A 57671-nucleotide genomic window follows, 5' to 3' on the forward strand; every position below is an offset into this window, starting at 1 on the left:
TGAACTCGGCACACTGGATAACGACCTGATCCTTAACTACGCCAAACAAGGCTCGCCGATCGGCGAGCGGATTATCGTGCACGGCTACGTTCGCGATGAAAACGGCCTGCCGATGCGCAATGCGCTGGTCGAGGTGTGGCAAGCCAACGCCGGTGGGCGCTATCGCCATAAAAAAGACCAGTATCTGGCCCCGATAGACCCCAACTTCGGCGGCTGCGGCCGGGTATTAACCGACGACAACGGCTATTACTTCTTCCGCACCATCAAACCCGGCCCTTATCCCTGGCGCAACCGGGTCAATGACTGGCGCCCCGCCCATATCCACTTTTCGCTGTCCGGCGACGCCTTCGCCCAGCGGTTGATCACCCAGATGTATTTCGAAGGCGATCCGCTGATTGCCAGTTGCCCCATTGTACGCGCGATCAAAAATGACGATGCGGTACGCACGCTGATCGCCGGTCTGGACAAAACCGCCTCGGTGCAGCTGGACAGCCTGGCCTATCGTTTCGATTTGGTGTTACGCGGTCACCGCGCCACCTTGTTTGAAAACCGCCTGCAGGGGAAAGCATGATGCCGCAAAACTATCTTCTGGAAACGCCGTCGCAAACCGCCGGCCCTTATGTACACATTGGCCTCGCGCCCCTGGCCGCCGGCTTCGAGATCTTTGAGAATAACTTCGGCCAGGTGCTGACCCAGCCGGAAACTCAGGGCCAGCGTATTGCCCTGGAAGGTCAGGTGTTCGACGGCAGCGGCTCCCTGATCCGCGACGTGCTGCTGGAAATCTGGCAGGCCAACAGCCACGGCCGCTATAACCACCCGGGTGACCAGCAACAACACAAACCGCTGGATGATGCCTTTCGTGGCTGGGGCCGCAGCTGTTCGGATTTTGAAACCGGCCTCTACCGCTTTGAAACCATCAAACCCGGCGCTGTCTGCGGCCGTGACGGCCGGATGATGGCACCGCACATTAACCTGTGGATCGTCGCACGCGGCATCAATATTGGTTTGCATACCCGGCTGTATTTTGCCGACGAGGATGCCGCTAACCAACAGGATCCGGTGTTAAACCTGATCGAACTGGAAGTACGGCGTAAAACGCTGATTGCCCAGCCAGAACGCCGGGGTGATGAATTAGTGTATCGCTTTGACATTGTGGTCCAGGGCGAAAACGAAACGGTGTTCTTCGACCTGTAAACTCCGCCAGTATGCGGCCGCAAAAAATCTGTATGCCAATGCAAATATGCGGCCGCCATCACTTGTTACCTCCGGGGAAAACTCCCTACACTGAGGTATGAAAAAAGCCAATTTATTTATTCAACGCATGCGCTTACGCCACATCAACGGCTTTGTTGCCGTGGCGCAAGAACGGTCGCTAAGCCGCGCGGCCGATAAGCTGAGCCTGAGCCAACCGGCACTGTCCAAAACGCTGAGCGAGCTGGAAGCCTTGACCGGCAATCGCCTGCTGGTGCGTAACCGCCAGGGAACCCGGCTGACCGAACAAGGTGAGCAGTTTCTCGGTTATGCCACGCGAGTGCTGGAGGCACTGACCGCTGCCGGACACGCACTCGACAGGCTCGACGATGCCCCGGCGCGGGTATTGCGCATCGGGGCACTGCCAACCACCGCGCTGGGCATGCTGCCGCAGTCCATCGGCCAGTTTCAGCAGGCCCACCCTCATTCACGTATTCAGGTGGTTACCGGTAAAAATACCGAATTGCTGGCACAGCTCAAGGCAGGTGAGATTGACGTCGCGATAGGCCGCATGGCCGATCCGGAAATGATGAGCGGGTTGGCTTTCGAACTGTTGCTGCTGGAGTCTCTGCTGATGGTGACGCGTCCGGGGCATCCGCTGTTAAGCGAAACCATCACTCTGGAGCGCGCACTGCATTATCCGGCCATTATTTCGCCAAAGGGCACGGTGCCACGCCACAATACCGAGAATCTGCTGTCGACCCAGGGTTTCAGCCTGCCCGGCCAGTATATTGAAACGCTGTCGGCCTCGCTGGCACGCCAAATGACGCTGCAGTTTGATTATGTGTGGTTTGTGCCATCCAGCGCGGTAAAAACCGATATCGCGGCCGGACAACTGATCCCGCTCCCCCTGCCGACCCAGGGTATGGAGGAAGCGGTAGGCATTCTGACCCGCAACGACGGTGAGTTGACTGAGGCGGTGCTGGCATTTATCGCCACGGTGCGGGGTATCGCGGGCGCGGCACGCTCCGCTTAGTCAGCCTCCCTGTCCTGCTCGGCAAAGACTTATGCCGCCAGATGAAACGCTGAGTTGGCCGCCGGCAGGCCACAGTACAGCGCACTTTGCATCAGCACTTCTTTAATTTCCTCACGAGTCACGCCGTTGTTCACTGCCGCCTTCAGGTGCATACGCAGCTCGGCTTCGCGGTTAAGCGCGATCAACATCGCAATGGTGATCAGGCTGCGGGTATGGCGCGCCAGTCCCGGTCGGGTCCAGATCTCCCCCCAGGCATAGCGGCTGATAAAGTCCTGGAACTCTTCGTTTAACGGAGTGAGTTGGCTGAGGCTGCGATCTACATGGCTGTCTCCCAGCACCGCCCTGCGTACCTCAATACCCTGTTGATAGCGTTGTTCGTCATTCATACTGATTTACTCCTGAAATGGCTGCTGCGGCCTGTTCCAGTACCCGCCGGGTAAAGGTTTGGGCACTACCGAGGTACTGCTGGGGATCCAACAGGTTGGAAAGCTGCTGGGCAGATAAATGCGCCATAACCAGCGGATCGTCCAGCAACACCTCAGACAGTGTGAGCCGCTGCGCCAGCGCCAAGTGGCACTGTTTTTCGATATGCTGATGGGCCTGCTGGCGGCCAATAGCTTCGCCCAACGCCATGGTCACCGCCTCCGCCATGATCAAGCCGTGTGTTAACTTCAGGTTATATTCCATCTGTTGTGGGAACACCTGCAGCTCGGCAATCAACTCACCGGCCGTGTGCAAGGCCCCCGCCGTCAACATCACCAATTCTGGCAGGCTTTCCCACTCGGCGTGCCAACCGCCCAGACCGCGCTCGTGTTCCTGCACCATAGCGGCATACAGCCCGCCGACCAACGCAGGCACCCGATTGGCCGCCGCGAGGATCACCGCACAGGCCACCGGATTACTCTTGTGCGGCATGGTCGAAGAGCCACCGCGCCCAGCCGCGACCGGTTCGGCCACCTCTGCCACTTCGGTCTGCGTCAGCAAAGAGATATCGCGGGCCAGTTTGCCCAGCGTGCCGCTTAATCCGGTATACCAACCGGCAATCTCCAGCAGGCGATCGCGCTGACTGTGCCAGGGAGTATCTGCCGCGGTCAGTTGCAGCCTGGCTGCCAGCGCGGTCACCAGTGTCTCTCCCTGTTCGCCCAGCGATGCCAGGGTACCAGCGGCACCGCCCAACTGCAGTGCCAATACGCGCGGCCGCATTTCATTCAACCGCTGCCGGTAGCGCAGCAAGGCATCCAGCGTACTGGCCAACTTTAGCCCCAGCGTGGTGGGCAGTGCGTGCTGCATCCAGGTGCGGCCGACCAGTACAGAGTCCTGATGACGGGTAATTTGTTGTACCAGCGCCACGATCAGCCGGTCCAGGTCGTTCTGCGTCAAGATGAGCGCCTGCCGCAGTTGCAGCACCAAACCGGTGTCGATGGCATCCTGACTGGTAGCGCCCCAGTGAACGTAGCGCGCGGCCTCGGCATCTTGCTGAGCCACTCGGCTGGTTAGCTGTTTCACCAGCGGGATCGCCAGATTACCGGCCTGCGCCGCCGCCTGAGCCAGGCTCAGCGCATCGAACAAATGGCTGTGGCAAACGGCGGCAATCTGTTGGCCAGCTTCGGCAGGAATGATCCCCAGCCCGGCCTGCGCCGTGGCCAGCGCCGCTTCGAAATCCAGCATCCCCTGCAGGGTAGCGGCATCGCTAAAGCACGGGCTCACCGCTGAAGACCGCAGCAGCGGCGTCAGTAACTCCATATATCCTCCGGGCAAAGGGCTCATTTCCCGATGATGGCGCGACGCGGTTGGCAGCGTCAAGAACGATAACCGCTTCTCTGGGCGATTATCGAAACATTGAACGAATTTATTGGTTTTTGTGATACCGGCCGGGTTACATCATCTGAAAAGGGAGAGCCGACATAGTTTTCCGCCAGCACTGTCATGGCGCTGCGCGACTTCACGGTGTATTGCAGCTCCGATAACTGTAAGCGTTGCTGGAATGCGCTGTCGTCATGATGGGTATGCAGCATGTTGGTCATCCACCAGGAGAAATGTTCCGCACGCCAGACGCGTTGCAGCGCGTCGTCACTGTAGCTGTCCAGCCGCCGCCAGCTTTTGTGACGGTAAAACGCCTCCAGCGCCTGAGACAACAAACAGACATCCGCCATCGCCAGATTCAGCCCCTTGGCCCCGGTTGGCGGCACAATATGTGCCGAGTCATCCGCCAGCAGCAGGCGTTTACAGCGCATGGGTTCGGTAACAAAACTGCGCATCCCGACCACGTTTTTCTGGAATATACGGCCCTTTTTCAGCGACCAGCCGTCATGATTTTCTACCCGGCTCTCCAGTTCATTCCAGATACGATCGTCCGACCATTGGTCGACGTTTTCCGTCGGGTCACACTGGAAATACATGCGCTGGACGCCCGGCGAACGGGTGCTAATCAGCGCAAAACCGCGCGGGTGGCGGGCGTAGATCAGCTCATCGCTGGACGGCGGTGCCTCCACCAGAATGCCGAACCAGCCAAAGGGGTAGACCCGGGTGTAGTCCTGGCGCAGACCTCCGGGCATCGCCGCCCGACTGATACCGTGGAAACCGTCACAACCAATGACAAAATCACATTCCAGGCGCTGCGGCTCGCCGTCGAGACGGTAATGCACCTGGGGTCGTTCGCTGTCCAACTCTTTCAGTTCCACCTGTTCCACCTCGAAATAGAGCTGGCCCTTCGCCGCCTGCCGCGCGGCAATCAGATCTTTCAGCACCTCGTGCTGGGCATAAACAGTGATCGCCCGGTCGGTCAGTTCGGTCAGATCGATCCGGTGCTGTTGGCCGCCGAATGCCAGCCGGATGCCATGGTGCTGCGCCCCTTCTTTGCGCATGCGTTCACCCAATCCGGTTTGATTGAGTAAATCGACCGTTCCCTGCTCGAGCACCCCGGCGCGAATGGTCGACTCCACCGCCTGCTGGCTGCGCGTTTCCAATACCACCGACTCAATACCCTGCAGATGCAGCAGGTGCGACAGCATTAATCCGGCCGGGCCGGCACCAATAATCGCGATCTGTGTACGCATGGTTATCTCCTTATAGGGCTTTGTTGAGCGAACCGGACAGTGCCGTCGCCTTGGCAGAAAAGTGTTTGACTATCAACGCCAGTGCCGCCACCAGCGCCGGGATCGCCAGCAGGGTGAAAATGGTGCTGAACGACAGCTGCATTTGCATCAGTACCCCGCCGCTCATCGCGCCCAGGATGCCGCCGAAACGCCCCAGCCCCAGCATCCAGGCGACACCCGTCGCCCGCCCCTGGGTTGGATAGAACCCGGCGGCCAACGCCGGCATGGAAGACTGCGCACCGTTCATGCAGGTACCGGCGATAAACACCGTCACCGCCATCAGTATCGGGTTGGTGTAAACGTAGCCAATGGCGCAGACGAACAGCCCGGTTAACAGATAGCCCACCGCCACCACCTTGTGCGGATTCATCCGGTCCATCAGCCAACCGATGATCAGCACGCCAATACCGCCACCCAGAGGAAATAGCGCGGTAATCAACGACGCCTGGCGAATGGAAGCACCGGTTTCACGGATCAACAGCGGCAACCAACTGGTCAGCAGATAAAAGATCATCAGCCCCATGAAATAGGTCAGGCACAGCATCAGGGTACCCAGCAGATAACGCGGGGAGAAAATCACCCCCAGCGCCGATTTGGCTTTAACCTGATCGGCTTCAGACAGGCTAAAGCGCAGCGGTTCGATTAACTTGAGCGGCGCAATACGTTTGAGTACGGCAGCAATCCGCTGCGCCGGGTAACCGCGTACCACCATAAAACGGGCCGATTCCGGCAGTGCGACGATCAGCACTACCGCCAGCAGCAGCGGCATCACGCCCCCCAGCACCATGACACTCTGCCAACCGAAGTGCGGTATCAGCCAGGCGGAAACGAAACCGCCCATCGACGACCCGAGCGGAAAGCCGCAGAACATCAGATTCACCAGCAGTGCCCGCTTACGTTCCGGCGCATATTCCGACATCAGGGTGGCGGCATTCGGCATCGCCGCCCCCAGCCCCAGACCGGTTAAAAAACGCAGTAGCGTCAGCATCGGCAGCGTGGTGGCAAACGCCGTCAACAGGCTGAAACCCCCAAACAGGAACAGCGACAGTACCAGCACTTTTTTGCGTCCAATGCGGTCCGCCAGCGGTCCGGCCGTGAGTGCTCCCACGGCCAACCCGACCAGGGCCGCACTCATCACCGGCCCCAGCGAGGTCTTCTCTATCCCCCAATCTTGCACCAGCGAGGTGGCGATAAAACCGATAATCGCGGTGTCGAAGCCGTCCAGTGCCACGGTGAGGAAACACAGTATCAGGATCATCCACTGGTAACGGGAAAAGGGGTTCTCATTAATAAACGACTGAATTTCTAGGGTGTTTGGCTGAGACATAGAGCGCTTCCTGGGTTGGCCTGGTGAAATAAACCCGGCGAGAACAGCCAGGCGTTCCCCTGGCAAAGTCGCTAGTTGTGCGATTATCGAAACTTGGTTCGTTAATCGCCTATTCATCAAAGCATCACCCACAATAAGTTTCAATATTGTTAAATTAATTAGCGTGCGATAACCGAACGCGAAAAGACCCACTTTACAAGAAAGGGTTTATTATCAGTTTGATAGTTTATTTTTTTGCCCATCGGCAAGGTGGGCATTCTGTGAGCCATTTAACATTGGTGAAACTATTGCGACGCTTATTCAACAGGGAAAAAACGCCGGTTCCCCTCATTCCTGTCTGAGGCCCCGGTTGTGCCTTATTCCCGGCAGCAATTTTGATTTATTAACCCGGAAATTGGGTTCGATTGAACAACTTGAAAGCGCATGCGACTGGACTAAGCTGAAACGGAAGAAAGCGAATAACAAAATAATAAAAATAGATTACTGACTGGGCAGGTAACCATGAGCAAAAGAGTGAATGGCGTTGTTTGCTGTCTGTTATTTCTGATTTCATCCCTGTGTTTTGGCGCTGAGCCGCGCCAGCTCGCCACCGATCAGGAAAAGGCCAGAACGGTTTATATATTTCACCAACCTATTGTCATGCTGCAGGCAAAGTTCGGCTTTACCACCCCGGAAGAACGTGTTTTACGGATCCGTAATACTTTGCGCTCTCTCACCGAAGAAGACATACACCAGCCGGTGCAGGTACATGTAATAAAACGCTATAACCAGCAGGGGCGGCTGTTTACCATTAATGGCAAGCCCTTTATGTTATTAACCCAGGGAGACCTGGATGATGGCGATGATCTGACGCTGGACCAGGCTTCACTCAAAGTGCTGGAACGAATCAATGCCCAGCGCACGGCACTGATAGAACAATACTCTACTGCTTACCTGGCGATTGCGGTAGCGAAGAGCGCAGCCGGAACTCTGGCGCTGGTGCTGGTATTTTACGCCGCGTTCAAATCCTGGCAGCGAGTTAAAAGGTTTTATGCCACCCGAATAGCGCTCAAGCGGGGGTGGATCCCGCAGAGCTGGCGCGTGCTGCTCGGGGCTTTTGAATCTCGCCTGTACGCCCTGCTAATGATATTGCTGAGTATTAGCGCCTTTTATATCTGGCTGAGTTGGCTCTTCCGGTTATTCCCCTGGACGCGTGTTTGGGGCGAGTCTTTGGGGGACTGGTCTATCAGCGTTATCCAGAAAGTCACCCTATCCATTGTTTCCGCTTTCCCTGGGCTGGCGATTGTCGCCATTATCTTTTTGCTGACGGGTTTTATTCTCAAACTGCTCAAGGTGCTGTTAAAACGCGTCGAGAGCGGAAGACTGGTTGTACCAGGTTTACATCCCGAAACGGTTGGCGCCACACGTAAACTGATTTCGGTGATGGTCTGGCTGTTTGCCTTGTCGGCCGCCTATCCTTTTCTACCCGGTGCCGACTCTTTGGCCTTTAAAGGCGTCAGTGTGTTCTTTGGCTTGATGTTAACGCTCGGCTCGGCGGGATTAATGAATCACGCCATGAGTGGATTGGTACTGACTTATTCGCGCGCGCTGCGCAAAGGCGACGTGATCAGGATAGGCGACAACGAAGGCCTGGTCAGCGAAGTCGGAATGCTGGCCACCAAAATCCTCACCCGCGAAAATTATGTTGTCACCGTCCCCAATGCGGTGGTGGTCAGCGGTAAAATCACCAATCTCAGCGCACTGAACCCCGGCGAGGGTGTGAATCTCACCACCAGCGTGACGATTGGTTACGACACCCCATGGCGGCAGGTTCACGCAATGCTGGAACTGGCGGCAAAAAGAACCCGGGGCATCGACAGCCAGGTCCCCCCGCTGGTTCGCCAGCTCAATTTAATGGACTGGTACATCGCCTATGAGCTGCAGGTCAGGCTCGGTGCAGGCGAATCACTGGCAACCGTCAAAAGTGAATTACATAGCCACATTCAGGACGTGTTCAATGAATTTAACGTCCAGATCATGTCACCGAATTTCGTGCTGCAACCTGAAAATGCCGTGATGGTCACCCGAGAAAACTGGTATACCGCCCCTGCGGTGCGACCGGATCAGCAGCCATGACAAAATTGAGTGTCCTGCTGGCTCTGCTTCCCGGCTTAGCCTTCCCCGCAGCCCTTCAGGCGGCAGGACTGATTGATGCGGAAGATGGCATGCTGGATATGGGCGAGTACATGAGCGATAGCCGCTACGGTTTTCTGCCGGTGCCGGTGGTGATCACCGAACCGGCCGTGGGGTATGGCGGCGGCCTGTTTGGGCTTTTTTTACATGACACCGGCCAACCCAATGAAACACCTCGCTCAGGCAGGCGCAGCGCGCCACCCGCAATCAGCGCCTTTGGCGGCGGGGCTACGCAAAATGGCACCTGGTTTGTCGGTGGCGGGCATCGACACACCTGGAATAATGACAGCATTCGCTATCTTGTGGCCGTAGGTTACGCAGATATCAATCTGGATATTTACACCGGCGATGTTGCCGGCTTCGGTGGCGGTCATGGGGTCAGCACCCAAACGAAAGGCTACGGCGGAACGCAGAAACTGTTGTTCCGCCTTGCCGAAACGCCTTTCTTTGTCGGCGGTTCGCAGTTTTACGCCAATACCCAAATTTCTGCTGATAAGCCCTTTATCAGCCAGGCACTGCAACAGGTGCTGGGGGGTTCCAGTACCAGCTCCGGATTGGGTCTGGTGATGGAATATGACACCACGGACAACCTTTTCTACCCGCGCCATGGGCTATCGGCCGCCGCTGAATATCAGTTTTACACCGGCTTCCTGGGTGGCGATTACCGCTATGACACGCTGACCCTGGACGGGAAGTATTTCCATCCGCTTGGCCGAAACTTCACCCTGGCGCTCGCCGGTAACTACCAGTCACTGTCAGATCACGAAAGCCATTTACCCCCCATGGCGCGCCCCTATATCAAACTCCGTGGCATCCCGAGCTATCGCTATCAGGGTGATTACGTTGCGGTGGGCCAAAGCCAATTAGAGTGGCAGGTGACACCGCGTTGGGTGGTGCAAGGGTTTGTCGGGGCCGGTAGCGCCAGTCGTGACAGCCAAACGTTGTTCGATAAGACTGAAGTGGCCTGGGGCGGCGGATTCCGCTATCTGATCGCGCGAAAATTTGGATTGCATACCGGGATCGATGTCGCCTTCAGCAACAGCGATCAGGCGCTCTATTTCAATGTCGGCTCTGGGCTTTAAGCCGGTCTTCTCTCGCTTGCCTAACGTGGAGGATCCAATAATGACAAATCACAGGGATTGCCAAACCAGCATCAAAAACATCTCACTCCGATATGCGAAACGAGTGGTTTTTCCTTTGCTGTTTTTATCGGGTACCGCATGGGGGGCAGCAGCCCCCGCCCCGGCCCAGAGTGACAGTACCTTTCCTATTTGGGGAGATGAAGCCCGCGCCCGCGGCTATAACATCCCGTTGCCGTTCGGCGTCAATCTCAGTTATATGAATATGCGCCAGAATATTGATGTCGACAGCATTACCTTTTCCGGTCTGAAACTGGGCAATCACCCGATTCCCAGCGATCTGTTCAATATTGATGTCGGACACACTCGCGAACGCAGCAAAAGCGAGAACCTGCGGCTGGATATGTGGGTCTTCCCCTTTTTGAATATTTATGGCCTGGTCGGGCACACCCGGGGATCATCGGTTTCTAACGTTTCTGTCGATGCCGACCCATCACAATACACCGGTGTCGACCGAATTATCGCCTCGGCGGTTCATCGCCTTAACCAAAATGGCGATCTCAGGGACATCGAGTTTGCCCTGGATTTTAAAGGCACTACCTGGGGCACCGGGTTTACTCTGGCGGGCGGCTATGAGAAATGGTTCGCACTGGTGGATACCAACTATACCCGCACGGATTTTGACATTCTCGATGGCAAAATTTCAGCCATCACGGTCTCGCCGCGCGTGGGTTATCGCTTTGATATGCCCGCCATCTCTGGTCCTTCCCACCTGAGCCTGTGGATAGGCAGCATGTATCAGGATGTGGATCAGGAGTTTAAAGGCAACCTCTCGGATTTACATATGCCGGCAGAACTTCAGCCGCTTATTGACACCGTGAATAAAGACAACGCCGGACGCTTTGATGTCAAACAGCATCTCACATCGCCGTGGAATACGCTGATTGGGGCGCAGTACGAACTCACGCAGAACTTTAACCTACTGGCCGAAGTCGGTTTCAATGAGCGAAACAGTTTTTTCCTGGCGGGTGAATATCGATTCTAATGAAGCGACCTGTGCTGTGGTTAGGCGGACTCTGTAGCCTGTTGACCTTATCCGTTAATGCGGAGTTGCTGACGCGTGAGTCCATCGATCAGTTTCTTGGCACCATGGGGGCAGACGATCAATACCACGCCGCTAAAGGGGTGAACTGGACGGTGCTGCCAGGGCCCTTTTATACGCCCGAGTTAAAGCTGGGATTGGGAACGGCGGTGGCCGGGCTTTATCGCGTCGATCCTAACGATAAGCTGACACAAAACTCCTCCATTTCATTTACCGGTTTTATCAGTACCAGCGGCGCACTGGGGCTTGGGTTAAATAATTACACTTTTTTTAGTGACGACCAGTGGCGGCTGTTTGTTGAAGGCTCGGTGGCAAAGATCCCTACGGAGTTCTGGGGCGTGGGCTACGATGCCGCGCAGGGATCGGGCCAGAAATATACCCAGGATTCGTTTAGCGTTCATCCGCAGGTTTTTTATCGTCTGGTAGATAATCTTTATGCCGGTGTTGGCTGGGACTTTTCTACTCTGGAGGCCAAAGTTGAAGATCCGCAGCCTGGCGATAGTTTCTCTCGTTATACCGAGTCAACGTCACCGCGGAGTTCCGGCGCGACTTTCGCCCTTAATTACGACTCCCGCGACGCTATCACGCAGCCGAAAAATGGGCAGTATGCCAGCGTCCAATACAGCCTGTTTGATCCGTCGCTGGGCGACGATACGCATTTCACCGCCCTGCAGCTGCAATACAATTACTATTTTCCGCTTAACGAGAATGACGTATTGGCGTTCGATGCCTGGGGACGTTTTGCCCGAGGAGAAGTTCCCTGGGATCGGCTTTCACAAGCCGGTGATGATCGGCGGTTACGCGGCTACTACCAGGGGCGTTACCGGGATAAAGATGTGGTGAGCACCCAGATTGAATACCGCAAAAAGCTCAACTGGCGGCACGGTTACGTGCTCTGGCTAGGCGCAGGTTCACTGGGTGCCAGCCCGGATAAAATGGGACAACACCCTATTCTTCCAACCCTTGGCGCAGGGTATCGTTTTGAAATTAAACCAGATATGAATTTGCGTCTCGATCTCGGCGTGGGTCGAGAGAGCGCAGGGTTTTATTTCCAGGTCGCGGAGGCCTTTTAATGCGTGGTTATTTTCTCGCAGTGCTGCTGGGTATTACCTTTTTTGCCCATGCGCAACCGGGTGAGGCCGACATTTTACCTTTTGAGCAGGCAACTCGCGTTTGGCCCGTCGCGCAGAACCTTTCGCCGCCAGAATCGCTGCGCCCTTGCTGTGCATTTGGCTATAACCTTCAGGTGCGCGCGGCAGGCATTCCCATTCCGGTTTACCAGATTGGTAACGTGCTGTCGCTCAGCACCCTGGGTCACCATCATTACAATGACACTGCGCTGGGTGCAGTGAAGAATATCGTGGGTCTAAGCGATGAAGCCAACGGCCTGATCTATACGCGGCGCGGCGGCTTTATTGATATCGCCCACGTTCGTGATACTGCCGATAACACCTTTTATCTGTTCACCCGACTGTACCCACGACTGGGTCGGGAATGGCGGTTGTTTTACAGTGAGGAATTGGGGCTCAGACGCGTTCAGTTTTACCCCTTTACCCCGCCGGCATCGAAGGTGGACCGCTATAATCTGGCGGCGTGGCTGGCCGGGCATCTGGCTTTTCAACTGGCACAGTGGCATGAGATCGCACAGTGGTATGGCTTCCAGTCTGTCCCCGGGTTTTCTGAGGAAATCTCTGCATTTTCACCGGAAGATCTCTACGCCAATCTGCTGGGGGCCAGGCTGGCCATCAATGTGATTTTGCAGGGGCATGCCGGTTCGGTAGATAACTACAATCTGGCGATGGATAAGGCGCTTTCTCAGGCTTTAATTGGCCTTGAGGCGGTGAATCAGGCCGAAACCGAACGTCAGTTCCGCGAAGTCGACGGTGACTGGTGGAATAGCCAACGTCGGGTACCGGATAAATTTTTAGTGCTTAAACGCAATTACCATCTTGGCGAAAACCGAATGCCCACCGCGGTACCTTTCGAACAAGCCCTGCCGTACCGCCTGGCTATGCCGGCGAAAATAGCAGGGATGACGTTGAGCCGCCTTGGTGAGCTGCAAATCCACAAAGGAAACGATATGCGTGGCCTGCCTGCACCCACCACATTCTATCGCCCTGCACAGTTTGCCGCACTGGCAGAGCAAGCGCGTCAAGCCGACCAGGTTCAATTGCAACGACTCAGCCAGTGAGGTCAAAGGCTTTTGGCGGTAACCTGGCCGGCCAACTGCGCCTGACGGTTAAAGCCCTTGGCACCCTTGATAAAAATGGCGCAGGCGGTGATCAGCGCCGGAATGGCGACAAGGGTAAAAATGCGATCGAACCCCCAGCCCAGCGCCAGCATTTCCGCCCCGGCAAAAGCGCTCAGAATGGCGCCGATACGCCCAACGCCGTGCATCCAACTGGAGCCGGTGGCCCGCGCCTCGGTCGGGTAATAATGAGCCGACAGCGCATTCATGCCAGTATTGGCGCCGTTCAGGCAAAAGCCGCAGGCTAACGCCAACACGCCGAGCATCAAACTGCTGTGGGACGCCAGGCCGATCGACAACGTAAACGCGGCACCCAACAGGTAAATCACGCCCAGCGCCCGGTGAGGATTGACCCTATCCATCAACCAGCCGGCAAACAGTGAGCCGAAGGTGCCGCCAGCCTGATACAACGCGGTAATCACCGCCGCCTGCGCCACGCTCATGCCAATGCCTTTTACCAGCGTCGGTAACCAACTGCCCAGCAGATAGACCAGAAACAGCGCCATGAAATAGCCCAGCCACAACATCAGGCTGCCAAATCGGTACTGCCGGGAGATCACAATATGCATCGAGCCTTTGCCGGTTGCCACCCGCGGCGGCAGTGTGTAGTGGGTGTTGGCGTCGGTACTGCCCGGTGCCAGCTTTTCCACTATCTTGCCAATGCGTTGCTTGCTGGCACGTTTGGTGACCAAAAATCGTACCGACTCCGGCAGTTTGGCGATCAACAACGGTACGCTCAACAGCGGCAGTATGCCCCCCAGCAACAACAATGCATGCCAGCCCATCTGCGGAATGAACCACGAGGCAGCGAACCCGCCCAGCGCGGCACCGAAAGTAAAACCGCAAAACACCACGGTGATAATAAAAGAACGTTTCTTTTCCGGCGCATATTCAGAGATCAGCGTGCCGACATTCGGCATCGCCGCCCCCAGCCCCAGCCCGGTCATAAATCGGAAGAAAATCATTTGATCAATAGTGTGCGAAAACGCAGTGACCAGCGTCCAGACACCAAAAAAGAACACGCTGTTGATGATGATCACTTTACGGCCCAGCCAGTCCGCCAGTGGCCCGGAAAGCAGTGCGCCGAGGGTCAGGCCGACCAGCGCGGCGCTCATCACCATACCCAGTTGCTGATTGCTGACGCCCCACTCACTTTTCAGCTCCGGCGCGATAAATCCCATCAGGGTAATGTCGAAGCCGTCGAGCGCAACCACGATAAAACCCAGCAAAATAATCAGTTTTTGGTAACCACACAGCGGACGATCGTTGATCAGCGTACGAACATCAATTTCGTTTGAAGCCACAATTTTTCCTTGGACAGACGCCAATAAGTGCAGATGTTCGATAATCGAACTGACAGTAAATTTCCCGCTTCTAATGTATGAACTCCGGTGCAGGTCGGCAACGGGGATTACCGATAATCTGGTGCCTATCGAACCTGACGGTACATTTACCCTCAATTAAAAAAACTGCCGCATCCGATCAACTCAAAACAATATGCTAACAAGCAAACCCGTAAAGCCCTTTATCACCCGGCCGGCAGTCCGTTGCCGGTGGGAAATAATGTTGTCGAATTGTGAGAAGGATCGTCTCGCCCCTCAGGTTATCGCCGCACAGGTTTACCGGTGAGCAATATGACGTCGTTCACAAAAGCCCGGCTATGGCGGATTGTATTGCCGTGTGACCCCGGTTACTCTTAACCGGTGTTCCCCTAAAGATAAGTGACTGATGTTTTGAAGAATGATGAGATCACTGCCACCAAACGCAAAAACGACCCCGTTGGCCTGAAGCAGCGTATTTTCGCTGCGGCGCTGACCGAGTTCGCCGAGGCCGGCCTGAAAGGCGCCCGCATGGAAAACATTGCCGAGCACGCGGCCACCACCAAACGCATGGTGGTTTATCACTTCAAGACCAAGGAATCACTCTACCTGGAGGTACTGGAACACGTATATCAACACATTCGTGCGCACGAAATGGGGTTGGATCTGCAGGCATTACCGCCGGTGGCGGCCATGACAAGGCTGGTCGAGGAAAGTTTTAACTACCATGCGGAGCACCCCGACTTCATCCGGGTTATTTGCATGGAAAACATGATGCGCGGTCAGTATATCCGCCAGTCGCCACGTATTAAGGCATTGAACCAGAGCGCCCTGACCCTGCTGGAAGATATTTTGCAGCGCGGCAAGCAAGCGCAAGAGTTCACCCCGGACGCCAGCGCCACAGATGTGCATCGTTTGATCAGCAGCCTGTGTTTCCACTACGTCGCCAACCAGTACACCTTTAATACGCTGTTTGAAAACCATGAGCCGCAGGAAGATCAGGCTCGTCACATCCGTCGGTTAGCCGTCGTGGCAACCCTGCGTTATTTGGCTCTGTAAGCACGGCCCCTGGGAGACTGTGATGACCAAGACCTCATCCGGCGAAGAGATCGCCGCGCCTGATAGTTCACTGTCCGCCGCCAGCGGCGATCCGTTCAAGGGCGATCCCAATTTTATGGCGTCGCTGGCCCGGGGGCTTGAGGTGATCCAGGCCTTTACCCCGCAACGCCGGTTGATGTCGATTTCGCAAATCAGCCAGAAAACCGGCATTCCGCGTGCTGCGGTACGCCGCTGCCTGTATACGCTGAACAAGCTGGGATTTGTCTACGCCCAGGACGGTAAGAATTTTGAGCTGCGCCCACGCATTCTGACGCTGGCCCATGCCTATCTTGGTGCCACGCCATTGGCGAAAGCCACCCAGCCGGTGCTGAAACACATCAGCCAGTTATTGAATGAATCCTGCTCTATCGCCACGCTGGACGGCGACAATATACTGTATATCGCCCGCGCCTCTGCCGAACGCATTATGACCATTGACCTGAACATTGGCAGCCGCCTGCCGGCATTCGCCACCTCGATGGGCCGGGTGTTATTGAGCCATTTGCCGCTAGATAAGCGTGAGGATTACCTGCAACGCATCACTCTGATGCGCTATACGCAATACACCATTGGGTCAGTCGACAAACTGCGTGACGAACTGGATAGGGTTCGTACGCAGGGTTATGCGATTAACGATCAGGAGTTGGAAATCGGCCTGCGCTCCATCGCAGTGCCGATTACCTCGGTCAACGGCGGCGTCACTGCCGCGTTAAACGTGGGGGTGCAGGCCGGTCATGTCCCGTTGAACGAACTGACCGAGCGTATCCTGCCGATCCTGCTGGAAGGTGCAGAGGAGCTTTCGCTACTCACTCATTAAATCGACTGGTGCGCGGTGGCCAAATACTTGGTCATCTCCGCCTCAGGCACCATACCGCCGCCGGTGGCCCACACCAGGTGGGTGGCATTGTTCATCTGTTCCGCATTCAGCCCCTGGCTCGCCAACCATTCGACATCAGCCGTGACGCGCCATGGCCCCGGCATGCCTGCCAGCGCCGAAGGTTCGAGCTGAATGTGCTCATGGCTGTCCAGCAGCCCCAGCAGTGCAAACATCTCGCGGTCACTGAGAGTGTAAAAACCGGAAAGCAGCCGCTCCATGGCACGGCCGACAAAGCCGGATGCGCGCCCTACCGCCAGCCCATCCGCCGCGGTCTGATTATCGATACCCAGATCCTGCACCGCGATGCCATCGTGCAGGCCGGTATGCACCCCCAACAGCATGCAAGGTGAATGCGTCGGTTCGGCAAAGATGCAATGTACATGATCGCCAAAGGCCAATTTCAGGCCAAACGCCACCCCGCCAGGGCCACCGCCGACGCCGCAAGGCAGGTAAACGAACAACGGGTGCTGAGCATCCACCTTGACGCCGCTGTCGGCAAACTGCCGCTTCAGACGGCCACCGGCCACGGCATAGCCCAGGAACAGCGTCTGCGAATTCTCGTCATCGATAAAGAAACAGCGCGGATCGCTCGCCGCCTGCAAGCGGCCCTGTTCCACGGCAACGCCATAATCTTGCGCGTACTCCACCACGTTGACGCCATTCTCACGCAGCTTTTGCTTTTTCCATTCGCGGGCGTCGGCCGACATGTGCACGCTGACGCTGAAACCCAACCGGGCGCTGATAATACCGATCGACATCCCCAGATTACCGGTCGACCCCACGGCAATGCGGTAGCCGCTGAAGAATTCGCGGAACTCCTCCGAGAACAAGCTGGCGTAGTTATCCGTCAGTTGCAGCAGGCCCGCGGCCAGCGCCAATTTTTCTGCATGCGCCAACACCTCGTAGATGCCGCCACGTGCCTTGATCGAGCCGGAAATCGGCAGATGGCTGTCTTTTTTCAGCAGTAAGCGGCCAGCCAGCGTCAGGCCATAGCGCTGATCGAGCGCAGTTTGCATGGCGTGAAGGGCGACCACTTCGGACTCGATCACTCCGTGGGTGACACGGGTTTCCGGGAAGGCGGCACTCAGATAAGGGGCAAAACGCGCCAGCCGTTGCTCTGCATCGCTCACGTCGCTGGCGTCGAGCCCTACAAACGGTAACCCGACCTGCAAAGTAGTCGCTCGCGGATTGAACCAGGTCACTGGTTTAAGCTCGATCAGTTCCTGCACCAGTGGGAATTGCGTAACCAACTGCTGAATCTGTGTCTTTTCCATGATTGTTCTCTGCGCTGCATAAAGGTTAGCCCTAGGGTGCAGCGATTTTCTCAGGCTGACAAATGATAAAATCTCAGCCTTGGGTGAGCAGTATTGATGCAAAAAGATGATTTGCGTCAATTTATCGCTCACATTGATTCCTTGAGTGACAGACAATCACCTTAATTACCCCGCAACGAAAAAGAGGCTGCGGGGCATTAACGCACCGACTCTTACCCGCGAGCCGCGGCTTCCAGTCCGGCGATATCCAGTTTGACCATCTGTAACATCGCTTCGGTGACCCTGCGCACCTTGACGCTGTCAGGATCACTCATCAGCTCTGACAGGCGTTTCGGGACAATCTGCCAGCTCAGTCCCCAGCGATCGCGCAGCCAACCACACTGCTCAACCTGGCCACCGTCACTCAATGCTTCCCATAAGCGGTCCACTTCGGCCTGATCGGCACATTCGACCATAATGGAAAAGCTGTGATTGAAGGGATCCAAAGGACCGGCTTCAATCGCCGCATAGCGCTGATCGCCAAGGGTAAATGACGCCAGCTTGACACTGCCGGCCGGCCCGCTGGGGGTATCGGCAGGCAAGGTGGACTGCCAGGTCAGGGAGGAACCGGGGATTAAAGCCACGTAGCAACGCAACGCCGCTTCCATGTCTTTCTCAAACCACAGGTGTTGGGTGATTTTCACGATACCCCTCCGCTACTGGTCCAGAATAGTTTCGAAGCCGCCGAAAATCATGCGTTTACCGTCAAACGGCATTTGGTCGCCGAATGCCTTCATCCTCGGGTCGGTCATCATTTTCTGACTTGCGGCATCGCGGACCTCTTTTGACGGATATTCGATCCAACTGAACACCACCACCTCGTCGGCTTCGGCCTTAACCGCGCCGCGAAAATCGGTGACTTTTCCATCGGGAACATCATTGCCCCAGCATTCGACGATCCGCGTAGCACCGAACTCTTTAAACAGCGGTGCAGTCGCGGCGGCCAGTTTTTTGTACGCCTCCTTATTGGCGGCCGGCACCGCCACAACAAAACCTTCTACATATTTCATCGGAGTGTCCTCTTGTCGGTTCGACAGTCGGGTTGGCGCCGGCGGAGCTGCCTGCGCCCTCTTCCATTTTAGACCCCATTAGCGGGGTCAACCATTAAGCACAGCGACGGGTTTCAAAGCTCGGAGTCAATACGTTGCAGCAGTTCTGGCGTAGCGACCCGGTTGCGACCGCTATTTTTGGCTTTGTAGACCGCCAGATCGGCGATTTTCAGCAGGTTGTCCAGATTTTGCCCGGCTCCGCCGATGCAGGTAACCATGCCGATACTGACGGTGATCTGCAGCGGTGTACCGGCTGGCATGGTGATAGATTCGATTTCAACCCGGCGCCGCAGGCGTTCGGCCAACAACAGCGCATCCTGTAGCTGTGCGATCGGTGAAACGATCGCAAACTCTTCCCCGCCCATGCGGCCAAACAGGTCGTTATCACGCAGATCGGCAGTAATGGTACGGGTAAAAGACAGTAAAGCCGTGTCGCCGCCAGCATGGCCAAAGCGATCATTGATCGATTTAAAGTAGTCGATATCCAGCATCATGATGCAGATCCGCTCGCCCTTTTGGCTCACCAGCCTGGCACCGCGCTGCATAAAGGCGCTGCGAGTCAATACGTGGGTCAGCGCATCATGGTTCGCCACGTGCTCAAGTTTGCGCAGCAGTGCATTGCGGGCAAAGTTCATGCTGGCAACGGCAATCGGACCCAGTGCCAATAGCGCCACACCAAGACGCATCGACACCGTATTTTGCAGCATTTTCATATCGAGGTTAGTGGTGATCAGGCCCAGATCGATCGCCAAATGGCACCATATCACATAGGCCAACACGGTGATCATGGTGGTGAACAGGGAGAAAGACATCGCCAACCACAGCAAGATTGGCATCGGGAAGATCACCGCGCCAGGGCCACCAATCAGGATGCTACAGATGCAGGCCAACAGCAGCAGGATTAACACCGCCATTTTTCTGCAGGTGTTATACCACTGGCTACGCAGGGTGATCGCCTGGACGATACTGCGCAGATAGCTTTTCCCGTCTGTCGGGAAGGCCAGAATAAACGGCATCAGCGTGATGTAATTAGTGAATTCTGACGACAGCCACAACGCCAATGAGGGTAAGTACTGGCGATCAAACAGCAGCACCGAAGCCCCGGCCCCGAGGATCCCGGTAGCCATCGCGCTCACCAGGCAGATGGCGAACAGAAAAATACTGGATGAGGTGCGTTCCAGAGATCTTACCTGCGGCGATAAATGCATAAACAGATAAAACCCGACCGCCACGCCGGCGATATTGGCGCCATTGAGCAATATGGCTTTGCCGGGGGTGCTGCCGGTGATCAAATCCGCCGCCAAATAGCCCAGCATCGCCATCACCCACCCCACACGGCTGGCAAGCACCGGATAACGCACCAATATCGCCAGCAATACCGCATTGGTTGGCCAGAATGCCGACAACAGGCCAGTCGGGCGGCTTTCAATGCCAAAGATGCAGGTGGCAAACACCAGCAGAAAGACGATCAGCGCAGGCTGTAATTTTGTGGCGACAGGTAACTCAGTGGTGTGCATCTTGCTTCCAGGGGCTTACGAAGAATACGGATAAAATCCTGCCTGCATGACGGTGGCCATGAGCCTGCCGGTCATGTCTGACCACGAGTGTAAATTGAGCAGCCAGCCTGACATTATTGCTACTTTTCTCAGACCTGGCATCCGTTAATTGAAAATTTAAAAATATGATTATGTATCAATCTGTAGCCTCAGGCTTTGGGATGATTTACAGGCGGTGCTGCTCTGCTGAGCGGGATTCGGCGGGATTATCTGCAAGCAAATAAAAAACACCCAGGAGGGTTCACAGGGTGTCAAGGGGTCAACTGTCATGCCAGAGTGAACCAGCAGGAAAGACAGTTACAAGCGTTGTCTGCGGCGTGCCGCTATTTCAGTTTCAGCATCTTCCCGAGCAGAATATCGGTTGATTCGAGCATGTCAGTATCGATGCCGGCGGAAGGCGTGAAGGTCAATTCGCCAAAAATGGGTTTGCCGTTGTCGATATAAAAATCAACGCGGACAAATTCAAAGGGCTCAGACAATTTTTTGGCGTACTCAAACAGCGCGTCATAACCTTCGGGTTTCACAAAGGCCTCGATCTCTTGCTGGCTGAGCGCCAGACAATCCTGGCTGTAGCAAAGAAATTTAAAGTCTTTATCAAAAAAGTAATATTTCGGCATCCCGGTTTCTCTACCGACACAAAGTAATGTGCAGTAAGGGACACCATGGAAGCAGTATATTTTATAGTCATCAGGGCCATGACCACCCGGTGAGGCTATAAACTTCTCGCCTATTATTTTTTTAGTGATCTTCTTGTAGTTTAACTCTGCATAGACCTTCCAATAGTCTTCTTTCATCCAGCTTTCAATGGTTTTAGAGGCTTGTACGGTATCCAGTGACTTTTTATCCTGGCAAATCAGGTTGTAACCAGAACCGTGGTTGCCCTTAATCACAAACTTGTCAGGTAACGACTCCCACGGGATCTCATGAGCTGAATCGCAGGCGAAGTAAAGCTCATTGAGTATTTCCTCACAGCCTTTCGCCTTCAAATACTCCCTGACGGCATATTTGTCTGCACATTGCGTCACCAGTGCATTGTTACTGTAATCGTTAAGTTTGAGATAATTTATCTTCTCGTTCCAGGTCATCGGCGGGTTTAGATTTAATTTTTTTCCGAATGCTTTTTGGTAGATAAATTTGGTCTTGAAGGTCGGCGCGAATGTAGCCAACTGATTCATGATAAATTTGTTAATGTGTTTTCTCATACAACCTGTCTTATCATTTGATAAAAGTATTAAAACGGCTCCTGGCAGGAACCCAAGAAGGTTAAAGCGATTGGCTGTTATTGCTCACTGCGCCATTGAATCATCGCCGGGGCCGTACTCAGATCAAATTGGCTATTACCTAAAACCCGGTTGAGGATGCGGGCCGATCGCCAGGCCATCAGGCTGAGTTGAGGGTCAGCAATACCGTGGTGGTGCATGCTGGCGTTGACGGCAAACAAAGCATTCTCATGGACCCCTTCCCGTTCAAGGGTAAAATCCGAGGCAATGCGATATTGTCCATCCGCGTCGGTTAACACTCGGTCAGCCAGGGATTCAAGAAATGCCGGGCGGGCTTGCTCATAACCGGTAGCAAAGATCACCACGTCGGCATCAAGAGTCTCACGCCCTTGATCAAGATGATGCAGTGTCTCTAGCTGATATGAATTGTCTTTGGCATTAAGGGCCGTAACGGAACGGCTGGGCAGCAGTCGTACCCATCTTTTATCCCGAAGGACATCGAAGCGGTGATACATGGCGCGATAAATGGCCAAAAGCGACTCGCTGGTGATCCCATCCGAGGTCATTTTTTGTTCGCGCAGCATCTGCTGTTTGGCCGTGTTGCCAAGCGTGTAGAAGTCCTCGACATAATCGGGGGTGAAATACTCGTTGGCAAATGCAGCTTCATCAAGGGCGTTGTAGTTGTTACGCCGGGAGATCCAACTCAGCTGTTCCGGCTGGCCCCATTCCCCCTGGAAAACATTAAGGAACAGATCGGCCCCGCTTTGACCGCCGCCCACAATGGCCACACGTTTTCCGCTAAGGTTTGGCTGGCGAAACATCATTTCGCTGGCGTGAAAGCATCGATCGTTTTGTTCGGTCACACAGTCAGGCAGTTTGACTTGCTTGCCAATCCCCACGCAGACATGTTTGGCGCGAAACACCTCATTCTGGGTGGTGACAACAAACTGCCGCTGTTGGTCATCAAACTCCACGCGCTGAACGTCCTGGTTAAAAACCAGTGAATCCAGGCCCGTTGCCGCCCAGCCAAGATAATCGGCAAACTCTTCTCGTGACACGGTGCGTTGTTCTGTCGTCAGGAAGCGGTAGAATTTTTTTCTTTTCACCAGATAGTTGAGAAAACTATAAGGGTTGGTTGGCGAGACGGCCGTCACCAGATCTTTCAAAAAGTTGGTCTGCATACTGCAATCTGCCAGGATCATGCCTGGGTGCCAGGAAAAATGCGGTTTGCGCTCGAGGAATTTACAATTAAAACCTTCGATTTCGCTACCAAGTGCAGCAATACTGAGGTTGGACGGACCGATGCCAATACCGATAAAGTCCAAACACTGGTTCATTGTGTGTGCTCCTGAATGTATATACTTACAGATATGTATTCTGTGTTTTGGAAAGTGACGACCAAAATTTAAAAGATCAAAATGGCCCCAACATCCCGTCATTTTATTTTCACAAAATTCCGAACATATCTTGCCTTTGAAAACTCATTTTTATTTAAATGAAAACTTCGCGGAGCCATAAACAAGGAGCGCTTTGGAAGCGAACCTCCAGGAAATGAAAATCAATGGGCAACAGAGAAATGGGTAGCATATCCCTATGTTAATCTGCCTATTCCGCCCGACATCATCCTTGATTAGACACAGCCAAATCAGAGTAGCGCTAAAGCTGCAAGCTGGCATGTGAAAAAAAATAATATTAAAGGAATAGACCGATTTGTTAATATGAAATTAAAAGTGAAATCGTAAAAAATCATAAAATTTCACTTCGGTTTAGCTAGCGTTGTAGTCAGGGCACCACCAGAGAAATGCTTCCACCAAACCAAACTTAAAATAAAAATGTTAAATATCAATAAATTAAATTAAATACATGGTTACAGAGTAAAAATCAAACAGAAGTCTGTATGGTTTTTGTTCATTTATGCCATCGCATACGCCAGTGTGTGAGATTTTAAATCCAGGGCGGGATTTTTCAGATATTTTTCTTATCGCAGTGCCTGTGTGGGGAATTTTCACCCTCACTCCCCAGCATTAAAACGGGGCAAGTCGTCTATTTAATGATTCGTAAGGGAAGTCATTAATGGGGAAAGCTGGAGAATTAAAATAACTTTCCCACTAAATTAATTTAGGGTGGATATTAATCCATTCCGATATAAATCCCTACTGATAGATCTGCGCCTCATAAGGGCGAAGTGTTTGTCGCTCACCTTCTTGGGGATAATTACTCAGTAACAACGCTCTTTTTTCCAACGATAAATCCTGAGCGTCAATTTGCTGAGTTTCAGCGCTCAGGTTGCACAGTACCAATACTTGTCGCTCATCCTGGCTACGGGAATAGGCGTAAATATGCGGATGTGCTGCCAGTTGTAATTGGTAACGCCCGTAAACCCACAGCGGATCCTGCTGGCGCAGATGGATTAACGCCCGGTAAAAATTCAGTACCGAGTCGGGTTCTTCACGCTGGCGCGCCACGTTAATTTGCTGATAATTGGCATTCACCGCAAACCACGGCTTGGCAAGACTAAAACCGGCGTTGGGGCTGTCGTCCCACTGCATCGGCGTGCGTGAGTTATCGCGGCCGCTGCGGCTGAGGAACGCCAGGATCTGCGCTTCCTCCATACCCTGCTCCTGCAGTTTGGCGAAGCGGTTTCTGGCAGCGATATCGTTAAAATCGGCCAGACAGTTGAAGCGGGTGTTGGTCATCCCCAGTTCCTGCCCCTGGTAGATAAACGGCGTTCCCTGCATCAGGAAATACATCGCCGCGATGGCGGTGGCACTTTCGCGCCAGTACCGCTTGTCGTCACCCCATTTCGATACCACACGCGGAATATCGTGGTTTTCAACATACAGCGCGTTCCAGCCTTTTCCCTCCAGCAAGGTCTGCCAGCGGGTAAAGATGTTTTTCAGGCCCAGAACGTCGACCCCGGCGTCTGGCGACTGCTGATGGCTGGTTTCCCACAGTTTGACATGTTCAAACTGGAAGATCATATTCAGGCGGCCATGCTGTTCGCCCACCCAGTCTTCACCCTGCTCTGCCGAGGCTCCGTTCATTTCCCCCACCGTCATGATGTCATAACGGTTAAACACCTGTTCGCACAGGTCATCGACGTAATCCAGCAGCCCTTCGTAGTTAAGGTGTCGTTCGAACGACGGCACGTAGCGCAGCCCCTGCGGGTTGGGCATGTCGGTCAGGCCCGGCTGTTTTTTCATATGGCAGATGGCGTCGATGCGAAAACCGTCAATGCCCTTATCCAGCCACCAGCGCATCATGTCGTACAGCGCCGCCCGCACCTGCGGGTTTTCCCAGTTCAGATCCGGCTGACGCTCAGAGAACAGGTGCAAAAAGTATTGCTCACTGCCGGCGTCATATTTCCAGGCCGAACCGTTAAAAATGCTTTCCCAGTTGTTGGGCTCTGCGCCGTTTTTCCCCTCGCGCCAGATATACCAGTCGCGCTTGGCGCTGGATTGAGATGACCGGGATTCAATAAACCACGGGTGCTCGTCCGAGGTATGATTAACCACCAGATCCAGTATCAGCCGCATACCGCGGGCATGCACCTCGGCCAACAGGCGGTCAAAGTCCGCCATGGTACCGAACTCCGTCATAATGGCCTGATAATCACTGATATCGTAACCATTGTCGTCGTTCGGCGAGCGGTACATCGGACAGATCCAAAGCACGTCAATGCCCAGCCACTGCAAATAATCCAGCCGGGCAGTGATACCGTTCAGATCGCCAATCCCATCGCCGTTAGAATCCATAAAGCTGCGCGGATAGATCTGATAAACCACCGCCTGTTTCCACCAACGCACCGTTTCTCCACCGCTCATGTCCCTGCTCCCTTAAATTGATTAATGCGCCTGATCCGACGCCAGAATGCGCTGGAATGCCCGTCCCTGACGGTCAAACAGGTAACAGCACTCAACCGGCAGGCGCACGCCCACCCTATCCCCGGCCTTGATGGTCGAACGTTCGGGATTGCGCAGCACCCAGGGTTCACCGGCATTACCGTTATCCAGGTAGAGATAGGTTTCATTGCCCATGTGCTCCACAAACATTACCTCGCCCTGAAACTCACACTGTGCCTGTTCACCCCCGCGAATATGCTCCGGGCGAATGCCGACGTTAACGCTTTGGCCTTCCGCCGCCGTCGGCGTGGCGATCGGCAGCACCAGCGCCTTGCCGTTGTCCAGCTCTACCACGCTTTGACGCTCACCGGCACGCCGCAAAATTGCCGGGATCAGGTTCATTTTGGGTGAGCCGATAAACTGAGCGACAAACTCATTGGCCGGCTGGTCATACAACTCCAGCGGTGTGCCTACCTGTTCAACATGCCCCTGGTTCAACACCACAATGCGGTCGGCCAGCGTCATGGCTTCAACCTGATCGTGGGTCACATATATAATGGTCGACCCCAGTCGCTTATGCAGCGACGCCACCTCCATGCGCATCTGCACCCGCAGCGATGCATCAAGGTTGGACAAGGGCTCATCGAACAAAAACAGCTTCGGCTCGCGCACGATGGCGCGACCAATCGCCACCCGTTGCCGCTGCCCGCCGGAAAGGTCCTTCGGCCGTCGTTCCAGTAACGGCTCAAGCTGCAAAATGCGCGCACTTTCACGCACCCGGCTGTCGATCTCCGCCGCCGAATGCCCCGCCAACTCCAGCGCAAACGCCATGTTTTTATATACGCTCATGTGTGGATAAAGTGCGTAAGACTGGAACACCATGCCGATGCCGCGTTCGGCCGGCGTATCGTCATTGACGTAGTTGCCATCGATATACATGCCACCGCTGCTGATCTCCTCCAGCCCGGCGATCATCCGCAACAGGGTAGATTTGCCGCAGCCGGAGGGGCCGACAATCACCACAAACTCTCCGCTGTTGATCTGCAGATCCAGCGATTTGATTACCTCTGCGTTAGCGCCATAGCGTTTTTGCAGTTTTTCCAGCGTTAGTTGCGCCATATTCCTCCCGTTCGCACCACAGTGGGCAATTAGCGGGACGCCGATCCGCGCCCCGCCATCCGGCTTATTTCAGGTAGTCGAGCCACGGGCCCTGGCGTGAAATCATTACGTCCACCAGTTCGGGGATCGCCCGGCATTTGTCGTTAACCGAATCCACCAGTAACGCCTGGATCACCAGATCGCGCGAGCCTTCAATCACCGCGTCAGCCGTCAGGTCATGGATGGCGATCTGATTGCTCAGCAAGCCACCGATACCGGCGGGCATATTGACCTTGATGCCGTGCACGCCCTTGCTATCGATAATTGCCGGCACTTCAACCGCAATAAACGCCGGCAGCTGTTTGATAAAGCCCTGGTTCGGGATATTGACCGCCGACTCTTCATAACCTGAATCGGTCAGGATCCCTTCCATGATCGGCACCACGCGCTCCTTCAGCTTCAGTTCGATTTTTGGCTGCACATGGCCCAGGTAATTGCGATAGAAGGTGTAAAAATCGAGGATGCCGCGGTGGTCGCTGACCTCGCTGGCCCAGCGGATGTACTCACCAAAATGGCTGTCGCCGGTGATCGGCAAGTGGTGGAATTTCTCCAGGATCTCTTTGAACAGCGTGCGGTCAGCCCAGGGATAAGCGCTGTCTTTACCGCCCAGCGCATCGCGCTCGGTGCTGCCCTCGGTCTGTACCAGTTTGCCGTGGGTGCGAGTGTAAGCCAGGATGTCGCTGTAGCCCGGCAGGCGGGAGAAGTAATCCGGTGCCTTGGCACGCACGTCGGCATAAGCATCTTTACCGCTGTCTTTATAGCTGGCTTCCAGCAATACGCTAAAGTGATTAAGCCCGGCGGCCCGCAGGGTGAGATTGTCGAACGACGTACCCAGCATTTCCGGCAGATAGCGTTCCAGTGAGGCGATTTCGTGGCACATGCCGACAAAGTTGAGCTGCGGGAAACGACGATGCACGGTGGTGCAAATGCGGCTCATCGGGTTGGAATAGTTAAATATCCAGGCGTTCGGGCAAATATCGGCGACGTCGGCGCAGATGTCGAGGATCGGTGGAATAATCCGCAGTGAATGGAACAGGCCGCCGGGGCCACCGTTTTCGCCATACACCTGTTGAATGCCATACTGCTGCGGGATTTGCCAGTCGAGATCCCACAGCGCGAAACGGTCACCCACTTCGATGGAGATAATCACAAATGCCGCCCCGTTCAGTGCCGTTTTGCGATCGGTGGTGGCGCTGACGGTAAACGGCAAATCTTCCGCTGCCAAAAAGTCCCGGGCCGTTTTCTCGGTCACCGCCAGGGCGGCAGGATTGATGTCATGCAGCACAATTTCACTGCCGTACAGCGTCTTGCTCTGGAAGATATCCCCCAGCGTGCCGTAGCCGAATTGCGCGCTGCCTGCACCCACTAAAACGATTTTTGTAGCCATTGGTTTGCTCCTGCTTTGGGTTAATCGAAAATCAGCCTTTTACTGCGCCGTTGGTTAATCCGCTGACGATGCGGCGCTGGAAAATCAGCACCAGTGCGATGATCGGCAGTGTGACGATGACCGAGGCCGCCATGATGGTGCCCCAGGGAAGTTCGTACTGAGAGGCACCCTGCAGCATCCCAATCGCCACCGGCACGGTGCGTTTGCCGCTGGAGATAACAAAGGTCAGGGCGAACATGAATTCATTCCAGGCACCGATAAAGGCCAATAGCCCGGTGGTCACCAGCGACGGCCCCATAATGGGCGCAAAAATGCGGGTGATGATGGTCCAGGTACCGGCACCGTCGACGATTGCCGCCTCCTCCAGTTCCGCCGGGATCGCCTTCATAAAGGTGGTCAGCACCCAGACGGTAAACGGCAGTGAGAACGTGGTATAGGACAGCACCAGTGCGCCCAGCGAGTCATACAGCCCCATAAAGCGCACCAGTTCGAACATGCCGGACAGCACTGCTACCTGCGGGAACATCGACACGCAAAGGATGGTGAACAGCAGGTACTTGCGGCCACGAAAGCGGATGCGTGCCAGGGCGAAGGCAGCGGTAATCGACACCAGCAGGCAGATGCCTACCGTCAGCGTCGCCACCACGATGGAATTCAGCAGGCTGCGGGCAATGCCGTTATCCATCAGCGCGGTCAGGTAATTGCCCCAGTGCAGGTTGCTCGGCAAATAGGCGACCTGGAACAGATCCTGCCCGGAACGTAACGAGGTGATCAGCGCGTAATAGAATGGAAACAGGCAGATCACGCTGGCCAAGGCGGCACTGGCAAAGATCAGCGTCTTATGGCCGTATTTTTGTTGTTGGCGGCTCAGTTTCATGCTTGTTTCTCCTTGTCATTCAGGCGGCCCAGCGTGAGGAAGCAGGCGGCAATGCCCGCCACCATCATAAACACCAGCACCGAAGCGGCAGAGCCGGCACCCATTTCCTGATAACTGACCATGCGATCGCGGGCATAGCCGGATACCGATACCGTGGCCTCGCTGTTGGAGGTCAGCACGTAGATCAGATCAAACACCCGCAGTGCATCCATCACCCGGAAAATCAGCGCGACAATCATCGCCGGCATAATCAGTGGCAGGGTAATGCGGCGGAAGCGCTGCCAGGCGTTGGCCCCATCGACCCGGGCGGCCTCATACAGATCGCCGGGGATCAGTTGCAGCGCGGCCAGCAGCATCAAGGCCATAAACGGCGTGGTTTTCCAGACGTCGGCAATCACCACCGCCCACATCGACAGCCCCGGCTCCGCCACCCAGGCCAACGGCGTGGCGATAATGCCGGTCTTGAGCAACAGGTCATTCACCACCCCGTACTGGTCGTGGAACATCCAGCCCCACATCTTGGCGGAAACAATGGTCGGAATGGCCCAGGGCACCAGAATTGCGGTGCGTACCAACCCCTGACCGCGGAACTTCTGATTCATCAACAGCGCCAGCAGCATGCCGAACACCAGCTCCAGCGACACCGACAGCAGGCTAAAGCGCAGCGTATTGCCCACTGCCAGCCACCACAGCGGATCTGCCAGCACGCCGTAATGGTGGCCGCCCTCGGTCAGGTCCAGGTAATTGGCAAAACCGACAAAGCGGTAATCGTCCGGTGCGTCCAGCATGGCATCGGTAAAGCTGTAAAACAGGGTGCGCAGCAACGGCCAGCCCGCCACCGCCGCCAGCAACAGCATCGCCGGGGCCACCAGCAACCAGGCGATACGGCTGCGACGCTGCTGGTGATTAAGCTTGCTGCGTCTGGCCGGCCGTGCCTGCGCGGAAGCGGGCGTGACCGTCAGGGATAAAGCTTCAGTATTGCGTTTCATGCATCAGACTCCGGCGGTTAATGGATGATTGCCCTGCTTTCAACGCCATCCTCTGGCTTTGATCCGCTCCAGTCGCTGCTGTAAATCCGCCACCGCCGTGACACCGTCACTATCACCGCGTAATACGTTAAAGGTGGCGTTGTAGATCGCTCTGGAGACCTGCGCATACTGCCGCTTGGTTTGGGTGGCCGGGCGTGGCATCGCCTGGGCGAAAATGCCCTTGAAGTCCGCCAGATAAGGCGCCTGCGCCAATACCTGTGGATCGTCGTATAACGCGGTGCGTGAAGGTGCCTGGCCCATCAGTGCCAGCGCCCGTTTTTGTGATTCGGCGTCGCTGACGATTTTCAGCAACGCGATGGCCGCCTGCGGGTGCCTGGTGTAACCGTTGATCGCCCACTGCCAGCCGCCCAGTGCACTGACCGAGTGCCCGTCGGCCCCTTTCGGCAACGGCATCACGCCCACCTTGCCGCGGATCGCACTGCTGCTGTCCTGTGCCAGGACGTAGGCGTATGGCCAGTTGCGCATAAACATCGCATCGCCGTTCTGGAATAGCGCCCGCGACTCTTCTTCCATGTAACCCAGCGTGCCCTTCGGGGTGATTTTGCCGATCCAGCCGGCGGCCATATCCAGCGCCTGTGCCGCCTGGGGATTATTGATGGTGATATTGCCCTGGGCGTCGATAAAACTGCCACCGTTCTGCGAAGCCACCCACTCCAGGGCGTTACAGGTCAACCCCTCATAGGATTTGCCCTGGAACACCAGTCCCCAAAAGTTTTTATGCCCGGCGGCACGTTCGCCCTGCTGAATGCGGGTGGCGATACGGGTCAGATCGGCCCAGGTTACCGGCGGTTGCTCCGCGTATTTTTCCAGCAGATCCTTACGGTAGTAGAGCGCGCCGCTGTCCAGGTAAGCCGGTACCGCTTTCACACGGCCGTTTACCACATTGTTTTGCCAGGCGGCGGGGAAGAAATCCTGTTTGATGTCGGCCACGCTGTCGGTCAGATCCAACAGGTGTTTGTTCAGCACGCCAATCCATACGGTATCTGCCTGAAACAAATCGATGGCGCTGGCATCTTTGGCGGCAAACAGTTGCTGGAACAACGACAGCTTTTCATCAGAGGCCGGGGGAAGATCGATAAACTCCAGGGTATAGCCGGTCTGAGCCTCAAAACGCTGCTTAATCTCATTGCAGTACTGGCGCCCTTCTTTGCTGGGCGCGCACTGCATGCGCAGCGTCTCGGCCACAACCTGACCGGACATCAGCGCCAGGGCGACGGCAACCATACTCGGTATCAATCTTCTCATTGCATCCTCTCTGGTGGCGGCTGGAAATACCGGCATGAGAGCAAGCTATCGAAGGCGGGTCATTGGCGGAAATCGTTTTTCGCCGCTACGATATAGAAACTTTCTATACCACCAGTGGAAAATATGATCGTGGACAAAATTCTGCGGCAGTTTATCGAAGTAGCGATGTTCAAAAATGTGAGTCATGCAGCAAACAAGCTTTGCCTGAGCCAGCCGACGCTGACCCACAACATGAAGAAGCTGGAGGAGAATCTGGGGGTGCAGTTGCTGGAGCGCACCTCAACCGGGGTGAAAACCACCGAGTACGGCGATTTGCTGCTGGAACAGGCGCAGATGATGCAGCGAATTTATGACAATACGCTGATCAAACTGGCGTTTATCAAGGCGCGTCAGGAGCAGAGCCTGCGCATGGGCACCGGCCATGCCTGGTGGTACATGTTTGTACGTGACAGCTTCAATGCCTACCGCCAACTCCACCCGATGGTAAATATCCATATCGATCTGGGTAACCACCTGCGCCTGATGGACCTGTTATTGGGCGGGGATATCGATTTGTTTATCGGCCACGAAATTCAGGGGTTGAACCCCAAGGCAGGCATCAGCTTTCTGCCGCTGTTCGGTACCCGCGACACCATGTTCGTGCGGCGCGGACACCCACTGCTGGGCCAACCGGTGGGGCCGGATGCGCTGCTGGACTACTCTTGCGTTGAGCTGACGCCGGATGAAAGCCGCTATCATCATATGGTGGAGGATATGCAGCCGAAAAAACTGGCACGCAACCGCCTGCACCTGGCGGAACGGGTGATTTGTTCGACCAATTCGATGATGTCGGCGGTGGATATGATCAACGATTCCGATGCGGTGCTGCTGGCCTATCCTTCTTGTATGTCAGGGTATTTTGCCGAATACGGCATTGAGCCGCTGCAGCTGACGCAGCCAGGCCAACGCTGCACCGTCGGTATTTACCTGATGCGCGAAAAGGCGGATGCGCCCCACGTGGTGCAGATGCAAAGCTTAATGCAGCAACACCTGGAACAGATCCGCCCGCTGCTGTAGTTACTTCTCACCGCCCAGCGCGATCAGCGCCTGATACAAGGGTTTGGCATTCCCCGGCCCGACCACCAACTGATACTCGGTAGTCGACTGGGGCGTTTCCACCTCCAGCAAGGCTTTAACGCCCGGCAGGTTATCGATACTCTGCCGATCCAGTCGCCCGCCGTCGTGCAGTTCCGCCCTGATACGGCTGGCGCAGTAGCGCAGTTTGACCAAATTTTCTTCACCGCCGAACGCGGCCAGCAGTGATGCCGCCAATTGATGTGTTTCCATGATGCCCCCTGAATGAGATTGCCCTATGCAACAACAGCATAGAGCCGGCGGGCGGTTGAAGTGAAATTGGTTTCATCCACTCGGATATAGACGCCATCTATAGCGCATCATTGGGCGGTGGGAGTGCCTTTCAGGGCATATACTTAATGGAATGATGAGTTCGGAGGTAAGTGAAATGAAAGCGATGATCCCCCTGTTTTTGCTGCTGATGCTTTCCGGCTGTATGGGCCGGGGCGGCCCGCAGGATGTACCGCCACCGCCGGTGCATAATGATCCACAGACCTGTAATAACTCTTCCGCCAGTGCCAACAGCGACTGTTCGCAGTCCGTGGTACCGGCGATGCACTGAGTTTACTCCTACGTCCGGCCCCTCAGGACCGGCCGTAGAAGTCAGCAGATTACGAGGATTGCTCTTCGTCGTTGGTCAGGTTTTTCGCCTGCTGTTTCATAAACACCACTTCCTGTGGGCTGGACATATTGACCCGCTCAGCCCGCAGCAGTTTGAGAATATTGAACAGCAGCTCACTTTTGGTGGCACCAACCATACGCGGGCTGGCTACATAGCCGGTCACGCTGAGGATAATGCCTTCCGGGCCGAGCTGGCTAAAGCGAACATAAGGCGCCGGGGTATCCTGGATGGCTTCATACTCCTGGTAGGCACTCAGCAGAATATTGCGCACCTGCTCCGGGTCGATATCTGTCGGGAAGGTCAGCGCGATAGTCACCACACCCTGGGCATTACCCATGGTGGCGTTACGCACGTTTTGCGAGATGAGCTGCGAGTTGGGTACGATCATCGTCGAACGGTCGCTGAGCTGGATCTCGGTGGCGCGCACGTTAATGCGACGCACATCCCCTTCCACGCCACCGATCCCGATCATATCGCCCACTTTTACCGGCCGTTCGGTCAGCAGGATCAGTCCGGAAATAAAGTTCTTCACGATTTCCTGCAGACCAAAACCGATACCGACCGACAACGCACTGACGATCCACGCCAAATTGTTCCACTGGATGCCCAACGCCGCCAGGGTGATCAGGATCAGCAGCACATAACCCACATTACTGAATAGCGTAACCAGCGATGCGCGAATACCAATGTCTGAAATGGTTTTCGGCAGCAGTTCCTGGCTAAGCCAGCGCTGAGTAACCCGCAGAATATAGATGCCAATCACCAGGCAAATCACCGAGTTGATCAGGTTGCCCGGCACGATATTCAATCGCTGCAACCCTTCACCGCTCAGGATGGCGATGATCTTGTCCAGCAAGGAATTGGGCGTGGTGGTGCCGAACGAGCCGTTAAACAGCGAGACAATCATCAATAACAGCAGCGAACACTTGGCAATGGCGGTGAAGATAATCGCCATCTGCTCCAGATGACGATCCTTAAAGTTAAACGACTTTTTCAGCGTTTTGCCGCTGGCGGTCTGCGGCGAAAAGATCGCCCCGCACAGGTCGGTAGCGAACATCAGCAGGAAATAGAATGCCATCAACACCAGGGCAATCCAGATCACCTGATAGGTCAGGAATCGGGCGAAGGCGATATACCCCACCAGCAGTGAGAACAGGATAACCACTGAACACACCAGGGTGCTCATGTGCAACAAACCACTGATGGTGGAGCGTTTCTCTACGTGTTCGCCCTGCTGTTCCAACTGGCGACGGATGCGCTGGGAACGCAGCGGCATCGCCAACAGCACCATACCGATTAATCCGGCAACCAAACCATTGCCGAAAATAGTGGTGGCCAGGCTGGTACTCACCACGTTGTTAACCAGTTCTATCGAGCCAAATGCCAAGGTTAGCCCCGCCAACAGCGGCGAAAAATAGCGCAAACCGGCGGCAACGGCATCATCCATCGAGCCCAGACGCCATGACGGGCGGTTGAGGGACAACGTCGCGCGGCCCAGCCCGGCGATCAACGCACAGAAAATCCCCAGTCGATTAAAGCCCTCGGCGAAATCCTCCAGCATCCCCGGCAAAGGCTGCGCACGGGTAAAAGTAAGATACAGCAGATTCAGCGCAATACTGGTGGTGATCACCGTAACGCTGACGGTGACCATGGCCATAAAGCTGCGGCGTAAACGCCCGTCCGGCAGAAAGCGGATGCTCACCCAGGCCAGAAAGCGTTCGGAGAAATAGCGCCCCCATGACCAGATAACCACCGCCAACACCAGCAGACTCAGGGTGCCGTAGCGCCACTCTTCCTGCCAACTGGCATCCCAGGCCTGTTTCATCGCAGTATTGAACTCATTCAATCGCTGCACGTCACTGTCCGCAGGTTGCACTACCGGTGACCAAAACTTGCCACCCAGTACGCTGCCGGTGTTCAACGCCAATTGGGTTTTGAACGCCACACGGCGCAAGTCGCTGATTTGCTGGCCCAGGTCGATCGCGCTGGCTTTCATGGCCTGCGCGCGTTTTACCGCATCGTCCAGCTGCTTTTTGCTGTTATTCAAGGCATTACGCTGCTGTACCACGGCGGCAGTTTCAGCCATCGAACCGGCCACCGGCTGTGGGCCCAGGACGTCCAACTGCCCCTGCAGTTTTTCCTGCGCCGGTTGCAGATCGGTCGCCAGTTTGTCCAGTCCCGCGGCCAGATCGTCGTTAGCCAACTTCAGCTTGCTGAGCTGGTTATCATTGTCAGCTTTGGAGACCTGCTGCTTGATGCTGTCCAACTGTTTTTGGTAGTTCTTCAGCGCGGTGGCAGTATCCGGCGTACTTTCGGCAACCGGGGCATCATCCTGCGCAGCGACGCTGGTGAGCGGCGCTAACTGCAAGCCAAACAGCAGGAACAGAAAAAGAATAATCTGGCGGGGCTTTAACATAAATTCGGTGCTCAGCGTTTGCATGATAGACAGACGAAACAGGCGGGTCGGTATTTACCGACCCGCCTGGCTAATCATAAACTGTGATTATGATAACTGCTTAATCTGCGCTTAAATATCAGTATTACTCCCATTCAGCACGATTATTTACACCATCGCATTTCTCTGCGTGACACCAACAGATTTTTCCGTTTACCACACTGATAACTAAAGTCATTCACAGTGGCGTAACCGACCAAAGCGCCCTATACTCAGCTCACTCATTAACCAACGTTATAAAAGGAGGATTACTATGTCGATGTGTGAATTATTTTTTTACTCACACTTCTATAGTAATCACGGCTGCTCAAGCATTACCGGTATCGTGCTGCGATAACCCAGGCTTGAGCGAAGTTTACTAAAATCTGAAGTCCCTTCCCTCCGGCTTACCGGGTTGTCGTCAGCGATGTTTGACGATAGGCATCTGCATGCCTGTAACTCTTGAGTAAGCAATGAGCACATTACTTTCTGCACAATCTGTCGGTTACGACAACAATTTCGGCCCTCTGCTGGTTGAGGTTTCTTTTAGCCTGAAGAAAGGCGACCGCATTGGTTTAATCGGCCACAACGGCTGTGGCAAAAGCACCCTGCTTAAAATTCTCAGCGGCGATCTGCCTACCGGCAGCGGCAGCGTGACCCCGGCTCATCAGTGTTTGATGGCGCGGGTAGAACAACACCTGCCCGAAACCCTGCACGGCTGTACCCTGCTGGAGGCGGTACTGGCCCGGCTGCCAGAAAATCAACGCGTCAGTGAAAGCTGGCAAGGCGAAGTGCTGCTGGCCCGTCTGGGTTTCGCGCCAGCGTCATGGACGCTGACCGCCGGTACCCTGAGCGGTGGCCAGCACACCCGCCTGCTGCTGGCGCGCGCGTTAATCCGTCAACCCGACCTGCTGCTGCTGGATGAGCCCAGCAACCATCTGGACTTGCCCACGCTGCTGTGGCTGGAGCGGTTCTTGCAAAACTGGTCCGGCAGCTTTGTGCTGGTCTCCCACGATCGTTACCTGTTGGATCAGGTGACTAACTGCACCTGGATCCTGCGTGACAAAACCCTGCAGTTCTTCCGTTTGCCCTGTACTGCGGCGCGTCAGGCGCTGGAGGAACAGGATGCCGCAGATGCCCATCGCCGTCAGGCGGAGCAGAAAGAGATCGATCGGGTGGCAAAAAGCGCCCAGCGGCTGGCCATCTGGGGCAAGGTTTACGATAACGAAGATCTGGCCCGCAAGGCCAAGCAAATGGAAAAGCGCGTTGATCGGCTGAAGGAGGAGCAAACCACGCTCAGCGCGGGCAGCCAGTGGCGCCTCAGGCTGAAGGGGGAAGCCGTGGATGCCGATCGTCTATTGGCTCTGCCACCACTGGCAGTGCGCCCGGCGGTCGATGCACCGGTGCTGTTCCGTCTCGATCCATTGCGGGTCAAAAGCGGGGACCGCATCGCTATCGTCGGGCGTAACGGCTGCGGTAAATCATCGCTGCTGCAGCATCTGTGGCGGGAATACCAGGACGCGTCCCTGCGGGAAACGGTTTTCCATCCGCGGGTACGCATTGGGTATTACGATCAAAGTCTGCAACAGTTGCATGATGACGACACGCTAAGCGAAGCATTAACCCACTTCGCAGCGCTGACCGAAGACCAGCGGAAAATGGCGTTGATTGGCGCCGGTTTCCCTTATCTGCGTCATCAGCAACGCATCAGTACCCTGAGCGGCGGCGAGCGTTCACGCCTGCTGTTTGTTGGTCTGACGCTGGCTAACCATTCGCTGCTGTTACTCGACGAACCGACCAACCATCTGGATATGGAAGGCAAGGAAGAGTTGGCGGAGACGCTGCGTCAGTTTGAAGGCGCCGTGATACTGGTTACTCATGACCGGATGCTGATCGAAAATAGCTGCAACCGTTTCTGGTTGATTGACCATCAGCGGCTGGAAGAGTGGCAGGATCTGGAACCGGTCTATACCCGACTGTCAGAAGTGCGTGATGCTGCGCCAGTAACCGCAGCGAGCCGGGATGCCGTCAGTCATCCGTTGGCGCAGGATGACGAAGAGCGGCTGCTGGCCGCGCTGTTTGAGCTGGAAAGCAAACTGCAGGAGGATCTGGCACGCAAACCCAAGCATCAAAAAACCCAGTTGCAACAGCAATGGCGCGAAGAGATTGCCACCCTCAGCGCCCGGTTGAATCTGGACTAACCTTCACAGGCCGCCCACGGGCGGCCTCACTCCACCGGCATCTCGCCCTGATAACCCCAGGCACGTAAAAAGATCGTTACCGTGGTGATGGCCAGCCGTTGCAAGTGGGCCTTATCCGGCAGTTCGTCAGACAACAGCGCCGCAGGCAGCGAGTAACCCATCACGGCACCCAAAAATGCCTGTGCCTGCAGTTCAACGTCGCCGAGTTGCAGTTGCCCTCGCTGCTGCGCCTGCTGTAATAAACTGACTAACCCTTGCAGAACCCGCCCGGACTCTCGCTGTTGCAAAGTGGCGTATAATTCCGGCCGTTGCTGTAACAGTTGGATCAGCAAGCGCTGAAAGTGAATATTTTTGCTCTGAAAAAAGTGATCCTGCACGACGGCAGCAAAACGCATCAGCACCGGGGATAAATCCTGAGTATCTCCAGCCAAAAGGGTGTTTAACGGCGGCTGCATCAGCTCCTTCATATAACCGAAGGTCTCCAGCACCAGCGCATCTTTCCCCGGGAAATGGTTGTACAGCGTTTGTCGGGTGGTGCCGGCCTCGGTGGCAATCACATCCAGCGAAATATCCAACCCCTGCGTCAAAAACAGCTCGCTGGCAGTGGCCAATATTCGCGGTTTGGCCTTCATGGGACGCCCCGGTTGCCGGTTGTTCATGGTGTATTCACTCCTGCCACGCAGACATCATGTCGAAAGGATTATTTTTTGCTTTTTAAGCGTGCCAGTCCTTGTTTAACCAGCACAAAAAACAGCGGGACAAATAACAATGCCAACAGTGTGCCAGAAATCATGCCGCCGATCACCGCAATCCCTATCTCGCGGCGGCTTGATGCACCGGCCCCCACCGACAGCGCCAACGGGATCACCCCGGCGACAAACGCCAACGAGGTCATAACGATAGGTCGCAAACGCAGGCGCGCGCCCTCAAGCGTGGCCGCCAACAGTGCCTGGCCTGATTTCATCTGCGCCTCGGCAAATTCGATAATCAGGATCGCATTCTTGGCCGATAGCCCAATCGTGGTCAGCATACCCACCTGGAAATAGATGTCGTTCTCAAACCCTGCCAGCCGCGTAGCGAGCACCGCGCCGACAATCCCCAGGGGAATAATCAGCATCACCGCGATCGGAATCGACCAGCTTTCATACAGTGCCGCCAGGCACAGAAAAATAAACAGCACGGAAGCCAGATAGATCCACAGCGTTTGGCCTGCGGCCACCTGTTCCTGATAGGAAAGCCCACTCCACTCCAGCCCAAATCCTTCCACCTCCGCGATAATGCCCTGCATCTGGGCCATGGCCGTGCCCGAGCTCTCGCCTGACACCGACGAACCCTGCAATTGAGTGGCCGATAAGCCATTAAAGCGTTGCAGCATTTGCGGCCCGGAAAGCCAGCGCGTGTTGGCAAAGCTGGCGAATGACGCCATGCTGCCGCTGCTACCGCGAACAAACCACTGATTAATGTCATCCGGCGCGGAGCGCGAGGAGGACTCCCCCTGCATATAAACGCGTTTCACCCGCCCACGATCGATAAAATCATTGATATAGGCGCCCCCCCAGGCTGCCGACAGCGTGTTGTTGATATCTGCCTGCTGCAACCCTTGTGCACTGGCCTTCTGCTGGTCGATATCCACCTGGAGCTGCGCTTTGTCCTCCAGGCCGTTCACCCGTACCGCGGTAAGCAGTGGGTTATCAGTCGCGGCGGCAATCACCTGCTGCTGTGCCTGTTGCAGTTCGTCGTGGCCGGCATTGCTCTGATCTTGCAGCCATAATTCAAAGCCGCTGGACTGCCCCAAACCGCGTACCGCCGGAGGTGACAGCACGTTGACCTGCATGTCACGGGCGCTTTTAAAATGCTGGTTGGCGCGAGCAATGATCGCCTGCGCGGTATTCTCGCTGCCGTCGCGCAAATCCCAGTTTTTTAACTCCGCAAACGCCATGCCGACATTCTGCGCGCTGCCGGCATTGTTTCGCCCGACCACCATAAAAATAACGCTAAGGTTGTCTTTTTCTTCGGTCATGAAATAGTCGGCAATGGCGTCGGCGGCCTGCTGTGTTTTCGCCATCGGCGTACCGGAGGGCATAGTAAATTGCACCATCACCGAGCCCTGATCCTCGACCGGCAAAAAACCGGTCGGCATGCGCAAGTATTGCCACACCATCAGGCCGGTAATCAGCAATGCCACCAGGCTATATAGTCCTTTGCGCGCCAGAATGTGCGCCAAACCACGGCCGTAAGCCTGTTGACTATGGTCGACTACGCGGTTAAATCGGCTGAAAAACCAACCGCGTTGGCCATGGGATGACGGACGCAGCAAACCTGCGCACAGGGCCGGCGTTAACGTCAGTGCCACCAGCACTGACAGCACCATGGATGAAACGATGGTAATCGAGAATTGACGGTAGATAATCCCGGTGGAGCCACCGAGGAACGCCATTGGAATAAACACCGCAGACAGCACCAGCGCAATACCGATCAGCGCACTGTTGATCTCGCTCATCGAGCGCAGTGTCGCCTCCTGTGGTGGTAAGTCCTCCTCATCCATGACGCGTTCGACGTTTTCGACCACCACTATCGCATCATCCACCAACAAGCCAATTGCCAGCACCATGGCGAACAAGGTCAGGGTATTTATGCTGTAGCCCAACAGCGCCAGAATGCCAAAGGTGCCCAACAGCACTACCGGCACGGTAATCGCCGGGATCAAGGTGGCACGCCAGTTCTGTAAAAACAGATACATCACCACCACCACCAGAATAATCGCCTCGATCAGCGTCTGCACCACGCCTTCAATTGAAACCGTGACAAAGGGCGTGCTGTCGCGTGGATAGGCCACTTTTAAGCCGGCAGGAAACTGCGGGGTCATACGTTCAACCTCGGCACGCACGCTTTCGGCCACCGCCAATGCATTGGCACCGGAGGCCAACTGTATGGAGATGCCGGCAGCCGGATAACCGTTCAGCCGGGTTTGGTTCTGATAATTCTCCGCCCCTATCTCAACCCGGGCAACGTCGCGAAGATAAACCGCTGAGCCGTCGGTGTTGGTTCGTAATATAATATTGCTGAACTGTTCCGGCGTTTGCAGCCGTGATTGGGCCGTCACAGTGGCATTCATCGCCTGGCCGGGCTCGGTCGGCAGTGATCCCAGCTCACCGCTGGTGACCTGCGCATTCTGCGCCTCTACCGCCGCCTGAACGTCTGATGGCATCAGGCCGTAGCTGGTTAAACGCAGCGGATCCAACCAAATGCGCATGGCGAATTGCGCGCCAAACACCGTCGTCTCGCCAACTCCGTCCACCCGGCTGAGCGAGTCCTGCAGTGAGCTGACAAGGTAGTCATTGATATCGACGTTATCCATTTGCCCGCTGGTATCGTACAGCGCCACTACCATCAGGCTATCGCCCTGCGATTTGGTGACGGTAATGCCCTGCTGCTGCACTTCCTGCGGCAGTCGTGAGTTGGCCTGGTTAACCGCATTCTGTACCTGCACCTGAGCAATGTCCGGATCGGTCTGCTGCTCAAAGCTCAGGCTGATACGTGCCTGACCGGCTGAACTGCTGGTCGATGAGAAGTACAGCAGGCCATCAATCCCTTTGATTTGCTGCTCAATCACCTGCGTGATGCTGTCTTCCACCGTTTTTGCCGCCGCCCCCGGATAGTTGGCGGTGACGGTGACACCGGGCGGCGCGATATCCGGGTATTGTTCCACCGGCAAAGTCAGTAAAGCCAGAATACCCGCCGCCATAATGCAAATAGCCAGTACGGCGGCGAACACCGGTCGAAAAACAAAGAAATGCGCCAACATGGTTGAACCCTCACTCAGGACAAGGACAATTAACATCCGTTTATTTACTTTACAGTAAAGTAAATAAACTAAACAAACAAGAGACCGGATCATCTCATCGAGGGCGGACCTTTGCTCGCTTATTGTGACATTGTCACTTAAGGAGTTTACATCGAGGATTGCCGCCAGCGCACTGCCTGGCGGCGATTAATACAGATCAATAACGGCGGGATTCAGATGCTGGATTTGGGTTTGATCGGCTCGACGTGCCCTACTGCCCGGGAAATACTTGGGTAAAGCGCGCGCAGTTGGCGCTCTATGCTGTCCACCGCCGCGTGCGCTGACACAATGGAAGCCGCCGGGGAAACCCGACAATGGAAATTGACGATAATGCCGTCGGCAGTTTTACGTGCGCGGATGTTATGGACGTCCTGCACCATCTCGCCGTTCTCCACCACCGTCTGCAGGATTTGGCGAATGCTTGCCAGTTGGTCCGGCGCAACATCCTCGCTGGCTATCCAGTGGTGCATCTGCGGTTCCAGGTGCGTTTCAATCTCCGTATCTTCACCTATCGCCTGCCGCAGCAGGGTTTCAATCTCACTGGCAATATCGTGGGCCTGCGCGACGCTGGCATTGGCCGGCACCGCCAGATCCATGCTGATCGACATCCGTTCCGGCAGTTGCTGTAACGCCACATTTTGCACCACTGCGCCGTGATTGGCGGCGATCACCCGGATACGGGTTGCCATGTCTTCATCGCTGCGGGTTTGTGGATTGGCAATCACCGTGGCCTCGGCGTGGGCATACTGCTGTTCCAGACGCTCGGCGATAGACTGTTTCAACGCGTTGATACGCTCCAGCGGCAAGGTACGGCAAACGGCGACGGTGACTTCAATAAACACGATGGCACCGGCGTTACGAATACGGATACTCTCGGTGGCCAAAATCGCCGGGAAGCTGTCGAGCAAGGCGCTGATTTCTTCTTTGGCACCGGCCGGCGCCGTGTCCATCAGGGAATCGAACGAGCGTTTCCCCAGTTTTATCGCTGCCACCACAATAAAACAGGCCACGATCAGCGCGGCAATAGCATCTGCACGGTTGAAGCCCAGCAGAACAAACACCATGCCCAGCAACACCACGGCGGAAGCCAGCATATCGGAGAAGAAGTGCAGCGCATCGGCTTCCAAAGCCGCACTATCGGTGGCCTTGGCCACGCGATTCAGCGCCTTGACGCGGAAAAAGTCGACCACAATCGAGATCAACAGCACGGCGATCACCACCGGTGCCGCGACAATCTGATGGGCTTCGCCGAGCAGGCTTTTGCCTGCCTCATAAACTATCCAGCCCGCGGCGCCCAACAGCAGCAGCACTTCAAACAGCGCCGCCAGGTTTTCAACCTTGCCGTGACCAAAATGGTGGTCGTCATCGGCCGGCTTGTCGCTGATACGCACCGCCAGCCAGGTAATGCTGGTGGCAACAAAATCGGTAAGCGAGTGGATCCCTTCGGAAATAAGGCCAATACTGCCGGTAAAAATACCGGCAATAAATTTACCGGTCGCCAATAGCCCGCTGGCTATCATGGAATTTCTGGCAACGGATTCTTTTTCGTTTTGCATATTACGGCTCACATTCAAATAGGTAATTCATTTTTTTATTTTAGTCGACCATTGCCAGACAAAAGCAACCAGCAGCATAGTACCCGAGAATGTCAGCAGTAAACTAGAAAGGAATTCTGATTTTCCGGTTGAATAAAAATAAATCTCATTCACACCGACGGAGATCATCAAAATGGCATAAAGCAGGCCAAGAATAAAAATAGTCATGGTGGTAATACTCCCTGAAATTCGCTCCAGGCGGTCAGTATTTAATCGCATCCTCCCCGACGTAAATAAAACCTACGGGGAGGATGCATTCAGGCGGATCTTTAGCGTTCATTAATCATCCCATTTGGTGCTCATATAGGCGGCCAACAGGCCCAGCGAACTGATAATGCTCAGGAATCCTACAAAAATTGTCATGTTTCCCATTATTTTGTCCTCGGTTAACTAATATCGATAGATGCCCCTTTAATTAAAAAGCGGGGATTGTCATTACTCATGGATATTTACCTTCCTCCTGTTCAGTGAGATAAAATGCCCGCTCCGGTTGCGACACGGAGCGGATCGCGGTTTAAATCTCCAGAATGTACTGGGCGATTTTGAAGTAAATAATCAGGCCGGTGCCATCAATAAAGGTGGCGATAAACGGTGCCGAAACCACGGCCGGGTCGATCCCCAATCGCTTGAGCAGCATCGGGATAATCGAGGAAACAATGGCGCTCCAGACGGTGATCGCCACCAGCGACAGGCTGACCACCAGCGTCACATCCATCCCCACGCCCATGATCCAGGCCCGCACCCAGGCGGCGATGCCGATGGTGACCGCAATCAACAGTGAGGTGGACACCTCTTTACGGATCACCGCGCCCAGATTACGCAGGCTAACCTCGCCCAGGGCCATGGCCCGTACCAGGGTAGAGGTAATCTGGGTGCCACTGTTGCCGCCGGTACCGATCAGCAGCGGAATAAAGAATGCCAGCGCGATCGCCGCTTCCAGCTGTTCTTCAAACGCCTTAAGCACATTGCCGGTGTAGGCTTCGGCAACAAACAGCATCAGTAACCATACCGACCGCTTGCGCCATAGTGCCCAGGGGCTGGTCTCCAGATAAGGCTTATCCAGCGGCAGGCTGGCGCCCTGACGTTGTGCATCTTCGGTGTTTTCATCTTCAATCAGCCGGGCAATTTCTTTTTCGCCCAGCACACCAACCAGGGTTTTATTCACCACTACCGGCACCACGTCCAGCCCCCCCTTACCCAATAAATGGGCGACGTCATTACGATCATCATCCGGGGAAACCTGAAAATAGCTGTGGTTGATCATGACGCCAACGGCTTTATCGTGATCTTCACACTGTAATAATTTTTTAACCGACAGCGTGCCACGCAAATGATAATCGTCGGCGGTGACAAACAGCTGTGTCGGAATTTCGTCGGTTTTAAGCTGCGAAAGAAAATACGCTTTGGCTTTATTGACCGTCATATTGCCTGGGATCGTAATAAAATCGGCATTCATATAGCCCGCTACCGAAGACTCATCAAGAGTTTCAGTTGCGGCCAGCGCCGAACAGGGGGAGTTGTGATGTGACTTCATTATGTTAGTCCCTATTTCTGTTTAAACTTCAACAGCGAATCGCATAGGGGCGTTAACCACAGAGGGAGTGCAGACAGCCTATCTCCGCGTCCAGGTTTTAGCACTATACAACGTATCTGATGGTATGCATCAGAAGTTACTTTGGGCTGAACCTTAATCCGATAAAGCCTGTCTTAACCTTGGGCATCTCTCGATGTCGTCAGATCAGTAACCTGTGTTTGTATAGGAGCCTCGCCAAACGAGATACTGCATATAAACTACGGGAGGCAGTATAGGCGCGGTTTTTTATTTTCGGGTGAAAATCTGGCTGACCGTTTATGAAACATTTAGCATTTGCCCCGTAAATCCTCGCCCAATCGGGCGGGGATATAAGGGGTGCTAATCAGGGGTTTTCTGCGATTGTACATACGCTTTCAGCGTTTCAATTGTTGCTCCGCCAGCGCTACAAGCAAAGTAGGAGCGTGACCAGAGCACTCCGGTATTACTTTGCTTACGAAGATGGGTATTCAAAATCCTGACATAACGGCTACTGGTTGATTTCAGGTTATTAACCAGCACGCTGATGGATAGTTTCGGCGGGTACGCAACCAGTATGTGAACGTGATCCGCTTCGCCATCCATTTCTAAAATCTCAACCTCAAGCGACTCAGCCGCTGAATTAAATGCTTCCCGGATCTGCTCAATCATTGCGCCATCAAGCAGCCTACGGCGATACTTTGTCGTGAAGATTAAGTGTACCACCAGTTTACTAACTGAATGGCGACGGCGAAGATATCCCGCCAGCTCATCGTTATGCACACTCACTTGAAAAAGTCCTCATAAAGCCTTAAATTGTAATCATAATACATATGAGCACCCAAAATGAAAAGAGCGACTAAAGTACGCATTTACCCAGACGATGAACAGGCGGCATTTTTAAATGCTCAGTTCGGCGCTGTGCGTTTTGCATACAATAAGGCTCTGCATATCAGTCGCCATATGTACCAACGCCACGGTATATCTGTCAGCATTAAACGCGATTTAAAGCCTTTACTGGCGGTGGGCAAAAAGTCGCGACGTATAGTTGGCTGAAAGAATATGACTCATTGGCATTGCAGCAAGCGGTAATTAATCTCGATACAGCGTTTGGAAACTTCTTCAAAAAACGTGCTCGCTTCCCGTCTTTCAAGCGCAAGCATGGGAAGCAATCCAGCTATCATCCCAATGGAAAAGTGTTAACTGGCGCTATCCAGATCCCGAAAATGAAGCCCGTGAGGGCCAATATTCATAGGGAAATTGTTGGCAAGGTGTCCAGTATCACGATCAGCCGCACCGCCACGGGAAAATACTATGCTTCAATTCTCTGTGACGACGGACAGGAAGCCCCGGAAAAACCTACGCTGATAACAGGCGTAACCGGGCTGGATATGGGATTGAGCCACTATGCGATAAAATCCAGTGGCGATAAAATCACGAACCCCCGCCATCTTATCAATGCCAGCCACAATCTGCGCCGTAAACAAAAAGCGCTATCCAGAAAACAGAAAGGCAGTGCCAATCGCCGTAAAGCCCGATTACTTCTGGCTGGCGTACACGAACGGGTAGCTAACGCCCGCGCCGACTTCCAGCACAAACTGTCCCGAACACTTGTTGACGAAAACCAAGCGGTAATTGTCGAGACACTGAAAGCGGCAAACATGATGAAAAACCATTGCCTCGCCCGCGCCATTGGCGATGCGGCATGGGCAGGATTTGTCACGAAACTGGAATACAAAGCGGCGGCGGCAGGTATTCACTTGGTCAAACTGGATCAGTGGTTTGCCAGCTCTAAAACCTGCCATTGTTGTGGTCACAAGATGGAAGAGATGCCGCTGAATAAGCGCATCTGGCAATGCCCTATGTGTGGGGTTGAACATGACCGCGATGTTAATGCGGCCATCAACATACAGCGCAAGGGTATAACGGAATTACAGGCGGCGGGACTCGTCGTTTCTGCCCACGGAGGCCAGCGTAAATCCGTCATATCGACGGTTGCGGCCTGAGAAGTGGGAAGCCTCGCCGTTTACGGCGGGGAGCAGTCACAAAAAGTAATTAACAGCGGACCAGAATCCTCCCAATCCGCATTATTAAAAGCTTAATGTGCGATGATATACACGTTTTTATCGTACAGCGGCCCCTGTCGGGTAAAGTCGATGGCCTTCACATAGGGTTTGACCAGGGTCGCATTGGCTTCGTAGTAAACCGGGGCCACCGGCGTCTCTGCCGACAACAGGTCTTCGGCCTGCTGGAAGTATTGCTGCACCTGCTGTGGCGTCTGGGCGGCAGTGGCCTGATGCAACACGCGGTCGTAATTCTGATTGGCGTATTTGGCCGAGTTCTCACTGCTGGTGGAGCGGAACACGTTCAGGAAAGTCGAGGGATCGTTGTAGTCCGCCAACCAACGGCTGAAGGCCACGCTGTATTGCCCGTTGTTGATGTTGTCCAGCACCACCTTACGCTCCTGATTTTGCAAGGTGACCTCCACACCGAGGTTCTTTTTCCACATCGCACTGGCGGCGATCACAATCTTCTTGATGGTCGCGTCGTTGCTGTACAGCAGGGTAAAGCGTAACGGATGTTCCGCGTTAAAACCGGCTGCGGCCAGCTGTTTTTTCGCCTGTGCAATGCGTTGTTCACGTGACCACCCCGCCGCTTCACCGGCCCGCAGGGTATAGCCGCCAGCCCCGGTTGGGGTAAAAGTCCAGGCCGGCTGTTGGCCATAGCCCAGCACTTTGGTGGCAATAATCTCTTTATCCAGCGCCAGATTTAACGCCTGACGCACCCGTACGTCGTTAAACGGCGCCTGCCGGTTGTTAAAGGCAAAGTAGCTGGTCGACAACAGCGGATAAGTCACCAATTGCTCATCACCCAGGCTGTTTTTCAGCTGTTGGTACAATTCCGGCGGCGCACTGTAGCCCAGTTCAATCTCACCAGCCCGGAAACGTGCCACCTCCGGGAACCCTTGCAGCGGCAGGAAAGTCACCTTATTGAGCACCGTGTGGGCGTTATCCCAATACTGAGTGTTGCGCTCTACCACCACCTTTTCGTTCACCACCCACTGTGCCAACCGGAAGGCGCCGTTGCCGACAAAGTTTTTCGGCTGCGTCCAGTCTTTGCCGTATTTCTCCACCACTTTCTGATTCACCGGCAGCACAGGGAAATGCACCAACTGCTTGAGCAGATACGAGTTGGGTTCAGTCAGTGTGACCTGCAGGGTATGCGCATCCAGCGCCTTCACGCCCAGTTCGCTCGGCGGCTTGCTGCCGGCGTTGATCTCCGCGGCGTTCAATACATAGGCCGATGCCAGATAGCTACCATAGGGGGAAGCCGTTTTCGGGTCGGTCAGGCGGCGCCAGCTAAAAACAAAATCCTCGGCGGTCAGCGGATCGCCGTTCGACCATTTGGCCTCCGGGCGCAGATGGAAGGTCCAGACATTGCCCTGATTTTCCCATTGGGTCGCCAGTGCGGGGATCACCTCACCGTTTTTCCCCACCCGCAATAACCCTTCAAACAGGTCATTGAAGATATAAAACTCCACGTTGCTTTCCGCCAGGTTCGGATCCAGTGTTGCAGGTTCATAACCATTGGCCCGTACCAGCTCCTGCGTGGTGGCCAGTTGAGTCCCTGCCGGTACCTCGGCGGCGTTAACCACTACGCCCACCTGTAAAGACAAGAGGATTAGACCAGTCAATCCTTTAAGCTTGAATGAATACTTCACGTCGATATCCCTTATTGGTGTTTTGTCGACGTATATATACATTGAAGCAGTTGAATAAATTAAATGATTAAACGCTATGACTCATAACCAAAACCGCACCCATGCAACAACATGAATTTCTTTCATAATCAAATGAATACCCGCCATTACGACGGGTCTTTTTTTACAAGGGTTGGAACAACGTTAACTGTAATCCGGCCGGTGCTTCCAGCCGGTTATTGAGTGAGTTAAACGGCGTAAGCCGGGGTTCAGACAGCACCTGTGCTCCCCCCTGTGCCAGGCTGGCGGTAGTTGCGGCAATATCGGTCACCTCAAAGGCCACCCGCACCCAACCGGAGACACGTTCACCCACTTCAATATTGTCGATGTAGGCCGCCGTGGCCGGTTCAACCAGTTCCAGCGTGGCTTTGCCCGCTTCGAGGATCGCCACCCTGCCGCTGTCCGGCGGCACGGCGTCAACCCGGGTCAGCCCAAGCCGATCGCGATAAAAGGATAAAGCGTTATCGAAATCTTCGGTGGTGATCACCAGACGAAGCTGTTTTACCGATGGTGCAGACATGGTTATCTCCTGGTTATTTGGCTGAGTAATTTTCATCTGCTAAGCTGCTTCAAGAAGATAACTTGCCGTCATACGGTAATTCAAAGTCATAGTTTTCAGCCAAAGATGAAAATAACTCACCATGAAAAGAAAACTGCCGCCGCTGGGTGCACTGCGGGCTTTTGATGCGGTCGCCAGGCTGCAAAGCTTTAAGCTGGCCGCCGAAGAAATCGGGGTATCACCCACGGCCGTCAGCCACCAAATCCGGCTGCTGGAAAGCCTGCTGGAGGTCAGTGTGTTTGAAAGAACGCCACGCAAGGTGGAGCTGACCGCTGACGGAAAGGTTTTGCAGCAGGCGAGCGCTCAGGCTTTCGCCCTGTTGCAAGCCGCGACGGAAAAGATTGGGGAAAGACAGCGGCCCAGAGTCCTGACGCTAACCGCCACCACCGCGATGATTGCCCACTGGCTGGTCCCCCGGCTGCCGGCGCTGATGCGTCAGTTCCCCAATATTGACCTGCGGCTGCATGCCGATGACGGCATCGTGGATCTGCGTAGCAGACAGATAGATGTTGCCCTGCGTTATGGTGCCGAGCCTGGCGCGCAGTTGACACCGCGCTTGCTGTATCAGGACAGTTTTGTGCTGGTCGCCAGTCCGCAGCTAACCCTGAAAACGCCTGAGGATCTGCTGCAGGCCACGCTGATCCATACCGATGGCCGTCGGGTGCCCCAACCGGCGCCAGATTGGTACCGTTGGCGCCGCGAGTTTGGTCCGGCGACATTGCAGATTGACGCAGGGCCCCGTTTCACCGACGAAGCGCATGTCATTCAGGCCGCGATTGCCGGTCAGGGAGTGGCGATCATCAGTCAGCTAATGGCTCAACATGCGCTGAACACTGGACTGTTGGTCGCCCCGTTCAATATGGCGTTGCCGGGTGCCGCGCACTATTTCGTCAGTAATCCTGATGGCCAGCACCCGCAAACCGTGGCGCAACTGGCCGACTGGGTGGCGGCAGAAATGAAGCGTTAAGGGTTCGCAGACATGACTTTTAAACAATACAAACAGTTATGAAATAGGTTATCGGACTCCGTAATAATGGCGAAACTTAATTTTTCCTTAAGACAAGATAATTAGTGAGCGAAATCTAAAAATAAATTAATACGAATCGTTTTCACTATCATTATTAATGTTCTTATATACAATCAGGGCAGCCCGACGCCCGTCAGGCCTTGTTGACTGTACTTCTCTGCACTCCCTCAATAAAAAAGGATGACTGTATGAAGCTGCGTTTTTCTTCTCTCGGCCCGATTGCCCTGTTGGCGTCGTCCATGATGCTGGCGTTGTCGGCCAATGCGGCATCCCAGGATGAAGGCATTGTTATTTATAACGCCCAGCACGAAAACCTGGTGAAATCCTGGGTGGATGGCTTTACCAAAGACACCGGCATTAAAGTGACCCTGCGTAACGGCGGCGACAGTGAGTTGGGCAACCAACTGGTGCAGGAAGGCAGCGCGTCCCCTGCCGACGTGTTTCTGACGGAAAACTCCCCGGCGATGGTGTTGGTGGATAACGCCAAACTGTTTGCCCCGTTGGATGCCACCACGCTGGCGCAGGTTGAACCGCAATACCGTCCGCAGCACGGCCGCTGGATCGGCATAGCCGCCCGCTCAACGGTGTTCGTCTACAACCCGGCGAAACTGACCGAAGCGCAGTTGCCCAAATCGCTGCTGGATCTGGCCAAGCCAGAATGGAAAGGCCGCTGGGCTGCCTCGCCTTCCGGGGCGGATTTCCAGGCAATTGTCAGTGCTTTGCTTGAACTGAAAGGCGAAAAAGCCACGCTGGAATGGCTGAAAGCGATGAAAACCAACTTCACCGCCTATAAAGGCAACAGCACCGTGATGAAAGCGGTCAATGCCGGCCAAATCGACAGCGGCGTTATCTACCACTATTATCCGTTCGTCGACGGTGCCAAAACCGGCGAGAACAGTAAAAATATCAAGCTTTATTACTTCAAACACCAGGATCCGGGCGCGTTCGTCAGCATCTCCGGTGGCGGTGTGCTGGCCTCCAGCAAGCACCAACAGCAGGCACAAGAGTTCGTTAAGTGGATCACTGGTAAAAACGGTCAGGAGATCCTGCGCACCAACAACGCCTTCGAATATGCGGTTGGCGTCAACGCGGCTTCTAACCCGAAACTGGTTCCGCTGAAAGAGCTGGACGCGCCAAAAGTTGACGCTTCCGCGCTGAATGGCAAAAAAGTGGTCGAATTGATGACCGAAGCCGGGTTGATGTAAGCCGGTTGATCAGTACAGAGAGCTTTTAACCCTATGTCCAATATCGGTTTCAACGCCGCAGGCACGGCGCCACGCTATGCTTCGGCCCGCCGCCATCAACGGCCAGGGCTGTTTATCGTCGCGGCCGCCATTTTATTTTCCCTGTTGGCGTTGTTGCCGTTGGGTTTTGTCATTAGCGTGGCGTTTGAAACCGGTTGGTCAACGGTGAAAGCGCTGGTATTCCGCCCCCGGGTGGCCGAACTGCTGTTGAATACCCTGCTGTTGGTGGTGTTCACGTTGCCGATTTGCGCCATTCTGGGGGTGACGCTGGCCTGGTTGACCGAACGCACTTCGCTGCCGGGCCGTCGCATTTGGTCACTGCTGGCGACCGCGCCGCTGGCAGTTCCGGCGTTCGTGCAAAGCTACGCCTGGATCAGCCTGGTGCCCTCAATGCATGGGCTCGGTGCCGGAGTCTTCATTTCGGTCATCGCCTACTTCCCGTTTATTTATCTGCCGGCCGCTGCGGTATTACGCCGGTTGGATCCCGGTATTGAAGACGTTGCCACTTCGCTCGGCACGCGACCGCTGGCGGTATTTTTCCGCGTGGTGTTGCCGCAGCTCAAACTGGCGATTTGGGGCGGTTCGCTACTGATCGCGCTGCATTTGCTGGCCGAATATGGCCTGTATGCGATGATCCGCTTTGACACCTTCACCACCGCCATTTTCGATCAGTTCCAGTCCACCTTTAACGGCCCGGCGGCCAATATGCTGGCCGGGGTACTGGTGCTGTGCTGTCTGGGGTTACTGATGCTGGAGGCTGCCAGCCGCGGCCGGGCGCGTTATGCCCGCGTCGGTTCCGGCAGTGCGCGCAGTCAAACGGCCTATCGCCTTGGCCCCCTCGCTACCCTGTTCGGCCTGCTGCTGCCCCTGATTCTCACCGCATTGGCGCTGGGCGTGCCCTTTATTACGCTAGCCCGCTGGCTGACCCTGGGCGGGATCGAAGTATGGCGCAACGCCGAACTGCTGCCGGCATTGCTGCAAACGCTGTCACTGGCCGCCAGCGGTGCGTTGTTGATCACCCTGTGCGCCATCCCGATGGCCTGGCTGTCGGTACGCTACCCGGCCCGATTGTATCGGGTGCTGGAAGGCTGCAATTACGTCACCAGTTCGCTGCCCGGCATTGTGGTGGCGTTGGCGCTGGTGACCATCACCATTCACAGCTTCCGGCCTATTTATCAGACTGAAATCACTCTGCTGCTGGCCTATTTGCTGATGTTTATGCCACGCGCCCTGATCAACCTGCGCGCCGGTATTGCTCAGGCCCCGGTAGAACTGGAAAATGTGGCCCGCAGCCTGGGTCGCTCACCGGCACAGGCGCTGTGGAGCACCACGCTGCGTCTGGCCGCGCCTGGCGCCGCCGCCGGTGCGGCGCTGGTGTTTCTGGCAATCTCCAATGAGCTGACCGCGACGCTGCTGCTGGCCCCCAACGGCACCCGTACGTTGGCCACCGGCTTCTGGGCGCTGACCAGCGAAATTGACTATGTGGCGGCCGCGCCCTACGCCCTGATTATGGTGGCATTGTCTCTGCCACTGACCTGGCTTCTTTATTCTCAATCCAAACGTACGGCGGGATTATGAGCACGCTTGAACTGCAAGGCATCGGTAAATCCTATAACTCGGTCAAGGTGCTGGAGCATGTTGACTTGCGAGTGGAACAGGGCAGCCGCACCGCGATTGTCGGCCCTTCCGGCTCAGGGAAAACCACCCTGCTGCGTATCATTGCCGGTTTTGAAATACCGGACAGCGGCCAGGTGATGCTGCAGGGCCAACCGATGGCCAACGGCAGTGGCTGGGTACCGGCACACCTGCGTGGCATAGGTTTTGTACCGCAGGACGGTGCGTTATTCCCGCACTTTACCGTAGCCGGCAATATCGGTTTCGGCCTGAAAGGCAGCAAGCGCGACAAGCAACTGCGTATTGATGCGCTGATGGAGATGGTGGCGCTGGATCGTCGTCTGGGGGCATTGTGGCCTCACGAGCTTTCCGGTGGGCAGCAACAGCGGGTGGCCCTGGCTCGCGCTCTGTCTCAGCAGCCCAAGCTGATGTTGCTGGACGAACCCTTCTCCGCGCTGGATACCGGCCTGCGCGCCGCAACCCGCAAAGCCGTGGCGGAATTGCTGGCCGAGGCCAAAGTCGCATCGATTCTGGTGACCCACGATCAGACCGAAGCCCTGTCGTTTGCCGATCAGGTGGCGGTGATGCGCAACGGGCGGTTGGCGCAGGTTGGACCGCCGCAGGATCTCTATCTGCGCCCGGTGGACGAGCCGACCGCCACCTTTTTAGGCGAGACGCTGGTGCTTTCCGCCGAGCTTGAACAAGGCTGGGCCGATTGCGTGCTCGGGCGAATTGCCGTGGACGATCATCAGCGCCGCGGCCCTGCCCGCATCATGCTGCGTCCGGAACAGATCCAAATCAGCCAGTGCGAGGCACAGCAGCAGAGCCAGGCGATGGTGACCAGTATCGATTTCGCGGGTTTTGTCTCCACCTTAAACCTGCGCATGACCGGCAGCGATACCGCAATCGAGATTAAAACCGTCAGCCGTGAAGGTATTCGCGCCGGTTCTCACGTCAGTCTGAATATCATCGGTCAGGCGCATATCTTTGCCGAGTAATACAGCAAGGGGCACTTTGGTGCCCCGGCTATTCAGGCCAGTTGGCCAACGCAAACTTTATTAGCCGCCAACTTCCCCGCCAATAGGAAAGCTATAACCTATCGCAGCCATCGAGTACGAAAACCCCCTTCATCAACTACGATTAGTCTGTGACCGGTGTAATCATTCGCCCGTCCGGAGATAACCCACAGAGGATTATCATAATTATTCATACTGTTTGAGCCGCTGTTCTTTAATGCGGCTAAGAAAGGTTAATTATGGCACGTACTACCCCCCTCGAACGCTACCGCAATATCGGCATCTCGGCGCACATTGATGCCGGCAAAACCACCACCACCGAGCGGATTCTGTTTTACACCGGGGTCAGTCACAAGCTGGGCGAAGTGCACGACGGCGCCGCCACCATGGACTGGATGGCACAGGAGCAGGAACGCGGGATTACCATTACCTCGGCGGCGACCACCTGTTTCTGGAACGGCATGCAGCATAATTATCCGCAGCACCGCATCAATATTATCGACACCCCGGGGCACGTGGACTTCACCATTGAGGTCGAGCGTTCCATGCGCGTCCTGGACGGTGCGGTGATGGTTTATGACTCGGTGGGCGGCGTACAGCCACAGTCAGAAACCGTCTGGCGTCAGGCCAATAAATACAAGGTGCCGCGGCTGGCGTTCGTCAACAAAATGGACCGCGTCGGCGCTGACTTTTTCCGCGTGCGCAAAATGATGATCGACCGCCTGAAAGCCAACCCGGTACCGATCGTCATCCCGATTGGTGCCGAAGACCATTTCACCGGCGTGGTGGATTTGGTGCGCATGAAAGCCATCCTGTGGGACGAGGCGTCCCAGGGTATGAGCTTCAGCTTTGAAGAGATCCCCGCCGAGCTGCGCGATTCCGCACAGGAATGGCGAGACAAAATGATCGAAGCCGCCGCCGAAGGCTCGGAAGAGTTGATGGACAAATACCTCAATCAGGTGCCGTTGAGCGAAGAAGAGATCGTCCGTGGTCTGCGCCTGCGTACCGTGGCCGGTGAAATCCAGCCAATGCTGTGCGGCTCGGCTTTTCGTAACAAAGGCGTGCAGCGCATGCTGGATGCGGTAATCGAACTGATGCCCTCACCGCTCGACGTTCCGCCAATGGAAGGCCATGACCAGCACGACAATATCGTTATCCGCCGTGCCGCCGATGATGAAAAATTCTCGGCGCTGGCGTTCAAGCTGATGACCGACCCCTTCGTCGGCCAGCTAACTTTTGTGCGGGTTTATTCCGGCGTACTGACCAAAGGCAGCAGCGTCTACAACCCGGTAAAAGACAAGAAAGAGCGCATCGGCCGCATCGTGCAAATGCACGCTAACGATCGCAAGGATGTCGAGGAACTGCACGCCGGTGATATCGCCGCCTGCGTGGGGCTAAAAGACGTCACCACCGGCGACACGCTGTGTGATCCGGCGGCCATCATCACGCTGGAAAAAATGGTCTTCCCGGAACCGGTGATCGCACAGGCGATCGAGCCGAAAACCAAAGCCGATCAGGAGAAAATGGGCATTGCGCTGCAGCGACTCACCTCCGAAGATCCGTCGTTCCGCGTGCGCACCGACGAGGACTCCGGCCAGACCATTATTTACGGCATGGGCGAATTGCACCTGGAGATCATCGTCGACCGCATGCGCCGCGAGTTTGGTGTGGAAACCACCACCGGCAAACCGCAGGTGTCTTACCGCGAGACTATCCGCAAACGCGTTACCGACGTGGAAGGCAAGTTTGTGCGCCAGTCTGGCGGTAAAGGCCAGTACGGTCACGTGGTGTTGACGGTTGAGCCAAATGAACCGGGCAAAGGCTTCGAGTTTTTAGATGAGATCAAGGGCGGTGTGATCCCGGGTGAGTTTATCCCGGCGGTGAAAAAAGGCCTGCTGGAGGCGCTGAGTAACGGCGTACTGGCCGGTTATCAGGTGGTGGATGTCAAGGTGCACCTGACCTTCGGCTCTTACCACGACGTCGACTCTTCGGAACAGGCCTTCCGCATGGCGGCGATCTTCGGCTTTAAAGAAGCCTGCCGCCAGGCCGACCCGGCGATCCTCGAGCCGATCATGTCGGTAGAGGTGGAAACGCCCGAGGACTACGCCGGTAGCGTGATGGGCGACCTGTCGTCACGACGCGGTATGGTACAGGGAATGGAAGATATCCCGGGCGGAGGCGGTAAAGAAATTCACGCCAAGGTTCCGCTGTCCGAGATGTTCGGCTATTCCACCACTCTGCGCTCAATGTCGCAGGGCCGCGCTACCTACACCATGGAATTCAGCCACTACGCCGAAGCGCCGCGCAACGTGGCTGAAGAGATCATTCACCACAGTAAAAAATAACCTCATCGCCTGCCGCTCCCACGGCAGGCTTCACTCTTTCGCGGCCAGTGACACCACCACCGGCTGCGGCTTAATCCGCATCGCGTACACCACCCCGATAATCAGGCAGGCAATACCGCCCAGCGTCAACAGCGGCGGCCAGGCCTGACGCAGCATAAAGGTGTAAGCCAACCCCGCCAGAATTTCGAAGACGATCAACGGCCCCACCAACACCGTCGGCAAGCGCTGGCTCGCCTCATTCCAGCACAGCGCACCTATCCAGGAACACAGCATGCCGATAGCGATCATCAAGGGCAAAAACACCTCCGGCCTTGGTCCAAACGGCAACGCAAACGCCGGTTGGGTCAGAGCCAGTTGGCCGCAGACCAACAGATAACCGACCAGCGCCAACGGCAAGGTGACCAGGCCCTGCGCGGTCGCCCAGGTGGCAGGCCTTTGGTTAGGGTTTTCCCGCAGCCAACGGGCATTGCGTAGGGGGAACCAGGTCCAGCATGCCACGGCGACCAGCGCCAACCCCAGCCCGCTGGTATAACGCCAGACGTCAACCGGTGCGCTATTGCCCTGCAGTTCGGCAACGTTAACCAGCGCCAGTCCACAGGCGATTAATATCAGCGCCGGTGTCAGTTTGCGCCAGGAGAGTCGTCCGTCGTGTCGGCTGTAAAACAGGTTGGCGGTCACCGAGATCACCACCGGCAACGTGCCGATAATCATGGTGGATACCGGTGCTCCAGTGCGCTGAATGGCGCTGGCCAGGCACAGGTAATACAGCAGGTTACCGATCGCCGTCAGTTTCAGCGCCTCCAGCCAGTCGTTACGCCGTAACTTTTTCAGTCGCCGACGATCCAGCCACGCCAGCGGCAAAGCGATCAGGCCAAAGGCCAGGTAGCGGCCGGTAGACTGCAACGCCGCCGGATATTCCGGGATCAGCACCGGGCCAACAAAAATCAAGCCCCACATCAAGCCCGCAGACAGGGCAAATAACACGCCAGCAAACATAGTGACTCCATCAGAACCCGTGAATAAAACCTGGGGTCAGGCTAGCCGACTTTGGCGAAGGAATATTGTAGCAGGTTGCTGTTTTAGCGGGCCGTAACCTGTTTTTGGTAACGCACTGGCGTGACACCGTAACGGTTGGCGAAAGCCCGGGTCAAATGGGCCTGATCGGTTAGCCCCGCCGCCACCGCCACTTGCGCCGCAGGCATACCACGCCCCAGCATCTGTTTGGCCTGTGACAGACGGATCGCCATCAGCATCTGTTGAGGGGATACATGGTATTCGGCTTTGAATTTACGTTGGAAATGATAGGGGCTGAGGGAAACCAGTGCCGCCAACTGATCCAACGTAATGACGGTGGCGAAGTTATCCTGCAGATAGCTTTTGACGATATCAAAACGGTGCGCGGCTTCCGCCTTCAGCGGCCGGGCGGCCTGAATATGCGGGCGAAAAATGGCAATCACCTGCAGTAACAGGTGGTCAATGGTCAGTGCGTCATCGGCTTGCCACAGTGC

Annotated in this window: 48 protein-coding genes, 1 pseudogene and 1 riboswitch (2 of these 50 only partly in view); of the genes and pseudogenes, 19 read left to right on the top strand and 30 right to left on the bottom strand. The window is 55.4% G+C overall.

Annotated elements, in window-relative coordinates; translation table 11 throughout:
• The 3 genes from pcaH to QOT07_RS12840 form a co-directional block, all read left to right on the top strand.
• Positions 1 to 571, top strand: partial view of a protocatechuate 3,4-dioxygenase subunit beta gene (gene pcaH / locus QOT07_RS12830; protein ID WP_283603304.1) — the 3' portion only. It extends 158 nt beyond the left edge of the window; the window shows 571 of its 729 coding nt (coding positions 159–729); the start codon falls outside the window, past its left edge; the stop codon is at positions 569 to 571.
• The gene (gene pcaG / locus QOT07_RS12835) at positions 571 to 1194 is read left to right on the top strand and encodes a protocatechuate 3,4-dioxygenase subunit alpha (RefSeq protein ID WP_283604356.1); all 624 of its coding nucleotides are present in this window, start codon (positions 571 to 573) and stop codon (positions 1192 to 1194) included. Before pcaH ends, pcaG begins: the two co-directional genes overlap by 1 nt.
• Positions 1195 to 1291: 97 nt before the next feature.
• A complete protein-coding gene (locus tag QOT07_RS12840) occupies positions 1292 to 2227 on the top strand; it encodes a LysR substrate-binding domain-containing protein (protein ID WP_219016295.1) in 936 nt (311 codons plus the stop codon).
• Between the two features lie 29 nt (positions 2228 to 2256).
• Here the strand turns inward: QOT07_RS12840 and pcaC are convergent, their stop codons facing one another.
• Genes pcaC through QOT07_RS12860 form a run of 4 tightly spaced genes read right to left on the bottom strand, consistent with a single transcriptional unit; the run spans position 2257 to position 6649 of the window.
• On the bottom strand, positions 2257 to 2613 hold the full coding sequence (pcaC, locus tag QOT07_RS12845; RefSeq protein ID WP_283603305.1) for a 4-carboxymuconolactone decarboxylase: 357 nt from the start codon (positions 2611 to 2613) through the stop codon (positions 2257 to 2259).
• Entirely contained in the window at positions 2606 to 3970 is a 1365-nt protein-coding gene (locus QOT07_RS12850; RefSeq protein ID WP_283603306.1) for a 3-carboxy-cis,cis-muconate cycloisomerase, read from the bottom strand. The genes pcaC and QOT07_RS12850 overlap by 8 nt, the downstream gene beginning before the upstream one ends.
• Before the next feature lie 56 nt (positions 3971 to 4026).
• Positions 4027 to 5283: a 4-hydroxybenzoate 3-monooxygenase gene (locus QOT07_RS12855; RefSeq protein ID WP_283603307.1), complete on the bottom strand. Its 1257-nt coding sequence runs from the start codon at positions 5281 to 5283 to the stop codon at positions 4027 to 4029.
• Positions 5284 to 5293: 10 nt separating this feature from the next.
• Positions 5294 to 6649 (bottom strand): MFS transporter, encoded by a 1356-nt coding sequence (locus QOT07_RS12860; protein WP_283603308.1) that lies wholly within the window; start codon positions 6647 to 6649, stop codon positions 5294 to 5296.
• Positions 6650 to 7150: 501 nt separating this feature from the next.
• Here QOT07_RS12860 and QOT07_RS12865 point away from each other — a divergent pair.
• Genes QOT07_RS12865 through QOT07_RS12885 form a run of 5 tightly spaced genes read left to right on the top strand, consistent with a single transcriptional unit; the run spans position 7151 to position 13193 of the window.
• Positions 7151 to 8764 (top strand): mechanosensitive ion channel family protein, encoded by a 1614-nt coding sequence (locus QOT07_RS12865; protein WP_261417342.1) that lies wholly within the window; start codon positions 7151 to 7153, stop codon positions 8762 to 8764.
• Complete coding sequence (locus QOT07_RS12870; protein ID WP_283603309.1) at positions 8761 to 9903, top strand: BamA/TamA family outer membrane protein; 1143 nt, start codon at positions 8761 to 8763, stop codon at positions 9901 to 9903. The genes QOT07_RS12865 and QOT07_RS12870 overlap by 4 nt, the downstream gene beginning before the upstream one ends.
• A 40-nt stretch (positions 9904 to 9943) precedes the next feature.
• Complete coding sequence (locus QOT07_RS12875; protein ID WP_232519044.1) at positions 9944 to 10945, top strand: hypothetical protein; 1002 nt, start codon at positions 9944 to 9946, stop codon at positions 10943 to 10945.
• Positions 10945 to 12075 carry a BamA/TamA family outer membrane protein gene (locus tag QOT07_RS12880; RefSeq protein ID WP_283603310.1) on the top strand — a complete coding sequence of 377 codons (1131 nt, stop codon included), beginning with the start codon at positions 10945 to 10947 and terminating at the stop codon, positions 12073 to 12075. Before QOT07_RS12875 ends, QOT07_RS12880 begins: the two co-directional genes overlap by 1 nt.
• The gene (locus tag QOT07_RS12885; protein ID WP_283603311.1) at positions 12075 to 13193 is read left to right on the top strand and encodes a DUF4056 domain-containing protein; all 1119 of its coding nucleotides are present in this window, start codon (positions 12075 to 12077) and stop codon (positions 13191 to 13193) included. Before QOT07_RS12880 ends, QOT07_RS12885 begins: the two co-directional genes overlap by 1 nt.
• Before the next feature lie 2 nt (positions 13194 to 13195).
• Here QOT07_RS12885 and QOT07_RS12890 read toward each other — a convergent pair whose 3' ends face one another.
• Positions 13196 to 14557 (bottom strand): MFS transporter, encoded by a 1362-nt coding sequence (locus tag QOT07_RS12890; protein WP_430523291.1) that lies wholly within the window; start codon positions 14555 to 14557, stop codon positions 13196 to 13198.
• Positions 14558 to 14971: 414 nt separating this feature from the next.
• Between QOT07_RS12890 and QOT07_RS12895 the strand changes: the two genes are divergently transcribed.
• A complete protein-coding gene (locus QOT07_RS12895; protein WP_413477027.1) occupies positions 14972 to 15628 on the top strand; it encodes a TetR/AcrR family transcriptional regulator in 657 nt (218 codons plus the stop codon).
• A 22-nt stretch (positions 15629 to 15650) separates the two neighbouring features.
• Positions 15651 to 16484 carry an IclR family transcriptional regulator domain-containing protein gene (locus tag QOT07_RS12900; protein WP_099062999.1) on the top strand — a complete coding sequence of 278 codons (834 nt, stop codon included), beginning with the start codon at positions 15651 to 15653 and terminating at the stop codon, positions 16482 to 16484.
• Here QOT07_RS12900 and dsdA read toward each other — a convergent pair.
• From dsdA to QOT07_RS12960, 12 genes are all read right to left on the bottom strand, one after another.
• Entirely contained in the window at positions 16481 to 17818 is a 1338-nt protein-coding gene (gene dsdA, locus QOT07_RS12905) for a D-serine ammonia-lyase (RefSeq protein ID WP_219016306.1), read from the bottom strand. The two genes, QOT07_RS12900 and dsdA, sit on opposite strands and share 4 nt — an antisense overlap.
• 212 nt (positions 17819 to 18030) lie before the next feature.
• Complete coding sequence (locus QOT07_RS12910) at positions 18031 to 18501, bottom strand: VOC family protein (RefSeq protein WP_112349893.1); 471 nt, start codon at positions 18499 to 18501, stop codon at positions 18031 to 18033.
• A 12-nt stretch (positions 18502 to 18513) separates the two neighbouring features.
• Positions 18514 to 18867, bottom strand: coding sequence for a DUF1428 domain-containing protein (locus QOT07_RS12915; RefSeq protein WP_099062996.1), 354 nt, complete (start codon positions 18865 to 18867; stop codon positions 18514 to 18516).
• Positions 18868 to 18980: 113 nt separating this feature from the next.
• Complete coding sequence (locus QOT07_RS12920; protein WP_283603313.1) at positions 18981 to 20423, bottom strand: GGDEF domain-containing protein; 1443 nt, start codon at positions 20421 to 20423, stop codon at positions 18981 to 18983.
• A 362-nt stretch (positions 20424 to 20785) separates the two neighbouring features.
• Positions 20786 to 21664 (bottom strand): ATP-grasp fold amidoligase family protein, encoded by an 879-nt coding sequence (locus tag QOT07_RS12925; protein ID WP_207976692.1) that lies wholly within the window; start codon positions 21662 to 21664, stop codon positions 20786 to 20788.
• A 77-nt stretch (positions 21665 to 21741) separates the two neighbouring features.
• Entirely contained in the window at positions 21742 to 23019 is a 1278-nt protein-coding gene (locus QOT07_RS12930; RefSeq protein ID WP_207976690.1) for a lysine N(6)-hydroxylase/L-ornithine N(5)-oxygenase family protein, read from the bottom strand.
• Positions 23020 to 23835: 816 nt separating this feature from the next.
• Positions 23836 to 25506, bottom strand: a complete 1671-nt coding sequence (locus QOT07_RS12935) for a glycoside hydrolase family 13 protein (RefSeq protein ID WP_207976688.1) — start codon at positions 25504 to 25506, stop codon at positions 23836 to 23838.
• A gap of 21 nt (positions 25507 to 25527) precedes the next feature.
• A complete protein-coding gene (locus QOT07_RS12940; RefSeq protein ID WP_085116895.1) occupies positions 25528 to 26643 on the bottom strand; it encodes an ABC transporter ATP-binding protein in 1116 nt (371 codons plus the stop codon).
• A gap of 64 nt (positions 26644 to 26707) precedes the next feature.
• Positions 26708 to 28069, bottom strand: a complete 1362-nt coding sequence (locus QOT07_RS12945; protein ID WP_099062991.1) for a family 4 glycosyl hydrolase — start codon at positions 28067 to 28069, stop codon at positions 26708 to 26710.
• Between the two features lie 31 nt (positions 28070 to 28100).
• On the bottom strand, positions 28101 to 28946 hold the full coding sequence (locus QOT07_RS12950) for a carbohydrate ABC transporter permease (RefSeq protein ID WP_085116897.1): 846 nt from the start codon (positions 28944 to 28946) through the stop codon (positions 28101 to 28103).
• Positions 28943 to 29935: a carbohydrate ABC transporter permease gene (locus tag QOT07_RS12955; protein ID WP_099062990.1), complete on the bottom strand. Its 993-nt coding sequence runs from the start codon at positions 29933 to 29935 to the stop codon at positions 28943 to 28945. Before QOT07_RS12955 ends, QOT07_RS12950 begins: the two co-directional genes overlap by 4 nt.
• A 39-nt stretch (positions 29936 to 29974) precedes the next feature.
• Positions 29975 to 31240 carry an ABC transporter substrate-binding protein gene (locus QOT07_RS12960; protein WP_099062989.1) on the bottom strand — a complete coding sequence of 422 codons (1266 nt, stop codon included), beginning with the start codon at positions 31238 to 31240 and terminating at the stop codon, positions 29975 to 29977.
• A 123-nt stretch (positions 31241 to 31363) separates the two neighbouring features.
• Between QOT07_RS12960 and QOT07_RS12965 the strand changes: the two genes are divergently transcribed.
• Entirely contained in the window at positions 31364 to 32296 is a 933-nt protein-coding gene (locus QOT07_RS12965; RefSeq protein ID WP_283603314.1) for a LysR family transcriptional regulator, read from the top strand.
• On the opposite strand, the gene QOT07_RS12970 is transcribed toward QOT07_RS12965, so the two are convergent.
• Positions 32297 to 32566 carry a PTS sugar transporter subunit IIB gene (locus tag QOT07_RS12970; RefSeq protein ID WP_099062987.1) on the bottom strand — a complete coding sequence of 90 codons (270 nt, stop codon included), beginning with the start codon at positions 32564 to 32566 and terminating at the stop codon, positions 32297 to 32299. It abuts the gene before it with no gap.
• Between the two features lie 175 nt (positions 32567 to 32741).
• Here QOT07_RS12970 and QOT07_RS12975 point away from each other — a divergent pair, with 175 nt between their 5' ends.
• Positions 32742 to 32915: a hypothetical protein gene (locus QOT07_RS12975; protein WP_165366349.1), complete on the top strand. Its 174-nt coding sequence runs from the start codon at positions 32742 to 32744 to the stop codon at positions 32913 to 32915.
• Positions 32916 to 32964: 49 nt separating this feature from the next.
• Here the strand turns inward: QOT07_RS12975 and QOT07_RS12980 are convergent, their stop codons facing one another.
• On the bottom strand, positions 32965 to 35391 hold the full coding sequence (locus QOT07_RS12980) for a DUF3772 domain-containing protein (protein WP_198404418.1): 2427 nt from the start codon (positions 35389 to 35391) through the stop codon (positions 32965 to 32967).
• Positions 35392 to 35882: 491 nt separating this feature from the next.
• On the opposite strand from QOT07_RS12980, the gene QOT07_RS12985 reads away from it, so the two are divergent.
• Positions 35883 to 37610: an ABC-F family ATP-binding cassette domain-containing protein gene (locus QOT07_RS12985; protein WP_283603315.1), complete on the top strand. Its 1728-nt coding sequence runs from the start codon at positions 35883 to 35885 to the stop codon at positions 37608 to 37610.
• A gap of 26 nt (positions 37611 to 37636) precedes the next feature.
• Here the strand turns inward: QOT07_RS12985 and QOT07_RS12990 are convergent, their stop codons facing one another.
• The 7 genes from QOT07_RS12990 to tnpA all read right to left on the bottom strand — a co-directional run bounded on the left by QOT07_RS12990 (position 37637) and on the right by tnpA (position 45387).
• The gene (locus tag QOT07_RS12990; RefSeq protein ID WP_099062984.1) at positions 37637 to 38269 is read right to left on the bottom strand and encodes a TetR/AcrR family transcriptional regulator; all 633 of its coding nucleotides are present in this window, start codon (positions 38267 to 38269) and stop codon (positions 37637 to 37639) included.
• 41 nt (positions 38270 to 38310) lie between these two features.
• Positions 38311 to 41415 (bottom strand): efflux RND transporter permease subunit, encoded by a 3105-nt coding sequence (locus QOT07_RS12995; RefSeq protein ID WP_261417361.1) that lies wholly within the window; start codon positions 41413 to 41415, stop codon positions 38311 to 38313.
• Positions 41416 to 41627: 212 nt separating this feature from the next.
• On the bottom strand, positions 41628 to 43010 hold the full coding sequence (locus QOT07_RS13000) for a cation diffusion facilitator family transporter (RefSeq protein WP_099062982.1): 1383 nt from the start codon (positions 43008 to 43010) through the stop codon (positions 41628 to 41630).
• A 27-nt stretch (positions 43011 to 43037) separates the two neighbouring features.
• Positions 43038 to 43217: a hypothetical protein gene (locus QOT07_RS13005; protein ID WP_099062981.1), complete on the bottom strand. Its 180-nt coding sequence runs from the start codon at positions 43215 to 43217 to the stop codon at positions 43038 to 43040.
• Positions 43218 to 43328: 111 nt separating this feature from the next.
• Positions 43329 to 43421: a protein MgtS gene (gene mgtS, locus QOT07_RS13010; protein WP_013813036.1), complete on the bottom strand. Its 93-nt coding sequence runs from the start codon at positions 43419 to 43421 to the stop codon at positions 43329 to 43331.
• Between the two features lie 142 nt (positions 43422 to 43563).
• Positions 43564 to 44583: a magnesium transporter gene (locus QOT07_RS13015; protein ID WP_198404417.1), complete on the bottom strand. Its 1020-nt coding sequence runs from the start codon at positions 44581 to 44583 to the stop codon at positions 43564 to 43566.
• Between the two features lie 75 nt (positions 44584 to 44658).
• Positions 44659 to 44833: riboswitch (M-box (ykoK) riboswitch) on the bottom strand.
• Between the two features lie 128 nt (positions 44834 to 44961).
• Complete coding sequence (gene tnpA, locus QOT07_RS13020; RefSeq protein WP_219016315.1) at positions 44962 to 45387, bottom strand: IS200/IS605 family transposase; 426 nt, start codon at positions 45385 to 45387, stop codon at positions 44962 to 44964.
• A 57-nt stretch (positions 45388 to 45444) separates the two neighbouring features.
• On the opposite strand from tnpA, the pseudogene QOT07_RS13025 reads away from it, so the two are divergent.
• Positions 45445 to 46604: pseudogene (locus tag QOT07_RS13025) on the top strand (RNA-guided endonuclease InsQ/TnpB family protein).
• 92 nt (positions 46605 to 46696) lie between these two features.
• Here QOT07_RS13025 and QOT07_RS13030 read toward each other — a convergent pair.
• Together QOT07_RS13030 and QOT07_RS13035 are read right to left on the bottom strand one after the other, a co-directional pair.
• Positions 46697 to 48361 (bottom strand): ABC transporter substrate-binding protein, encoded by a 1665-nt coding sequence (locus QOT07_RS13030; protein WP_283603316.1) that lies wholly within the window; start codon positions 48359 to 48361, stop codon positions 46697 to 46699.
• A 121-nt stretch (positions 48362 to 48482) separates the two neighbouring features.
• Positions 48483 to 48878 (bottom strand): VOC family protein, encoded by a 396-nt coding sequence (locus QOT07_RS13035; RefSeq protein ID WP_283603317.1) that lies wholly within the window; start codon positions 48876 to 48878, stop codon positions 48483 to 48485.
• A 121-nt stretch (positions 48879 to 48999) separates the two neighbouring features.
• Here QOT07_RS13035 and QOT07_RS13040 point away from each other — a divergent pair, with 121 nt between their 5' ends.
• The 5 genes from QOT07_RS13040 to fusA all read left to right on the top strand — a co-directional run bounded on the left by QOT07_RS13040 (position 49000) and on the right by fusA (position 56163).
• The gene (locus QOT07_RS13040) at positions 49000 to 49884 is read left to right on the top strand and encodes a LysR substrate-binding domain-containing protein (protein WP_283603318.1); all 885 of its coding nucleotides are present in this window, start codon (positions 49000 to 49002) and stop codon (positions 49882 to 49884) included.
• Positions 49885 to 50132: 248 nt separating this feature from the next.
• On the top strand, positions 50133 to 51149 hold the full coding sequence (locus QOT07_RS13045; protein WP_219016320.1) for an iron ABC transporter substrate-binding protein: 1017 nt from the start codon (positions 50133 to 50135) through the stop codon (positions 51147 to 51149).
• Between the two features lie 33 nt (positions 51150 to 51182).
• Entirely contained in the window at positions 51183 to 52766 is a 1584-nt protein-coding gene (locus QOT07_RS13050; RefSeq protein WP_283603319.1) for an ABC transporter permease, read from the top strand.
• Complete coding sequence (locus QOT07_RS13055; protein WP_261426535.1) at positions 52763 to 53800, top strand: ABC transporter ATP-binding protein; 1038 nt, start codon at positions 52763 to 52765, stop codon at positions 53798 to 53800. Before QOT07_RS13050 ends, QOT07_RS13055 begins: the two co-directional genes overlap by 4 nt.
• 257 nt (positions 53801 to 54057) lie before the next feature.
• On the top strand, positions 54058 to 56163 hold the full coding sequence (gene fusA, locus QOT07_RS13060) for an elongation factor G (protein WP_099062973.1): 2106 nt from the start codon (positions 54058 to 54060) through the stop codon (positions 56161 to 56163).
• A gap of 30 nt (positions 56164 to 56193) precedes the next feature.
• Here the strand turns inward: fusA and QOT07_RS13065 are convergent, their stop codons facing one another.
• Both QOT07_RS13065 and QOT07_RS13070 read right to left on the bottom strand, forming a co-directional pair.
• Complete coding sequence (locus tag QOT07_RS13065; protein WP_283603320.1) at positions 56194 to 57159, bottom strand: DMT family transporter; 966 nt, start codon at positions 57157 to 57159, stop codon at positions 56194 to 56196.
• A gap of 83 nt (positions 57160 to 57242) precedes the next feature.
• Positions 57243 to 57671, bottom strand: partial view of an AraC family transcriptional regulator gene (locus tag QOT07_RS13070; RefSeq protein WP_283603321.1) — the 3' portion only. Its footprint extends 399 nt past the window's final position; 429 of the gene's 828 nt are visible here — the last part of the coding sequence; the start codon falls outside the window, past its right edge; it ends in the stop codon at positions 57243 to 57245.

Origin of the sequence: Serratia proteamaculans (assembly GCF_949794035.1) — a bacterium.
In the GTDB taxonomy this organism is placed as follows: domain Bacteria; phylum Pseudomonadota; class Gammaproteobacteria; order Enterobacterales; family Enterobacteriaceae; genus Serratia; species Serratia proteamaculans.

Bases quoted from the DNA above. Each gene is read 5' to 3' on its own strand.
- QOT07_RS13015 (WP_198404417.1), bottom strand. From the start codon at position 44,583: ATGAAGTCACATCACAACTCCCCCTGTTCGGCGCTGGCCGCAACTGAA.
- QOT07_RS13030 (WP_283603316.1), bottom strand. From the start codon at position 48,361: ATGTATATATACGTCGACAAAACACCAATAAGGGATATCGACGTGAAG.
- QOT07_RS12885 (WP_283603311.1), top strand. From the start codon at position 12,075: ATGCGTGGTTATTTTCTCGCAGTGCTGCTGGGTATTACCTTTTTTGCC.
- QOT07_RS12935 (WP_207976688.1), bottom strand. From the start codon at position 25,506: ATGAGCGGTGGAGAAACGGTGCGTTGGTGGAAACAGGCGGTGGTTTAT.
- QOT07_RS12840 (WP_219016295.1), top strand. From the start codon at position 1,292: ATGAAAAAAGCCAATTTATTTATTCAACGCATGCGCTTACGCCACATC.
- QOT07_RS12850 (WP_283603306.1), bottom strand. From the start codon at position 3,970: ATGGAGTTACTGACGCCGCTGCTGCGGTCTTCAGCGGTGAGCCCGTGC.
- QOT07_RS12865 (WP_261417342.1), top strand. From the start codon at position 7,151: ATGAGCAAAAGAGTGAATGGCGTTGTTTGCTGTCTGTTATTTCTGATT.
- QOT07_RS12950 (WP_085116897.1), bottom strand. From the start codon at position 28,946: ATGAAACTGAGCCGCCAACAACAAAAATACGGCCATAAGACGCTGATC.
- QOT07_RS12985 (WP_283603315.1), top strand. From the start codon at position 35,883: ATGAGCACATTACTTTCTGCACAATCTGTCGGTTACGACAACAATTTC.
- QOT07_RS12930 (WP_207976690.1), bottom strand. From the start codon at position 23,019: ATGAACCAGTGTTTGGACTTTATCGGTATTGGCATCGGTCCGTCCAAC.
- QOT07_RS12980 (WP_198404418.1), bottom strand. From the start codon at position 35,391: ATGTTAAAGCCCCGCCAGATTATTCTTTTTCTGTTCCTGCTGTTTGGC.
- pcaG (WP_283604356.1), top strand. From the start codon at position 571: ATGCCGCAAAACTATCTTCTGGAAACGCCGTCGCAAACCGCCGGCCCT.
- dsdA (WP_219016306.1), bottom strand. From the start codon at position 17,818: ATGGAAAAGACACAGATTCAGCAGTTGGTTACGCAATTCCCACTGGTG.
- QOT07_RS12960 (WP_099062989.1), bottom strand. From the start codon at position 31,240: ATGAGAAGATTGATACCGAGTATGGTTGCCGTCGCCCTGGCGCTGATG.
- QOT07_RS12915 (WP_099062996.1), bottom strand. From the start codon at position 18,867: ATGAAATATGTAGAAGGTTTTGTTGTGGCGGTGCCGGCCGCCAATAAG.
- fusA (WP_099062973.1), top strand. From the start codon at position 54,058: ATGGCACGTACTACCCCCCTCGAACGCTACCGCAATATCGGCATCTCG.
- QOT07_RS12990 (WP_099062984.1), bottom strand. From the start codon at position 38,269: ATGAACAACCGGCAACCGGGGCGTCCCATGAAGGCCAAACCGCGAATA.
- QOT07_RS13065 (WP_283603320.1), bottom strand. From the start codon at position 57,159: ATGTTTGCTGGCGTGTTATTTGCCCTGTCTGCGGGCTTGATGTGGGGC.
- QOT07_RS12875 (WP_232519044.1), top strand. From the start codon at position 9,944: ATGACAAATCACAGGGATTGCCAAACCAGCATCAAAAACATCTCACTC.
- QOT07_RS13000 (WP_099062982.1), bottom strand. From the start codon at position 43,010: ATGCAAAACGAAAAAGAATCCGTTGCCAGAAATTCCATGATAGCCAGC.
- QOT07_RS12900 (WP_099062999.1), top strand. From the start codon at position 15,651: ATGACCAAGACCTCATCCGGCGAAGAGATCGCCGCGCCTGATAGTTCA.
- QOT07_RS12855 (WP_283603307.1), bottom strand. From the start codon at position 5,283: ATGCGTACACAGATCGCGATTATTGGTGCCGGCCCGGCCGGATTAATG.
- QOT07_RS13040 (WP_283603318.1), top strand. From the start codon at position 49,000: ATGAAAAGAAAACTGCCGCCGCTGGGTGCACTGCGGGCTTTTGATGCG.
- QOT07_RS13045 (WP_219016320.1), top strand. From the start codon at position 50,133: ATGAAGCTGCGTTTTTCTTCTCTCGGCCCGATTGCCCTGTTGGCGTCG.
- QOT07_RS13035 (WP_283603317.1), bottom strand. From the start codon at position 48,878: ATGTCTGCACCATCGGTAAAACAGCTTCGTCTGGTGATCACCACCGAA.
- QOT07_RS12860 (WP_283603308.1), bottom strand. From the start codon at position 6,649: ATGTCTCAGCCAAACACCCTAGAAATTCAGTCGTTTATTAATGAGAAC.
- QOT07_RS13055 (WP_261426535.1), top strand. From the start codon at position 52,763: ATGAGCACGCTTGAACTGCAAGGCATCGGTAAATCCTATAACTCGGTC.
- QOT07_RS12870 (WP_283603309.1), top strand. From the start codon at position 8,761: ATGACAAAATTGAGTGTCCTGCTGGCTCTGCTTCCCGGCTTAGCCTTC.
- QOT07_RS12940 (WP_085116895.1), bottom strand. From the start codon at position 26,643: ATGGCGCAACTAACGCTGGAAAAACTGCAAAAACGCTATGGCGCTAAC.
- QOT07_RS13050 (WP_283603319.1), top strand. From the start codon at position 51,183: ATGTCCAATATCGGTTTCAACGCCGCAGGCACGGCGCCACGCTATGCT.
- QOT07_RS12945 (WP_099062991.1), bottom strand. From the start codon at position 28,069: ATGGCTACAAAAATCGTTTTAGTGGGTGCAGGCAGCGCGCAATTCGGC.
- QOT07_RS12955 (WP_099062990.1), bottom strand. From the start codon at position 29,935: ATGAAACGCAATACTGAAGCTTTATCCCTGACGGTCACGCCCGCTTCC.
- QOT07_RS13005 (WP_099062981.1), bottom strand. From the start codon at position 43,217: ATGACTATTTTTATTCTTGGCCTGCTTTATGCCATTTTGATGATCTCC.
- QOT07_RS12965 (WP_283603314.1), top strand. From the start codon at position 31,364: ATGATCGTGGACAAAATTCTGCGGCAGTTTATCGAAGTAGCGATGTTC.
- pcaC (WP_283603305.1), bottom strand. From the start codon at position 2,613: ATGAATGACGAACAACGCTATCAACAGGGTATTGAGGTACGCAGGGCG.
- QOT07_RS12975 (WP_165366349.1), top strand. From the start codon at position 32,742: ATGAAAGCGATGATCCCCCTGTTTTTGCTGCTGATGCTTTCCGGCTGT.
- QOT07_RS12970 (WP_099062987.1), bottom strand. From the start codon at position 32,566: ATGGAAACACATCAATTGGCGGCATCACTGCTGGCCGCGTTCGGCGGT.
- QOT07_RS12925 (WP_207976692.1), bottom strand. From the start codon at position 21,664: ATGAGAAAACACATTAACAAATTTATCATGAATCAGTTGGCTACATTC.
- QOT07_RS12880 (WP_283603310.1), top strand. From the start codon at position 10,945: ATGAAGCGACCTGTGCTGTGGTTAGGCGGACTCTGTAGCCTGTTGACC.
- QOT07_RS12995 (WP_261417361.1), bottom strand. From the start codon at position 41,415: ATGTTGGCGCATTTCTTTGTTTTTCGACCGGTGTTCGCCGCCGTACTG.
- mgtS (WP_013813036.1), bottom strand. From the start codon at position 43,421: ATGGGAAACATGACAATTTTTGTAGGATTCCTGAGCATTATCAGTTCG.
- QOT07_RS12920 (WP_283603313.1), bottom strand. From the start codon at position 20,423: ATGCACACCACTGAGTTACCTGTCGCCACAAAATTACAGCCTGCGCTG.